We start from the raw sequence: 57,671 nt of genomic DNA on the forward strand, positions 1-57,671 counted from the left end.
GTTTGGCAACAACTAATCAACCAGATACACCGCTATTTTTCAATACCCCAAACACCAGATTCAGTTATAACTCTTCGGAAATCTACTGATGACTTCATCCTTGCGCCTGTCCTATGTCATCCAAAACATCGCCATCTCATAGCTGCACGGGCACAAGCATACATCTGCGCGAAACAAACCCTCTGATCCCGGTATTCAATACCGCACCTCGGGCTAATTTGTGGCTGCAAAGAATCTGGATCAAGTCTGGGCGTAGAGGAAAACAATAGAGTTGTCCCCTTTGAATGGATACATTATGTTTTGTTTAAAGGGGGTAACTCTACCCGTTATCATCCAGATTGAGCCAATGTAATGCATACATAATAGACTTGATCAGACTAGAATTGGGCTTCAATCATAGCAATAACTCCAGGCATGCTTCGAGAATATGATTCCTCAAATGAAAAAACTGATAGATCTTCAAAATTCAGTTTTGCAGGAAGAAATTTAGAAATTATTGAAGAGTATGGCTTGGGCTACTACATTTTAGCTATTAGAGATAATTAATCCGTCAATCGAACCAATCTTGGCCAGCGGTCATGTATCCAAGTATATTCAAATGGCATGTTGATAGTCACCACATAAGCCCGCATTTCATCATCTCTTTCTGTTAATAATCCTTGGATTGCCATTTTTGTATCCAAGGGTACCCAGTGAGTTTAATGGTCATGGTCTTTTGCCATGAACTGGTCAGCAATAATCAAAACCGGGCTTGAGTGTTAGGCTTCCATTTGCCGATTTTGATACAGCTCAGTCGTATCCAGTTACCATCAGGAAATTTACCAGTGACTTCATCCTTGTGCCTGCTCCACATCATCCGGATAACATGACCATCTCATAGTTGCACGGACCATAGGCTACTACGTATTGGTCAGTTTCTAGCTGATACCAATACCCAGAATTTATACTGCTAAAGGCGTCAACGTATAAACTCTACCAAATTTTCCTGCGGTACGAATATCTCCGCGTTGCAAGGCAGCACGAACATCATCTAATTTATATGCGTCTTCAATCGACAAATAAGGCGACCAGCCCTCTCCTGAGTCTATCAACTCGATCTCAACTTCCGCAATGTATTGGCCTTCTCGTACCAATTTTGTTAGATGTTTATTATTCATCGTAATCTCCTCAAAAAATCATTACTCCACTTATCACAGTCAGGGCGATAAGCCGTAACGACAACAGCTGGCATTTCCGCATTTCTAGGAATACCCCACACTACATGAATTGGTTTGTTCTTTTTATCTTTTTGTAACACCAATACACATGGGCCTTTCGGATAGTCTGGATAATCTTCCACGACTATTGCCTCACCAATCCCAGAGAGAATATCTCTTGCAAAGATATTGTCGTGTGACAACTCATCATAACCATGTTCAGATATACGGACATTCCCGTTACTGACTAATGCTATAACCCGTTGTAAAGTCACACTCATGACAAAGTATCATCAGGTAAAATTATCAACACGAAATTATGCCATCTATTTTTCCTGCAAATCATCACTCCAGCTTATCCCTTTATTTTTCATTGTATTTTATTTAGCTTCCTTAAGTTCCACCTCCGACAACGAATCTTGGCAATAGGATCGAAACTGTATATGCGATCAAATAAAACCACCAAGGTTTCATTGTATCAATAATAGCAAGCCAACTCTTGCAGTTAAATTTTGATACAGTTTTAAATATTACAGATCGCAAAATTGACTGTGTCAAATTTGTGCCAAAGTGCGCTTGAAATACCATCATATGTAGTTGTGTGACACTGATTTTATGCTTGGCAAGCATTGCAAGTGATTGATTTATATAAATACAAAATTTATAGCCAGGTTTCGTAATCAGTAGGTCGGAGGTTCGACTCCTCTCAACAGCGCCATCCATTAAGCTATTGTTCCAATTATATTATTTTCTTAATATTTTTGGGAAAGAAGGCCTGTTTTATACAACATATTGAAAAACAATGAAATTATCGGTTCGATTCCCGCAGGCTATTTTTATATGAAAAGCTAATCTGGATCAAAGTAGTTTAATACATCCATAGCTTGGTGAGGTATACCGATGATGTGAATACAGCTCTCACCAATTGTGTAGAATATCAAATGTGATCCTTGCAAATAACAGTAGTAGCCTTCTTCGATATCAATCCTGTGTTTACCTATTTTAGGATTTCCAGCTAACCACCTGAAACATCGGTCAAGATCGCGCAAATAGCTATCTCGTTTCTTTTTACCCCATTTTTGTAACGTATAACGCCCAATATTTTTGAGGTCTTGTTGTGCGCGTGGAGTAATTTTGACGGTGAATGTCATTCCTTGGCATCCAACTCCTCAATAATCTTATCAATAGAATAATCTTTTACGAATTCACCACGCTCAGCTTGTTCCGCACCTTCTTTTAAATATACGCGAAGAGCTTCCAGCTTACTCTTGCGCTCTTCCATTCCACGTAATGCATCGCGAACGACTTCACTTGCCGAACCATACCGTCCGCTTGCGATCTCATTTTTAATGAATATTTCCCAATGTTCGCCTAAGCTCAAACTCGTCGTTGCCATTTTGATGAAGCCCCCATATATTCATATATAACAAATATGAATATATCAAAAGAATGCAATAAATGAAATAAATTTTTGAAAGATTCAGAGCTTAGGCATATCCATAAGGGTATCTCTACTAAACCCTCTTAAAACGGACTCCCATTCTTCTAAGATACTGAAAAGTTGGTTCGAAGAGCTTCCGATTTTCTGCACCAATAAAGCAGTGTCTACCGATCTATCTGCTCTGTTCAGATCTCCGCTAAATGAGATGCATCAGTCCGGCTTAAAAGCCATGCGGCCGCTACCCAGCAGGATGATGGCGAGTCCACAAAAAAGAAAAAACGCTTGTAGCTCCATCGCCCATCCTCCGGTGGAGGATAATGTCCACAGTTCATCTCGATGAGCCAACACCAAGGCAAACAGCATATTGCCTACGATCAATGCTCCTCCCATGCGGGAGTAAACACCCAGGACGACCATCAGTCCCCCCACCACTTCTCCGAGATATACCCCATACGCCAGCAAGGGAGTGAGATCCATGGAAATAAGCAGCTTACGGATGAAGTCCAAGGAGCTGGGATAAAGAACCTTATGCACGCCATGCAACAAAATCAGTCCACCCGTCGTCAACCGCAGCACCAGTTTTCCCAGATCTTCCGTTGAAAGCAATTTAGCCATTGTAAATATATTTCCCTATTGGTATGTTTTTTAAATCCTGTGATTTCGAGGATAGATTGTCGGTACTGGAACGCACAAAACCTCATCCCAATCGATTTTTATCCTCAACTACGTTTGTTAATCGCGCTCTTACGTGGGCAAACGCACAGAAAAAATTTCCTTACGTCGATAGACTCATGCAACCAATCATTTACTCCGAACGATTGGGTCTCGGGCTCAGTAAATTCCCCTTCTTGCGATACCCGGATTGACTGAGTTTGAGCGCTGACTCCCCAGTACGAATCCCTTCACTCGCTCGCTTATCGTACTGGGGAGATTAGCGATTGAATAGAAATGAATTCTCAAGCATTCCCGCCAATCTCCTTCACAGGGATTTCAAACCCCCTCCACAACAGCCGGCAGCGTCCAGAAAATACTCTGTTAAGTACCGAACAGATACCGCCTCTCAAGCATGATCTACTCGACTATTATCCCTGTATATCACATACGCCGTGAAAAAAAATATTATCGTAATCGGAGCATCTGCGGGCGGACTGACGGTGCTTTCTGAAATTCTCGGCGCATTACCCGATCATTTCTCCGCCTCACTCTTCGTCGTCATCCATACCGGCCCTGATTCTCCGGGCGCCCTCGATTTCATTCTAGGGAGGAGCAGCGCGCTACCGGTGAAATACGTCTATCAGCGCGAGAAAATTCAAACCGGGAGCATTTATTTGCCGATTGCCGATCATCATCTCGTCATTGAGGATACTGCCACGGTATGTGTTACCCGCAGCCCGAAGGAAAACCGCTTTCGTCCGGCGATCGATCCTCTTTTCCGTTCGGCCGCGCAATCATTCGGAACTCAAGTCATTGGCATCGTTCTGACCGGCGGCTTGGATGACGGCACAGCAGGACTTCAGGCCATCAAACAGCGCGGTGGCACAGCTATCGTACAAGACCCGCAGGACGCCGAGAATCCGTCCATGCCGCGCAACGCGCTCAAGCACGTGCGCGTGGATCATTGCGTGCCCTCCGCGGGCATAGCTCCGTTATTGATCGAACTGATACAGCAAGAAGCCGCACCTTATTCCAGCGTACCGGTCAATGAGAAACTCAACACCGAAGTAGCCATTGCGCTTGAGCATAATCCGGTCAATGCCGGTGTTTTCAAGCTCGGCAAACCCTCCATCTTTACCTGTCCTGAATGCCATGGCAGCTTATTGGAAATCGATTCTGATCAATTCACCCGCTACCGTTGCCATACCGGACATGCCTATACCGTTCGATCCCTGCTATCGGAGAATGACGAGAGAATCGAATATGCACTGTGGGATGTCATCCGCATTTTGGACGAGCATATGGTCTTATTGCGGCAACTGGCAGAATATTCTCATGAAGACGGCGACAATGAAACTGCGGAACACTACCTGGATCGATTCAAGGTTACCAAAGAACGCGTTAATCTGCTTCGTAATATCACATTTATGCTGCATAATCCTGAAAAAGAACCCGGGTAATCTCTGTGGCCGGAACTGGAACAGTTCCCTGCAATACTCTCCCCGAATTTTCCGGCCTGATCTTCATCATTTTTCAATCATTCTCTATCACTGAATTTCACATATGGCCTCAAGAAAAAAAAATATTACTCCTATCATCGTCGGCATCGGATCGTCCGCAGGAGGACTAGAGGCACTGCAACAACTCTTCAAGCACATTGCTCCCGATAGCCACAAAGCGTTCATCGTGATGCAGCACCTGGATCCCAAACACACCAGCCTGCTGACCGAAATTTTGCAACGCTGCACTTCGCTTCCCGTCACGGAAATATCCGATGGCCTGCAATTGATGCCCAATCATATCTATGTCAATCCACCGAATCGGGACATCGTGGTTTTTCAAGGCAAACTGCAGGTGAGTTCCCCGCTTGACTCGAAAGGCCCGCGCTCGCTGATTGATGGTTTTTTTTCGTCGCTTGCCGAGGATCAGCTCTCCCAAGCCATTGGCATCGTCTTGTCTGGCACCGGCTCAGACGGAACGCAAGGATTGGGCGCTATTTTTCATGCCGGCGGGCTGACATTGGTGCAAGAACCAAGTACCGCAAAGTATGACGGCATGCCGTCGAGCGCCATCGATGCCGGTTTTGCTACGCATGTCCTGCCGGTGGAGAAAATGCCGGAAATTTTTGACGCGCATAAACGAAACCTCCTTCCCCCCAAGGAAAAACCTCGAAATGGCAAAAAAAACAATGCCGTCGGCCGCATTCTGATGGACTTGCGCTCATTTACCGGCCATGATTTTTCACTCTACAAAAAAAGCACGATCGAGCGCCGTATCGAACGGCGCATGACATCGTTGTCGATCGATGATATCGATGTGTATGCTCAGCTCATCAAGAAGAACAGCAATGAAATCAGTGCCCTTTTTAAAGAACTGCTGATCAATGTCACCAGTTTCTTTCGCGATTCGGAAGCTTTCGAGGTATTGGAAAAAGACATTCTTCCCGGGCTCTGCAAAAATAAAACCGAACATTCCGTTTTCCGCGTCTGGGTAGCGGGTTGTGCTACTGGCGAAGAAGCCTATTCCATCGCCATCATCCTCAAGGAATGGCTCGAGAAATCGCAGCAGGAATTTAAAATCCAGATCTATGCCACCGATCTGGATGAAGACGCCGTCGCGACCGCCCGCTTGGGCATTTATTCGCTGAACATCATCCAGGATGTCAGTCCGGAACGGTTGCGCCGTTTCTTCACGAAAGAAGACAATTGCTACCGGATCAAGAAAGAAATTCGCGAAATGGTCGTTTTCGCGACTCAGAATCTGCTCAAGGATCCGCCTTTTACCCGACTGGATTTGCTCAGTTGCCGCAATTTGCTGATTTACCTCGGAGCAGAATTGCAGAATCAGCTCATCCCGGTCTTCCACTACGCCCTCGTCCCGGAAGGCGTGCTGTTCTTGTCGCCGTCGGAAGGCATCGGCAATCATCATGAGCTGTTCTCGCAAATCAACCGCAAATGGAAATTCTATCGCGCCTGCAAAACAGCATCTTCGCGCACGACCGTGGCCAATGTCATCTCATGGACAGCCGGCATGGGAGATAAGACACCCGACGAGGTCATCATCAAACCCAAAGAAATCAATTTTGCGGAATTCACCCGCCGCGTATTGATCCAATGCTTCGCCCCGGCTTCCGTATTGACGGATTTGAAGGGCAATATCCATTTTATCCATGGCGATACCGGCAAATTCCTGCGTCCCGCGCCCGGGCAAGCCAGCTTGAACATCATCGAAATGGCCCGCGAAGGTCTGGAACTGGAATTGCGCACCGCGATTCGGGCCGCAACCAACGATAAAAACTCCACCCTCAACAAGGAAGTGGAAGTTAAAACCAATGGCGGATTCACGACCATTCATCTGAGCGTGAGATTCTTGGCCAGCAATGAAAGCCACCAGCATTTTTTGCTGATCAGCTTTTTAGAGATCAGCCCCATCGCCAAAAAAGCCGGAATCAAGCGCATTCCCAAGGCGATCGAACTGGGGCGCATCGAAGAACTGGAACGCGATCTGGTGTACTTGAAGGAAAATTATCAAGTAACATTGGAAGAGCAGCAAGCATCGAATGAAGAACTCAAATCGACCAATGAGGAATTGCAATCGACCAATGAGGAATTACAATCGACCAACGAAGAACTTGAAACTTCCAAGGAAGAATTACAGTCTGTCAATGAAGAGTTGGTGACCGTCAATTCGGAATTGCAGGGCAAAATCGAACAACTGGTCGGCATGCAGAACGATATGAAGAATTTGCTCGACAATACCCATATCGGCACGATATTCCTCGATGAAAAATTGATCATTCGGCGCTTCACGCGCGAAGCCACGACGTTATACCGGTTGATCTCTTCGGACGTAGGCCGGTTATTGAGCGACATCAAGTCGAATCTGACCAACGATGAATTGCTGACGCACGCTGAGGAAGTGCTCGAAACCTTGATTCCTTACGAACAGGAAGTGCAGACACAATGCGGCAATTGGTATCTGGCCCGGATTCAACCTTATCGCACGCTTGACAATGCAATCGAAGGCGTCGTGTTGACATTCACCGATATCAACAAGCTCAACAAGGCAGAAGATGCCAGCCGGCTAGCCAGCGACCTGGCCGGCGAAGTGGTCGATGTCATCGCGCATCCCTTATTGATCATTGACAAGGACTTGAGAGTGATTTCTGCGAATCGCGCCTTTCATCAATTCTTCAAGCTGAGCGTTGAAGAAACCATCGGCCGGAAAATTTATGAACTGAGCAACAATCAATGGGATATCGAGCCTTTGAAGAACTTGCTCGAAGTGATTCTGCCACGTGATCAGGTATATGAAGGCTATATCGAGCATGATTTTCCGATCATCGGTCATCAAAAACTGTTTTTGAACGCCCAGCGCACGGTCAGCAAATTCAACGAATTTTCGTTGATTCTGCTGATGGCCAGGGAGAACAACGGTTCCTCGACGAACCCATTGGGCCATGAGTAAACAAAAAAACATGGAAAGGCGCGGTTCGTTACGGACCCATGCCGAAGCAATGGTCCGAAATTTGTCTGCCGCAAACAAAACCATGCTCAATGAAGTCCTGACGCATGAATTGCTGGTGCATAAGGTCGAATTGGAAATGCAGAATGAAGAACTCAGAAGAGCGCAACTCATCATCGAAGAAGCCAGAGACCGGTATATCGATCTGTACGAATTTGCCCCGGTCACCTATATTTCCCTCAATTTGGGTGGAACGATCCATGCAATCAATTTGACCGGCGCTCAGCAATTAGGAATGGATCGCGCCAAACTGATCAATAAGCGGTTTTCGGGGTTTATTGACAAGACCGCAAAAGATTGTTGGTATCGGCTCTTTTTTTCGCTGGTGAAATCAGGCTCTGAATTAGAATATCCCAAAAAATTGAGGCTACAGATGATCCGCCAGGATGATTCGACCTTTGATGCATTCCTCAGTTGCGCGGTGAAAACTGCAGCCGATTCTCCGCCGTTATTGCGTATTGTTTTAATGGATATCTCTGCCAATGAATCCAATGAGTGAGAAAAACCATTTTCACCCCGCAGCACCTTCATCGTCAGGCGTTAGAGTACTCGAGTTGCTCTCAAAAGATAAATAACGGATTAATTTTATGAATAAAATTTAACCAGATTAGCTCGCAGCCGATTCGGGCTATGATCGATAAGCTCAGCAATTCCCTGATAAATAGGAGCTTTAAGAGGTGAAACTAAGGAAATGTTTAGATATTTTTCGGGGAATTCTGACATACATCTTCCCTCCAATAATTTTAGTATTCCTACAATCCATTTATTTTCTTTAAATAAAGATTTTTCAGAATGGAAATCGCAATGAGCAGCTACTGACAAAAATATTATTACAATCGATAAGGCTCATACAATGCAAAATATCATTTTCTCGAAAAGAAACTCCCTGCTGAATAAATTCACGATTGAGGAATACGCTGCTCTGTCCGGGCAGTTGGAGCTCATCTCGTTAGGATTGGGAGAAGTGCTGTATGAGGTCGCTGAAGAAGCGCCGTTCATTCACTTTCCCATCGATAGCATGGTTTCCCTGCTCCATCCCATGAAGAATGGCAAATCAGCGGAAATCGCCGTGATTGGCTGCGATGGCGCAATCGGCATTGCCCGCAATCATCAGGCCACGTTAAACTGCGCCGTTGTCGCGAGAGAAGGCAATGCCTATCGGATCAGAAAAAACTACTTCATGGAAGAAATTGAGCGGAACGAACGATTGTTCGACCTGTTCATCAAGCATACGCAAGTCCTGCTGACCCAAATTGCGCAAATCACGGTTTGCCATAGCTTCCATACCACCGACCAACAACTCTGTTGTTGGCTATTATCGAATGTACGCCGGATCAGCGATAAGGAAATGCCGATTTCCCGTTCATTGATAGCATACTTATTGGGCGTCCCCCTGGAAGCCGTCACGCAAGGCATCGATAACCTGGGAAAAAGCCATTTGATCAGCTATCAATCGGGTGTGTTGACCCTGCTTAATCAACAAGCCATCGAGAAAAGAAGCTGCGAATGCCATTTTGTGATCAAACATGAAATCGAACGTTTACTGAAAACTCCACCATCCCACAAGGAAGCCACGTCCTTTGACATACATCACCATCACCATTCATGACCAGCTCTGCTCTGCCCGATCGCCTGAACTCAATCGCCCATCCTGATTTCCATCCTCATCCTGTACCTCGATTCACTGAATCGAACAATCATTGGCTTTTCTCTGCGGAAATATCACCTACATCTGAACAATGCCGATCAGAATGTGAGATTCCGAACAGACTGATCGTTAGAATTTAATCACTATTGTCTTGATAGCCGATAATGGGCGGTGACCGTAATTTGTCATCCGTCGGCCGCGATTTATCACTACGGAGACAGGCCATGAACAATGAGAAAATTCTGAATATCTTGAGCGACCTCGTGCAAATCTCGCGGGATGGCGCGGCAGGCTTCCGGACCTGCGCGATGGACGCGAAAGACCCTTCGTTGAAACTGTATTTCCAGGATCGGGCGCAAAGTTGCGATGACGCCGTTTTCACGCTGAATACGGAAATTAGGCATTATGGCGGCGACCCCAACACCGCAGGATCAACGGTCGCCATGGTTCATCGCCGATGGATAGACCTGCAAACGATGCTGGGCAATCGAGATAATCTGACCGTGCTCGAGGAATGCGAACGGGGCGAAGCGCTTGCGCTGCGAGCCTATGAAGAAGCATTGAGGGAAGAAATGCCTGACAGTCTGCGCGCCTGCCTCGATGAACAATATGAAGGTGTCAAAAGAAACCATGAGCGGGTGCGCGAATTGCGCGATGAAGCGCGCCGGAATGTCGATCTTGCTTAAACTCATCAAGGAGAAAAACCCTCTCAAGCAAGAGGCAGGATCAGAGCTCTACATGCAGGATGAGCGAGTACGTTATGCATTCGTCGGTCACTATCTGCATGAGTATCTCATACCGGAGAGAGTCATATGGCCGAACATGCTTTTTGGTCGGGTCACATTCGCTTGTCATTGGTAACGTTTCCGATCCGGCTTTTTCCCGCCACGTCGTCGCGGGACAAGATCGTACTGCACAAATATGATCGTGACAGTGGGCAGCGCATCCGTTACCGCAATGTGAATGAAGACGGCGAGATGGTGGAACCGGAGGATATCGTGCGCGGCTATGAGTACGAAAAAGGAAGTTTCGTGCCGATCGAAGATAAGGAAATCGACAATCTCAAACTGGAAAGCAAGCACACGATCGAACTCGTTCAGTTCACGGATCATGCTTCGATTGATTCGATTTATTTCGATGTTCCGTATTATGTCGTTCCCGATGGCGATATCGCGCAAGAAGCGTACCTGACGTTGCGCGATGCGCTGCGCATGAGCAAGAAAGTGGCATTGGGCCAAGTCGTGCTACGCGACAAGGAACGCATCGTTGCGATCAAACCGTGCGGCAAGGGTTTGCTGATGGAAACCCTGCGCTATGCGTATGAAGTGCGCCAGGCCGAGGATTATTTTGAAGGTATCGAGGTTGACACCCAGATTGACGAAGAGCAATTGGCGCTTGCAGAAGAATTGATCGATCGTAAAACGGCCAAATTTGATCCGCGAAAATTCAAGGATGTGTACCAGGAAGGATTGAAGGAAATCGTCAACGCTAAACTGGGCAAGCGCCCAGTCCGCTCAAAAAAAGAGCCTGCCACCCCCGAGAAGGTCACTAATATCATGGATGCGCTGCGCCGCAGCCTCAAACAAACCGGCGGCAGCGAAACGAATTCCGGATCTGAAAAAAAGAAACCGATCCGCAAAACCCGTTCCCCCAAACAAAGAACTGTCGCCTAAGCCATGTCTTCGCCACTGTCCAGTTATCATCACAAGCGTGATTTCAGCGTCACCAGTGAACCGAAAGGTAAAACCGGCAAACCTAAAACCCGTCGTTTGGCATTCGTCATTCAGAAACATGGCGCTCGGCGCTTGCATTATGATTTCAGGCTCGAATTGGATGGCGTGATGAAAAGCTGGGCAGTGACGCGCGGGCCCAGTTATGATCCTGCCGACAAGCGCCTGGCAGTTCACGTTGAAGACCATCCGCTGGAATACAATCGATTCGAAGGCGTGATCCCGGACAAACAATATGGCGCAGGCCCCGTGATGATCTGGGATAACGGCGAATGGATACCGGAAGGAGATCCTCATCAGGATTTGAAGAAGGGTCATCTGACCTTTCAACTCCATGGTCAACGGATGCACGGGCGCTGGCATCTGGTGCGCATGAATTCAACCGATAAACGCGATAACTGGCTTCTCATCAAGGGAGAGGACGAATTTATCCTGAAGGGAACAAGCAACCAGCATTTCCTCGAGCAAGAAAATACCAGCATTGTTTCGAATCTCACGCTCGATGAAATCCGCGCCGGGGCAAAAGGTAACGCTTCGGACGATGCTCACCGGAAAACAAAAAAAATGCAGACCACCGGAATCGATACCTCCGCGGCGACCTCATTATTGAAAAAATACCCGAGGCCCGAACTTGCGACATTGGTGGAATTTCCGCCTGCCGGCTCTGATTGGCTGCATGAAATCAAGTATGACGGTTACCGGATCATGGCGTTTCTGGAAAATGGCAAAGTCAGGCTTCGTACTCGCGGCGAAAAGGATTGGACGCATAAATTTCCCGGCATTGCCAAGCAACTGGCCCAAATCAAAGTCAGCAATGCCGTTCTCGATGGCGAACTCGGCGTTTTGAACGATCGGGGCGCGACCAGTTTCGCTGCACTGCAGGATGCGTTGTCGCGCCATGACTCCAGCCAGGTACAAGGATGGTTTTTTGATCTGCTGCATCTGAACGACGACGATCGGACCCAAACCCCGTTGATCGAGCGCAAGGCTGCGCTCAAAAAAATTCTGAACAATAAAGCCCTGACTATGGTGCATTACAGCGACCACCTGGAGAGCAGTCCGCATTTGCTCAAGAAAGCGTGCAGCATCGGCGCTGAAGGTCTGGTTTCAAAACGCAAGGATAGCGCGTACCAATTCCGACGCACCAAAGAATGGCTCAAAAGCAAATGCGGCCAGGCGCAAGAATTCGTCATAGGCGGTTTCATGCCGGCCAAGGACGGTTCCGAGTCGATTGCTTCTCTGTTGCTGGGTTATTATCAAGACGGAAAGTTCCGCTATGCGGGTAAAGTGGGCACCGGTTTTGGCGCTGAACTCGCGCGGCAGATTTACCGGCAATTGCAGCCGTTGCGATTGTCCCGGCCACCGTTCAGCGGCAAAGTTGAAAAATCAGTCCGCCCGCATGTCTGGGTCAAGCCGAAGCTGCTGTGCGAGGTAGCATTCTGGGAATGGACTGCTGATCAACGCATACGCCACGCCTCATTCAAAGGATTGCGGGAAGATAAAGCCCCCAAGTCGGTACGCCTGGAAATTCCGGATCAACTTCCAAATCGCATCATTCATTCCTCTACAGAAAATGATTTCACGGTTGAGGGAATTACCATCACGCATCCGGAGCGTGAAGTGTTCCCCGGCAGCGGGGTCAGCAAAGGTGATATCGCTCAGTATTACGCGAAAGTTCTCCCCTTTATGCTGCCGTTTCTGAAAAACCGATTGATCAGTCTGGTGCGCTGCACCGATACAATCGAAGGGGAATGTTTCTTTCAACGCAACCCCATGCGCGGAATGGGTCCGGATCTACGCGGCAAAACCATCACCCATCAAGGCAAAAAACATAACTATTTTTATATCGATAACGCAGCAGGAGTGCTTGAGCTGGTGCAAATGGGCACCATTGAATTTCATGTGTGGCAAAGCCGCGTCCAGATGATCGATAAGCCCGAACAGATCATTTTTGATCTCGATCCCGGCGAACACGTGCCGTTCGATGCGATCAAGCTTGCCGCTGAGGATGTTCGCCGCCGTTTGCAGCAGCTTGGATTGGAATCATTTCCGCGATTATCGGGCGGCAAGGGCATCCATGTGGCCGTTCCGTTAAAACCAAACCACGGCTGGGATGGAATCAAGCGGTTCTGCCGGCGCTTCGCCCAGCACATGGAACGCGATGCGCCGGATGCGTATGTCGCGACGATGAATAAAAGCCAGCGACGTGGAAAGATTTTCATCGATTATTTGCGCAATGATTTTTCATCCACAGCTATCGCGCCTTATTCCCTGCGCGCCCGCAAAGGTGCGCCGGTGGCGGTGCCTTTGTCGTGGAAACAGCTTGACGGCATCGATTCCTCGCAAGCGTTCAATATCTTCACCATCGATGCCCTGCTGACTCCCGCCCATGAACAAATGAATCAACGCTATCTGGATATGCACCAGTCCATCAAGATTTGAGAACCACCCAATCTCCTGATCGAGCGACCACTGCTGAGATATGTACGATAACGAACGGATACTTTAATTTCCGTATCCTATTATTTAATAATCATAATTGGCTTTTTTATGGATTAATGTTGAATTGCGTGAACTGCTGGAGATCTCATGGCTACAACCGTCGCCGAACAATTAGTTGAAATGCTCAAGAATGCCGGAATTCGCCGCATCTATGGCGTCACCGGCGATAGCCTGAATTTCCTGAATGATGCGTTGCGCCGCGATGGTCATATCGACTGGATCCAAGTACGCCATGAGGAAGTAGGCGCCTATGCGGCCATGGCTGAAGGCGTACTGGGCGGTTTGGGTTGTTGTGCTGGCAGTTCCGGCCCCGGTCATGTTCACCTGATTAACGGGTTATATGATGCTCATCGCTGGGGCGCGCCGGTGATTGCGCTGGCTTCGACCATCACTTCCGAAGATTACGGCACGGAAAGTTTCCAATCCACCGACCTGAGAATGTTCGATGGTTGCAGTCATTACAATGAAGTTGCCATGACGCCGCCACAATTACCGCGGATGTTGCAACAAGCACTGCAGTACGCCTGGAACCGCAAGGGTGTGGGGGTGTGCGCCTTTCCGGGCGACTTGATGACCTGTAATGCCGAAGAAGACGTGGTATGGGGCGACTTATACCGGCCTCAATCTGTTCTGCACCCGGCCGAGAAAGAAATTCAGGCATTGGCTGAACTGATCAATAATTCCGATGACATCGGTATCTACGCAGGCGTCGGCTGTGCTGACGCCCGCACCGAAGTGATCGAATTGGCCCACGTTCTCAAAGCACCGATGGCTTATACGCTCAAAGCTAAAATGGCATTGGAATGCGACAATCCGTATGCAGTAGGCTTGACCGGACTGCTGGGCAGCAAAGCCGGTGCCCGCGCCATTACCGGCGGCAAACTGTTACTGATGCTGGGTAGCGATTTTCCATGGAAGGAGTTTCTCCACAGTTCTGCCAAAATAGTACAGATCGACAGCAAACCCGAACGGCTTGGGCGCAGAGTGGCATTGCACATGGGTTTATGTGGCGACATCGGCCCGACGATCAGAATGTTGCTGCCGTTGCTTCATCCTAAAACCAATGAGCACTTCTTGAACGCTTGCCGAGAGGATTATGCTGATGTGGAGCGTGATTATCGCGTCCATGCGGCCGATCCCGGCGAAGAAAATTTGATCCAGCCTGAATTTGTAGCTGGCGTGATTGATCGCATCGCCGATGATGACGCGATCTTTACCGCAGATACTGGCATGAGCACAGTATGGGCGGCGCGTTATCTGCATGGCAGCAGCAAGCGTACGCTGATGGGGAGTTTCTCGCATGGATCGATGGCCAATGCGATGCCGCAATCCATTGGCGCGGCATTGCATTCCCCGCATCGCCAGATTATCGCTTTTTGCGGCGACGGCGGGCTTTCCATGCTGCTGGGAGATCTGATGACCATTGCTCAATACCGGCTGCCGATAAAACTTATCGTCTTCAATAATCGCAGCCTCGGCATGGTCGAACTGGAAATGCAAGTGGCCGGCTTGCCCGATTGGCAAACCAGAATGATTAACCCCAATTTTGCGATGGTAGCAGAAGCATGTGGTATACGTGGCTATTCCATTACTCAACCCGCCGCATTGGAAAAGGCAGTGAAGGAAGCTCTGCTATATGACGGACCTGTACTGATGAATATCTTCACCAATCCACATGTACCCACGCTCCCTCCTCACACATCGGTCGGCGTGATGTCCCGTTACATCCAGTCCCAGGCAAAACTGGCGCTCGGGGGGCGAATGGACGAAGTGTGGGAAGCATTCAGAACCAATATCAAATATATCCGCGACTTATGAAGCAATGATCACGCAATATCGTCGTTGAATTTCTATTGAAAGATGACATCTTTCCCATCATCTTGCAGATCCAATTAAATTTTTTTGGTGCCGACACCAAGAATCGAACTCGGGACCTTCTGATTACAAATCAGCTGCTCTACCATCTGAGCTATGCCGGCAATGGCTGCATATCAACTAACTATATTTATTTGATGATACGCAAAGTGGGTTTTTTTAGGTTTTTTTCGCGAGAAGTCATTGACTCAATCAATTCAGCTTCTTGTTGATCACCTAACGAAGTGTTGTGTGCATCATTTTCTTGATGCTCGACTGGAAATGTCAAACCTTGATTCACTTCACGAGCGAAAATCCCCTTGATTGCGTAGATAGGAATTTCCAATTTTCGTGGAATACCATTAAAGCGCGCCATAAAGCTTATCTGATGATTATTCATCATAAGCTCATGAGCTGCCTGGAGGCCAATATTAAAAACGATCTCGTCATTATTAACATATTGCGCCGGCATATCAAGGCTCGGATAAACAACAACCGAAATATGCGGGGTCAAGTCATTATCCATGCACCACTCATATATGGCACGAATCAAATAGGGTTTAGTGGAGCTATTCATTTTCGCATGACTTTTTCAGAGGCTGACAGCGCAGCAATGAAAGGAGGACGGCTAAACAGGCTCTCTGAATACTTTAATAATGGCGCAGCCTGTTTGGGCAAGCGAATCTCATAGTGCTCAAGGCGCCACAGTAATGGCGCGATGGCAACATCAAGCATCGAAAATTCATCTCCAAGCATGAATTTCTGTTTCTCAAAAACTGGAGAAATAATCGTTAGATGATCAGTAATTACGGCCCTGGCTTTCTCCATCGCTTTTTGGTCCGCTCCCTCAAACGCGCTGATATGAAAAAATAATTCCTGTTCGAACCGATACAGTAATAGCCGCGCACGCGCGCGCATCACTGGATCGGCAGGCATGAGTTGAGGATGCGGAAAGCGATCATCGATATATTCATTGATGATATTCGATTCATAGAGCACCAGATCGCGTTCCACCAACACAGGCGCTTTTCCATACGGACTGATGACTGCCAGATCTTCTGATTTATTATTGGGATCAACATCAATTACCTGGAAATCCATATCTTTTTCGTGCAACACAATCCTACAACGATGACTGTATGGACAGGTAATTGTTGAATATAACGTCATCATAACTTCTAATCTCTGACCTACTTTTACTTATCGTTTAAAAAATTGATTCTAATGAATATCTTTCCAATATTCTTTTTTCAAGAGATAAGCAAGTCCTAAGAAACCAAACAGAAAAATCATTACTTCGATCCCCAGTTTTTTTCGTTCATTAGCGTGAGGCTCGCCGAGGTAGACTAAATAGTTTACCAAATCGCCGACAAACTTATCATAATCCGCCTTAGTCAATTGACCCGGCTGATCCAGGACCAAGCTTTTTTGATCGCCTTTCTCCGATGTTTTAACCACTAGCTTTTGGTTTCCTTGTAATTCATATAGAACGTGCGGCATAGCAGCGCGATCGAACACCAGATTATTCCAGCCGGTTCCGGTCGCGTCATCACGATAGAATGCTCGTAAATAGGTATACAGCCAATCTGCGCCACGAGAGCGAGCAATCACTGATAAATCCGGCGGCACTACCCCGAACCATTCTTCACCTTCTTTCTTACGCATGGCTGACTGCATCAGGTCACCGACTTTTTGCCCGGTGAAAACCAGTTTCTCAAGAATCTCTTCATTCGTATAACCGATATCACGATGACGGTTATAACGCATATAGCTCGCACCATGGCACGTTAAACAGTAATTAACGAAGGTTTCGGCGCCACGCTTCAGCGACGCGTCATCGGTAATATCAACTGGGGCTCGATCCAACGGCATGCCTGGCTCACTAGCAATCACACTGAATGAAGCCGTGCTCAATAAGATTAATAATGCTATCGTTATTTTCTTCATTTTTTACTCTTTTAGTCTTTTTGGCTCAGGTTTCGTTTTGTCTATTTTGCTATACCAAGGCATCAAGATAAAGAAAGCAAAATAGATGACTGTAAAGATTTGCGCTAACAAGGTATACAGCGGGGTCGGCGATTTAGTCCCCAACCACCCGAGCACAAAAAAGCTGATCACAAAAAGTGTCAAGGCTATTTTAAATAAGGGTCCTTTATAGCGTATCGACTTAACCGGACTCCTGTCCAACCAAGGTAAAAAACAGAAAATGACAACTGAGCCAGCCATCAGTATAACGCCCCACAATTTCGCGTCGATTCCCAGAAAATTCACTGTTACTGCCCTCAGCATCGAGTAGTAAGGAGTGAAATACCAAACAGGCGCAATATGATCTGGAGTCTGCAACGTATTAGCTGGGATGAAATTATTATATTCAAGGAAATACCCGCCCATTTCAGGCGCGAAGAAAATAATTCCACAAAACACCATCAGAAAGACAACGACACCAACAATATCCTTCACCGTGTAATAGGGATGAAAAGGAATACCATCAACCGGTATGCCAGTGGATGGATTTTTGTTTTCTTTAATTTCGATGCCGTCAGGATTATTTGAGCCCGTTTCGTGTAAGGCCAGAATGTGCACAAACACCAACACGAGTAAAATAAGAGGCAAGGTCACGACATGATAAGCAAAGAAGCGATTCAGAGCAGCGTCGGAAAGAGTGAAGTCACCCAATAGCCACTGCTGTAATATTTCACCGACGCTTGGAATGGCGCCAAACATACTGACAATCACTTGCGCCCCCCAGTAAGACATTTGTCCCCAAGGTAAAATATAGCCAGTAAATGCCAAGCTCATCAACACGAAAAATATACACATTCCCACCAGCCACAGAAGCTCACGCGGTTTCCGATAAGAACCGTACATCATTCCACGGAACATGTGCAGATAAACAACGACAAAAAACATGGATGCGCCGGTCGAATGCATGTAGCGAATCAACCATCCATAATCTACATCACGCATGATATATTCAACGGATGCAAAGGCTTGGCTCGCATCCGGTTTGTAGTTCATGGTCAGAAAAATACCGGTCAACAATTGATTGACCAATACCAGTAAAGCTAAAGAACCGAAAAAATACCAGAAGTTGAAATTTTTTGGCGCATAGTATTCGGAAAGGTGTGCTTTCCAGTTGGATGTTAATGGAAATCGCTTATCGATCCATCCAATCATTGAATTAAATAAGTTACTCATTTACGCAGATCCCTCGCTTTCAGATCCAATTAAAAGACGGTTATCACTCAAATATACATGAGGAGGCACAACCAAATTGGTTGGAGCCGGCACATGTTTATACACACGCCCAGCCAGATCAAACTTTGACCCATGACATGGACAGAAAAAACCACCTAACCAATCGGGACCCAAATCTGCCGGAGCCACGTCTTTTCTAAATACCGGCGAGCAACCTAAATGAGTGCACACCCCCTCTGTAACAAAAATTTCTGGTTTGATTGAACGGGTGCGATTTTTGGCATAGTCCGGCTGCTGTTTTTTTTCAGAAGTGGGGTCCGCAAGATCGCCTTCCACCTTCTCAAGACTCGCCAGCATGTCAGGAGTGCGATTCAGAACCCACACCACTCTTCCACGCCATTCAACCATTAATAGCATGCCCGGTTCAAGTTTCGAAATGTCGACCTCTACTGGCGCACCGGCTGCTTTTGCACGCTCGCTAGGCATCATACTCAATAAAAAAGGCGTTGCAATCGCAACGCCTGCAATTCCCCCTGCTACTGAAGTCGCAGCGACTAAAAACTTCCTTCTGCCACTCATCTCATCATCAATGCTGAAACTATCTGCCATATTCAACTATTCCATCAGTAATTTTTTATGAAAATTTAAACCTACAACGATAATTTACTTTATTCTCAATGAATTCCGCTCAAAATTCTGAAAAAACTTATGATTTTTTTGAAGCGCGCAGTATAACATAACCATTCTGTGATTATTGAGAATAACAAAAAGTATTTTTGTAGCTTTATTATTTTTATGACTTACCTTCTCAATAATTTATTGAGAAGTCAACGATTTTATCCTTACTTCATATCGCAACACATTTAAGCAAGCACCGATTGAGCGATGTGTAGCGACCATTGCCAAGAATTATTTAATCTTGCCATGGCATTGCTTATATTTTTTGCCCGATCCGCAGGGGCAGGGTTGATTACGCCCCACTTTATCGCTGTGGCGCACGAACGGCTGCGGTACTCTACCAGCCGTATCATCACCCGCATCCTCTTCTTCCATTACATCCTGATAATCAGCATGATGAAACTGCACATTCTCAGGCGCCTTCATGGTTTCCGTAACCGCCTCGACCTGTTGCTCACTTTGAATTTGAACCGTCAGCAATATCTTGGTGACTTCATTCTTGATTTCTTCAAGCATCGTGGTGAACAACTCAAAAGCTTCACGTTTATATTCCTGTTTAGGATTCTTCTGAGCATAACCCCGCAAATGAATACCTTGGCGCAGATGATCCAATGCCGCCAAATGTTCTCTCCAGTGTGAATCCAAGCTTTGCAGCATCACTGCCCGCTCATAATGATGCATCACTTCTGCGCCCACAGTGTTCACCTTAGTCTGATAGTGCTCATTAGCCTGATCCAAGATGCGCTGAAACAAATTTTCCTCATGCAATTCAGGATCCTCTTTCAACCAGTGCTCAATGGGAAAATGCAACTGGTATTCCGAAGCTAGCGTTTTCTCCAAACCAGCCACATCCCATTGCTCTTCGACACTTCCTGGCGGGATGAATTGACCGAATACGCTATCCAGAACGCTTTCGCGGATGGCAATGATGGTTTCGGAAATATCCTGTTCCGCCTCCAATAATTCATTGCGCTGCTGGTAAATAACATTTCGCTGATCATTGGCGACATCATCGTATTCCAGCAATTGCTTCCGCATATCGAAATTTCTTGCTTCCACTTTTCGTTGGGCATTTTCAATAGCTCGAGTCACCCAGGGATGTTCAATGGCTTCTCCCTCGGGCATTTTAAGGCGCGTCATGATATTGGCCACGCGATCCGATGCAAAGATCCGCAGCAATGGATCTTCCAGCGACAGATAGAATCGGCTGGAACCAGGATCGCCTTGCCTTCCGGAACGTCCACGCAATTGATTATCTACTCTGCGCGATTCATGCCGTTCAGTTCCGATGATATGCAATCCACCCTTGTTGAGAACCTCTTCATGGGTAATTTTCCATTGCTGATTCAAATTTTCTATGCTTTTTTCCTTAGCTTCTTCACTCAGCTTTTCGTCATGCCGGATGCGTTCAATTTCCGGCTCCGGATTTCCTCCCAGGACAATGTCGGTTCCGCGACCAGCCATGTTGGTTGCGATAGTGATCATCTTAGGCCGTCCAGCTTGTGCAACAATGCTCGCTTCACCCGCATGCTGTTTCGCATTCAAAACCTGATGCGGCAACTTTTCCCGCTCCAGCAGTTTGGAAAGCAGCTCATTATTTTCAATCGACGTGGTGCCTACCAGCACCGGTTGGCCACGCTCATAGCATTCCTTGATACCTTCGATGATCGCGTTATTTTTTTCCTTCGTAGTTCGAAACACCAGATCCATGCGATCTTCACGGATCATGGGCCGGTGAGTAGGAATAATGACGGTTTCAAGGCCATAGATCTGCTGAAACTCGGCAGCTTCGGTATCGGCCGTACCCGTCATACCGGATAATTTCTGATACATACGAAAATAGTTCTGGAACGTAATCGAAGCGAGTGTCTGATTTTCCTTCTGAATAGGCACACCTTCTTTCGCCTCGACAGCTTGATGCAATCCATCGGACCAACGGCGACCAGCCATTAACCGACCAGTAAACTCGTCAACGATGACGACTTCACCATTTTGGACGACATAATGCTGATCCAGAAAATAAAGACTATGAGCGCGCAAGCCGGCATTCAAATGATGAATCAGATTAATGTGCGCAGGATCATACAAACTGGCTCCCGCCTTTAATAAACCAGCTTTATCAAGCAATTCTTCGGCATGTTCAAAGCCGGCTTCACTCATGGTGACTTGATGCGTCTTTTCATCCACGCTGTAATCACCTGGACCATCCTCAGTCTCTTGTCGAATCAATTTAGGAATCAGGGTATTGATACGAACATAAATCTCGGTATCACCTTCCGCCTGACCGGAAATAATCAAAGGTGTCCGTGCTTCATCAATCAGGATCGAGTCGACTTCATCGACGATGGCAAAATTGAGCACGCGTTGCGCGCGCTCGAGCGGATGCGTCACCATGTTGTCACGCAAGTAATCAAAGCCATACTCGTTATTAGTGCCGTATGTAATGTCTGCAGCATACGCGGCTTGCTTGTCATTATGAGGCATCTGCGCATAAATGACCCCGACGCTCATGCCAAGAAATTGATAAATTTTTCCCATCCACTCAGCATCGCGCTTTGCCAAGTAGTCATTTACAGTCACAATATGCACGCCTTTGCCGGATAAAGCATTCAGATAGGCCGGCAACGTCGCCATGAGCGTTTTACCCTCGCCGGTTCGCATCTCGGCAATTTTTCCTTCATGCAATACCATGCCGCCGATGAGTTGCACATCAAAATGACGCATCTCCAGAACGCGCTTGCCCACTTCACGTACAACGGCGAATGCTTCAGGCAGGATGGCACTGAGTTCTTCTCCAGCTTGGACGCGTTGCTTGAATTCATCTGTTTTGGCCCGTAACTCAGTATCCGATAGATCAGCCATCGTAGATTCCAAGTCATTAATGACGCGGACGGTTTGAGAATACTGCTTGACTAATCGGTCATTACGGCTACCAAAGATTTTTTTAAATAAATTACTAAGCATAAAGTCCTAAGATTCTGTTTAAACAATAGCTATGGCTGGGGAGAGATTTTACCGCGTCCACATCAATATCAACAATGGCTTAAATTCAATGATCCTATCCGCTAGCATCAAACACTGTTGATCAAGCGCTCGCAACACCTGATCATGAGCAAAACTTCTATATTGTAAAGGAAAATGCGTTGAATCGGACTCAACATGCTTTTTCCTTCGATCTCATTCTAAGCATGCCAACTCCAATTTTGCCTTTCTGATCACGCCGCTCGTTAACTTCGAAGAGCGTCTAACCTTGGATTTAATGTGTCTTTTTCAAGAATCTGGATGGATTCAATGACTTATCTTTGTGCCTGATTTCAAAATGCAGATGCGGTCCGGTAGAGCGTCCGGTATTACCTACTTCAGCTATTTTCTGTCCCTGCAGTACCACCTGCCCAAGCTCCACCAAACGCTTTGAGGCGTGTGCATAACGACTTATCAACTCATCCCCATGATCGATCTCGATCATATTACCATATTCAGGATGGCGATCCGAAAAGACCACGATACCACCGGCAGATGCTTTAATCGGTGTCCCGATTTCCGCGGAAAAATCGACGCCTTCATGGAATGCGCGCTTCCCGGTAAAAGGATCGAGCCGATAACCATAACCGGAAGAATACCAATCCGTCTCGATAGGCATTTCCGACGGCAAAACATATTTGCTCAACCGATCGTGGCGCAATAGTGAATCGAGGGCACTGAGCTTGTCCATTCTCTCCTCCAATACGTCGGATAATTCATGCAATTTATGACTGAACTCAGCAAAAGTCAGTGCTTCGGAAGAAAAGGCACTATGCGCCCCTCCCTGTCCCGGTAATTCATTAAAGAGAAGATCGCGGGATTCGATGCCGGTAGATTCCGCCAGACGCTCACCCAGGGCATCCAAACGTAACAGGTGCGCCTGCATCTGGCCCAATTTACTGGCCATGATATTTAGATTGTCTTGCAGATGGGTTTGGATCTTTTGGTGCCTTTCTTCCTGAGGATTCACCAGCAAGGCTCGTAGAAAGGGATCCTGGATCCGGTCCGCATAGCGTAGCGAAACAAAATTCAAGCTCAACGCGAACATCAGAACGATGAGTAGAAAAACACCTATGAATAAGGTAATGTGCTTTCCAGTTAAAGAGATTTTTCGTGCACGTTCTGATTTATTTGAAATAAAAATAATATTCATAGTTAGTATTCCTGGATAATTTTGTAATACCCATGACCTCTTATAAAGTGAATTCTTATCTAAAACGTCTTGAGAAAACGCCTGAATATGAAAATGTGTTCTCTCTGGCTCACCAATTACATTCGAATCAATTATTATTTTCCCAGTTAGTTCCAGCCCATTTAGCGCCGCACTGCACGGTGGGACGAATCACGCAGGGTAAATTGACGGTAATGGCCGAAAATGGAGCTATAGCACATAAGCTCAAGCAGATTTCTCCATCGTTGTTGCTCAAGCTGCAGGAATTAGGTTGGGAAGTTACTGCAATTCAATTTTTGGTGCAAGCATATCAGATGAACCAAAGCGCAAAACGACTGCCGCAGGAAAAACCGACCAAGGTGAAATTAAGTCAAACCGGTAAAGAGTGTCTGCGTCAGTTAGCAGCCACATTACCCAATTCCGAATTCAAAGATTCCATTACCTCTTTTCTAAAAAAGCACCAGGATTGAAACAGTTCCTTGAGCTTAAAAACGCGAGGCTCATCATCAAACTTTGGTCGGGATAACATCGAGCGCTGGGTTCTTGTTCGCCACGAGACAGCGAAATACTTAATCAACCGGCAGCGACGCACCCGCGCTCCCCATGATTGACAATCCGATAAAGCCCTTCTTCTCCGTCATTGTCATATTACTAATGTATCAGAATCTTTTTAATTTCAATGAATCGTATTGATCACTTCAGAATTTCTGGCACTATTGATAGTCTCGATTGTCTACTCGTTTTTTATCTTCACCAGACGTCTCGTATATAATGCAAAATTGTTGATCAGGTTGATAGGTACAAAACACATCGTTTCTGAATAGTATCTTAAACCTTACATTTTCAAATCATGACTCATGCTCTCTCTATACAGCAACTTCGGATTAACTATCCAACCCTATCTATAAAAACCATCCTATGAATGTTTTTTATGAAGAAGCTGGATCTTTCAAGGTGGGCAGCATCCTAACCGACAACACTACCTCCCTGCAGATAGAAGCAGTGCACGGCAAGCGGTCAAAAATCAAGACGTCATCAGTGCTATTTCGGTTTGATACCCCCCCCCTGGCTGAGTTCATGGGCCAGGTGCAAAAAGTGATCGATGAGCTGGATCCAAATTTCTTATGGGAATGCTGCGCGCAGAATACTGAATTTGCCAGCGATGAACTCGCTGCCGATTATTTCGGCCATAAACCGACTGCAATCGAAGCCGCCGCCATTCTACTGTTGCTGCAAAACGCGCCGATTTATTTTTACAAAAAAGGTCTGGGCCGATATAAGGCAGCGCCTCCTGATGCGCTCAAGGCCGCGCTGGCTGGACAGGAAAAGAAACGCTTACAGGCAGAGCAACAATCCCGCTATATCGCACAATTGAATGAATTCCTTTTGCCCGAAGAATTTAAACCACTGATCGGCCATTTGCTTTATAAGCCCGAGAAGAATTCTATTGAATGGAAAGCGCTTGAAACCGTCTGTTCAGAAAAAAAGCTCACTGTCGTCAAACTGATGGAGAAATGTGGTGCCATCCCTTCTACGCACGATTTTCATTTCAATCAATTCATATGGGAGCATTTTCCTGAGGGCACCGGGTTCAAAGGCTTGGAATCGTCACCCACCTTTGCAAATTTACCTGATCTACCCACTTCAGACGTGATCGCCTTCAGCATCGATGATGCTTCCACCACTGAAATCGATGATGCTTTTTCCGTTACCCCGTTATCACTGGGAAGTTTTCGTATTGGGATTCATATTGCCGCCCCAGCATTGGGCATTGAACCGGAATCGGCGCTGGACAAAATAGCCGCGGCGCGCCTTTCCACTGTCTATCTGCCAGGCAACAAAATAACCATGCTGCCTGACAGCATCATCAACCACTTCACCTTGACCGAAAACCGATTACAACCGGCCCTGTCCCTTTATCTTGACGTAGCCGATGATTTCACCGTGATCAAATGCGAAAGCCGCATCGAAAAAATCAGAGTCGCTACCAATTTGCGCAATAATTTGCTTGAACAGCATTTCAACGACCTCACATTAAACAAAGGCGACTTCGAGCACACTTACAGCAACGAATTGAGTCTATTATGGAAATTTGCCTGCAAAATGGAAGCTCAGCGCGGCAAGACCAATGATAACAATGACAAGATTGACTATAATTTTGAGATTAAGGACGATCGTGTAACGATTAGCGAACGCCGTCGCGGATCACCCATTGATAAAGTGGTGTCGGAACTCATGATTTATGTGAACACCGAATGGGGCAAACAACTCACGGAAGCAAGCATTACCGGGATTTTTCGCAGCCAGTCGAACGGTAAGGTCAAGATGAGCACTTCACCCGCTCCTCACCAGGGATTGGGTGTTTCACAGTACACCTGGAGCAGTTCACCAATGAGGCGTTACGTCGATCTCATCAATCAGCGGCAAATCATCGCGTTATTGACAAAGGAAGCGCCTCCTTACCAAAAGGATAGTCACAGCCTCTTGGTCGCCATGCGCGATTTTGACGCAGCATATAATATTTATGGTGAATTTCAACGAGCGATGGAGCGGTACTGGTGCTTGCGCTGGTTGCTCCAAGAAAACATTCAGATCACGAATGCTCAGGTCATCAAAGAAAATATGGTGAAACTGGATCGCATCCCGCTGACGACACGCGTGCCATCATTACCCGATCTGGCACCAGGCAGCTATGTTAAATTGAAAATATCCGAAATCGATCTTTTGGACCGGCACTTGCATGCAGAATTTCTGCAAAAAAATGAACCCTGAGGCAATTCTGGAAAACCTTGAAAAAAGCTGCCAGCAACAAACGGGGAAGCGAAAGCGGATGTGCATGAGCAATTCATGAATGATCAATGGGCAGGTTGAGCCTGATTTCAATGTAGCCTGACTGAGTATGGTAGTTTTCCAGAATTTTATAACGCGGCCTGATCCCTATTATTGACAATCATATGACAAGAAAATAGTTGTTGCCTACAATACGGACTTTGCACTTCCAGGTACAACTTAATTTTTAAGGTTTGATTTTTGGCTGTGACTATTCCTATACACGATACTTCTTCGCTACTGGCCCGTAGTTATCAATTTGCTCAAACCAATCGCCTAACCATGGCGATGTCGATCTCGTTATTGATTCATGTGATCGTCCTATGGGGAGTAACGTTTCAGTTCCCACAGCCCAAGCTCGATAAAATCGCCACCTCGCTCGAAGTCGTATTGGTCAACAACAAAACTCCCACTAAACCCACCAAAACTGACTTGCTTGCACCCGATAATCTGGATGGGGGTGGAAATACCAATGATAACCGCCGCGCCAAAACTCCCTTTCCGGTATTACCCAAAAGTAAGCCGCTGTCGAAAGAGGCGGTCACGGAACAGAAAGTCAAGCAATTAGAGCAAGAAGCCAAAAAACTCATGACGGCTGTCAAGGATGCCAAGCCCATCGAGCAACCCAGCACACAGCAACAAGAAACTGAAAATAAAGAACCCAACACTGAAACCAGCGATCTGTTACTGCGCAGTTTGGATATTGCCCGGTTGAGAGCCCAGATCGATCAGGATCATGATACTTATCAGAAACGCCCTAAAAGAAAATTTGTCGGTGCACGTACCAAGGAATACCGTTTTGCACGTTACGTTGAAGACTGGCGCATGAAAGTGGAGCGCATCGGCAATTTGAATTATCCCGAAGCCGCCAGAAAGGGCAAACTCTATGGAAATTTGCAGCTCACGGTCAGCATTCGCGCCGATGGTGGTCTCGAATCCATTGAGATCAACCGTTCATCGGGCGAAAAGATTCTCGACCAGGCAGCCATTAATATTGTAAAGCTAGCCGGTCAGAATGGTTTTGCACCATTTCCACCGGATATCCGTCAAGACACCGATATTCTGCATATTACCCGCACTTGGATATTTGCACCTTCCGACATGCTATTGAGCCAATAACCCTCTCTACTCATTCCGCCACCTCCTGATTCTAAACCGATGACTGATCGATATGCCGTGATCGGCAATCCTATTTCGCACAGCAAATCACCGCTCATCCATGCCGCGTTTGCACGCCAGACCCATCAAGCGATGCAATATGATGCGCTTCTGTCCCCGCTCGACGGTTTCCAAGCCATAACGCGCCATTTTCAAGAACACGGCGGCAAAGGCTTGAACGTTACAGTGCCTTTCAAACTGGAGGCTCATCAACTCGCCACGCGCCTGACCGACCGCGCCGCCAACGCTCAGGCTGTCAACACCCTCAAATTCGAGCAAGAAGAAATACTGGGGGATAACACGGATGGTGCCGGCTTGGTTCGCGACATCGAATGCAATCTCGGAGTACCTCTCATTAACAAGCGTATTCTGTTGATGGGGGCGGGAGGAGCTGCACGCGGCGTAATCTTACCCATCCTGCTGCAACAACCTTTGCTACTCACCATTACGAACCGAACCCCTGAAAAAGCACGCGCTCTGAAACAGCAATTCAGTCCGCATGGCGATCTTATGGCCAGTGATTATGGGATGCTTCGCGATCGGCAGTTCGACATCATCATCAATGCCACTTCGGCAAGTTTGAACGATGCGCTGCCGGAATTGTTTCCCGGTCTGTTTGAACGCACGATGCTTGTCTACGATATGATGTACGGCTCTGAACTCACCCGTTTTCTGAGATACGCTCAGCAACATGGTGCGCCGCGGTTGGCTGACGGCCTTGGCATGTTGGTCGAGCAAGCGGCTGAATCTTTCTTCGTGTGGCGGGGCATCCGGCCTGAGACGCAACCGGTCATTGCCATGCTGAAATCCTCCAATTAAACCCCACCAACCGACCGTAACCAAACTCATCAAGTATTCTTGCTCGAACGTTGATTCATGTCACTGCCACCACTTTCGGCAACAAGATACATTAAATCACGTTAATTCACTGCGCATTTATCCCGCCGTTGCAGGATCCTGGTATATTACCGGGGCGTCGATCTCGGGGTCATCAATCGGCATATTGCGGCGTCTGAAACGTCAACATTAATCCACTTGCCATCGTTAAAACAAGATGATTGAAGACAATACCAATAATGACACTGAAAATGCCCCGATGCCGCTGGAGCAGGCGACGTATCTGTTGCGGAAATATAAACTCGTCGAAGGTCTCGTCAATTTACAGGATGCCAGCGATCAGCCGCTAACCGAGTCTTCGGTGCAAGCCCGCAATTTATCTGAACTTCAATATTTTCTGGAACAACTCCATCCCGCGGATATCGCTCATATACTCGAAGCTCTGCCATTGGATGACCGGCTATTGATCTGGAGCATGGTCAAAGCCGAACAAGATGGCGAGGTACTGCTAGAAACGTCCGACGCCGTTCGTGCTACCTTGATCACCGACATGGGTAGCCAAGAACTGGTGGCCGCGACCGAATTTCTCGATACCGATGAGATTGCAGATCTTGCGCCCGACTTGCCGCAGGAAGTCATGGATGATGTTTTCCGGTCATTACCGATCACGGAACGCGAACAGCTTCGCGCCGCCATGTCATATCCGGAAGATTCCGTCGGCGCATTGATGGATTTTGATGTCATCACGATCCGCGAAGATGTCCGATTGGAAGTGGTATTACGTTATTTGCGCCGCTTGGAAGAAATGCCCGATCATACCGATCAATTATTCGTCGTGGACAGAAATGAGCTTCTAAAGGGCGTGTTGTTGATCAACAAATTATTGGTGAGTGATCCGGATACGCTAGTGGCCGACGTAATGACCAAAGAAATGATCAAGCTCCATCCGGATGATGTCGCGCATCAGGCAGCCAATGCTTTTGAACGCTACGATTTGGTTTCTGCATCGGTGGTGGGCGAAAACGACAAATTACTGGGTCGCGTCAGCGTCGATACCGTCATCGATTTCATTCGTGCCAAAGCGGAGAATGAAGCATTGAATTTAGCTGGCCTGAGCGAAGAAGAGGATCTGTTCGCGCCGGTGCTGAAAAGCGTCAAGAATCGCTGGATGTGGTTGGCGATCAATTTGGTGACCGCCTTCATTGCTTCCCGCGTAATTGGCTTTTTTGAAGATTCTATTGAACAACTCGTGGCATTGGCTGCCTTGATGCCGATCATTGCCGGCATCGGAGGTAATTCGGGTAACCAAACCCTCACGATGATCGTTCGCGCATTAGCTCTGGATCAAATCAATACCAGCAGCGCTTGGAAATTGATCATCAAGGAAGTCGGCGTCAGCATCGTCAACGGCTTATTATGGGGGGCCGTCGTCGGACTGTTCACCTTTGCCATCTACCAGAACGCCGAACTCGGCTTAGTAATGACTCTGGCAATGATACTTAATTTGCTGCTGGCTGCGTTATTGGGCGTATTGATTCCACTCACGTTGCGTAAAATGAATCGCGATCCGGCGCTGGGATCAAGTGTGATGATCACTGCGGTCACAGATAGCGGCGGTTTTTTTATTTTTTTGGGTCTGGCTACGTTGTTTTTATTGTGAATCAGCGCAATTCAATCAGGAGATACTTCTCCAAACAAAAAAGCCCGGAGAAATAATTACTTCATTCTCCAGGCGAACGCATTATGAATCAATGCAAGCATCTTCTTATAGTTATTCGTAGTTTAATACCTCACCAGCATTTACCGGTCGACTTTGCCCCACTTAAACCGAAAATTTAACCATTTTCGTGCGGCGCAATTGATAACTTATCATCAACAAACCGGCCAATAGCATTGCATATGTTTCTGGCTCTGGCACGGCGCTGATGTTGGTGAATACGAAAGCCTCATCATCGTAATCAAAATCACCACCGCGAATTAAATCTTCGAATCCCACATAAGTGCCGGCAGGAATGTTATTTTCCACATCCCCTCCAAATGAAGTGGAAAACACATGATTTACCTGATCCGAATTCAATGAATGGTCTGAAGACCATGTTCTTCCGGTTGTCAGCACATTCAATTGAAAGGTGATGACATCACCTTGATTGACAAATCCAAGATTAAGGAAATCGCCGACCTGTGAACTATGATTGTGAAAAACACCCTCTGATGTCTCCGGGGTGGCTACACCATTGACCAGCATCGTCAGTGTGTTCGCATACGCAGCCGTTGCGCCATGAAAATAGGCATTGATTTGTCCAGTCGACGTTGCTGTGAACGAATAGGAATCTGAATTCTGGCTTCCAAAATTTGAATAAGTCACTGCCGCAGCCCTGGCACTAAAGGCCGATAAAATACTGAGTCCCAAAATGCTCATCAGCGTGATCGATCGTATAAAATTCCTCATCATACTGCTCCTAATATATTGTCCAGATATCAAAAAAATAACTTAATCATCAGTCACATAAGATTGGTGTATGCTACACACCCACACTTTGCATTCATAGAGAAAGGTGTCATTAAATCAGTATGATGATCGCACTAGACAAAGCAGGAGACTCTCCCTAACTGTGATAGGATGATTGCTTTCGGTTGATTCAGGATATATGTCCTAAAAATTAGTTTTACTCATTGATATACTGATTAGAATCGCTCGGATGAGCTTGACAGAAATACCGTTGCAATGAGATATGTGTCATGTGCTTTATGAGCCAACAATCAGCAATCATTATTGATGGATCATGCAGAATGCTTAATTTTGCTCACACACATGAATCAATTAATCGATGTAAAGCTTGAATATGTATGAATAGTGTAGACAACCAAATCTCATTCAACCCGGCAACCATAGTCCGTATCCTCGCCGCCATCGCCCTACTTCTGTTAGTCGCAAACATGGGTGGGCAATTGTTGAGATTTTCGTTTGGGGAAGATGATGCTTATCTGAGAAAACTGATCCTCCTTTTTCACTTCGATCATGAAGGCAATATTCCTACGTATTTCTCGTTACTGTTGATACTCTTCGTAGCGACACTCTTGGCACTTATTGCTGAATTGAATCGAAAACAAATGCATCCTCATGTTTCCAAATGGATGACTCTGTCAATGGGATTCCTATACATTGCGTTTGATGAAGCTTTTCAAATTCATGAAAAACTGATCTGGCCGTTTCAAAGCTTGATCGGCGAGGACAATCTCGGGGTTTTTTATTTTGCTTGGGTTATTCCCGCCACCTTCATTGTGATCATGTTGGGCTTATTCTTTTTAAAATTTTTGCTCTACCTTTCTTTCACCGAAAGAAGCAGATTTTTGATAGCAGCGGCAATTTACCTTGGAGGTGCCCTTGGAATGGAGCTCATTGGAGGACGTCACGTAGAGTTATATGGAGAAGAAAACTGGGGTTACAGCCTGATCACAACCCTCGAAGAGGGTTTCGAGATTTCAGGCCTTATTTTTTTCATTTGGGCGCTTCTGAAATATTGTGAAGAGCATTTTTCCAGCGTGCAATTCCACTTTAAAACATAACGATCCTAACGGATAATCGTTCAACTTACATCAGTCAAAATGAAAAAAATGACTGAAATTAAATAGCTTTCTTAAATTCTTATCTTGACCACACGACACGCTACAAAAAGACGATACCGCTGCCTTTAATCCTTCATCTATCTGAATTCAAATAATCAGCCTTATCGCAAGCTGTTCCGGTAGCTTACACATTAATTTCATATCTATCTAACTCAACATGCACTACCAATTTTTCGCCACCACACCGAAAGCACTCGAAGGTATTCTTGCCAATGAAATTGAGCTGCTCGGAGGAAGAAATGTGCGGCAGAAGCTGGCCGGAGTGTCTTTCCAGGGCGACTTGGAAATCGCATATACCACCTGCTTATGGTCACGCGTCGCCAGCCGCATTTTATTATTACTCGGCAGTTTTGAAGTCAAATCCCAGCAGGACCTCTATGCCGGTATTCAACGCATCAATTGGTTTGAGCATTTGAATCCGAGCGACAGCTTGGCGGTATCCTTCAGCAGTAAGAACAATCCAGCGATCAACAACAGCCATTTCGGGGCGCAACGAGTGAAAGACGCCATCGTCGATCAAATGCGCACCAGATACAATGAACGCCCAAGCGTCGATACCGAGCATCCCAGCATTCGTATCAATGTTCATCTTCAGGATGACACCGCTCAATTGAGCCTGGATTTATCCGGAGAGAGTTCGCACCGGCGGGGCTATCGCGACACCAACATCGTTGCCCCCATCAAAGAAAATCTCGCCGCTGCCATTTTGTTGCGCGCCGGTTGGCCAGATATCGCAAAGCAAGGCGGTTCTCTGCTTGATCCCATGTGCGGCTCAGGCACTCTATTGATCGAAGGCGCATTCATTGCCGGCGATATTGCACCCGGCTTGCAACGCGATTATTTCGGATTCCTAGGATGGAAACAGCATAATGCCAAGCTCTGGCAAACTATTTTCGAGCAAGCTCAGCAGCGCCGGACCATCGGTTTGCGCGCATTACCCGTCATTGTCGGCTTTGATCAGGATCGGCATACCGTGACAGCAGCATTGCAACACATCGAAAATGCGGGGTTGACAGGAAAAATACACATCGAAAAACGGGATATCGCCAGCGCATCTTCTGCTGAGAGTTGGTCCAAAGGCCTGATCGCCTGTAACCCACCCTATGGTGAACGCTTGGGCGATGAAGAACAGGTCGCTCTCCTGTATCGGAGATTTGGCGAAACACTGAAGCAACGCTTCATGGGCTGGCAAGCAGCCATGATCATCGGCAACCCTGAACTGGGCTTTAAACTGGGCATCCGTTCACAACGGCCGATCACGCTATTCAATGGTTCCTTGGAATGCAAGCTATTGCGTTTCAACATCGAAGAAAATGCGTTCTTCGAACCGAAAACTCACTCCCAGCAGGAACGTATCGAGCACATCCAGCGCCGCGCCCATGCCGAGCAATCCGATCAACAGGCTGATATGTTCGCCAATCGTTTACGGAAGAATATCAAAAGGCTGGCCAAGTGGATCAAACAACATCACGTGCACTGCTATCGACTCTATGATGCAGATTTACCAGAATACGCAGTGGCAGTGGATGTCTATCACGGTGACCAGACCTGGGTAAATGTCCAGGAATATGAACCTCCCAAAACCATTGATCCAGCTAAAGCCAATCAGCGGCTCGCCGCAGCGATGGCTGTTTTACCGCAGGTACTGGACGTCCCCACCAAGAACATTTATTTGAAAATACGCCGCAAGCAAAAAAATACGGATCAATATGAAAAACAGGGCGATTCACGCCACTTCCATATTATTGAGGAAAACGGATGCAAATTCTGGGTAAACTTTGAGGATTACTTGGATACCGGTTTGTTTCTTGATCACCGCCCGCTTCGCCTGTTGATCCAGCAACAAGCGAAAGACAAGCGTTTCCTGAATTTATTTGCTTACACCGGCAGCGCTACAATACATGCAGTAAATGGTGGCGCCATTTCCAGTGTCACTATCGACATGTCCAATACCTATCTTGCTTGGGCACAAAGAAATTTCGTCCTTAACGGCATTCGGGGGAATCACACGCTGGTTCGCGCTAACTGTCTGGAATGGCTTAGCCATCAAGCCCATGCCCATCAAAAAGCACAATTCGATTTAATTTTTCTTGATCCACCGACTTTTTCAAATTCAAAAAAAATGGATGAAGCCTTTGATATTCAAACAGAGCATGTAGCATTGATCCGCGACACCATGGCTCTGCTGTCATCAGAAGGGATTCTGTACTTCTCAACCAATTTTCGCCGTTTCAAAATGAATCATGAAGCATTAAGCAAGTACTGCATCGAAGATATCAGCAAAAAAATGATTCCCGAGGATTTTGCACGCAATGACAGGATTCATTATTGCTGGAAGTTTACTCACTGAAGAATGGATTATAGTTAAAAAAACCCAAAAACTACTGAATCTAGTACGTTGCAGAGAGATGAATGCTCAGTTCCTTGGTGGTGTTGCATTGTTCTCTGACTCTCAATATTCATTGACAATCTTATGAACAGCCCTTTTTCATTTAAGCCAACACCACCATCAACATTTCATGCCTCATCACAAAAACTGAGCACTACGTGACGCTATCGCCGCCAGCAACTACGACATATTTGGCTTTTTAGAACCGCGGATGAAGGTATCTATCAGATAGCTCAAATATAGCGTAAGAATAATATCGGACATTACCCAGCCCATCATCGACTCTGGCATCTCAAAGACCAATATGATGTTATAAAAGATCATGCCAAAAATCATAATTAAAATGATCATAATTTGATGATTTTTCATAATAAAATCCTTTATACAAATATTAAGTTGACAGATAAATATAAAAAAAGTAAATCATAACTTCACAAAAAGTTCACATATTATTCACAATAATTTTATATTTGTCTAGATTTGATTAATATAAAAAGCTTTGAGATGATCAAATCGCACTATCTGGCAATAATCAGGTAGAAAAATTTTTATTTGAATTCTCAAACTGCTCAAGACATATCTGGGAATGAGTCATTATGATTTTTTTTGGATACAGGAATATTCAGAACAGAGCAGGATTAGTAGATTATTTCGGCTTAAACCGACTGTTTGAAGAATGATAATGTTCATTGCCTAGAAGTGTGGCATAGCTGCCCCGGCCTGTTCGGTTTTTCATGTGACCGATCACAGGCTCAATGGCGCTTCGTCGGCGTATGTCGCGTACGGTCTTCTTGACACTACGGTTTTGAGCGTTTTTCTCTGTCACCATCGTTCCTTTTTGAGAGTTACGATGAACCATAATACTCTCTTACGCAATCACATCATTTTGTCCAACTGACGCTGACGGGATACACTGTTGGTTGATCTGGCGAGATCTCTACCAATAGATTACACCGTTTTCTTCTCCTGCCATGCACCTAAAATAATCATAGCTCCGCAATACGGGAGACGCCAATGGCGATGGTTTTGACGCATATTATAAATAACCATCAATAATCCCTTCTATTCATTGAAATTAACTTCTAATTTCCCTGATAAGGTTTTCAAATATAGCGCTTAATCTTCTGTAACTGAAAATCCAGCAATTTGTGGTTATCTCTTCTTTCACTCTGCAAAGTGTGGTGAATTGATGAGATTTTAAGGAGTCAAAAATTGATTATTTCTCAAAAATTATTCGAAATTAGAAACGTAGTAGTAACTGTTGTTTCACAAGCCCTTCAGATATTGAGAAATAATAATTCCAATCGAGCAGCAAGTTTTATCCAAAAAATTCGCATTTTTCGTAACTTATATCTCAGCGGAAAATTTTCAACGCAATTTGTTGCGCTCGCTCTAATTATTTTTGTATCACCACTTCTCGGTGGAGCAAAGCATGCGTTTGGATCTTCATTTCCCATAGTAACCAACTCCGTGAAATGGCATCCAGGTCATTACTACACAATTCTGAATTATGGAAAGAATTCATCTCGGTATTTGTCTCAAATATATGAAGAGTTGAAAAGAACGCCCGCGTTACGCGGAATACAAGTGAACTATCGATGGGCAGAATTGGAGCAAGCAGAAGATGAATATGATTTTTCGTCTATCGCTCAACGGTTATCTGAACTCTCTTCGATGAAGAAACGCTTGGTGATTTTAATAGATACCAAAACATCATTGGATTCTGATGAGGAAATCGCACCGAAGTACCTGAAAACACAGAAGTATGCAGGTGGCGAGTTTAAGATTGGTTATCCCGACAGAAACGGCAGGAATATCAAATTGTGGAACTCAGCAGTGCGTGATCGGTTGAGCGCTCTCATAGCAGCATTAGGGAAACGATTTAATTCTGATGCTTACTTTGAAGGAATAGGATTATCAGACACTTCCATAAGTAAAGCGTATATACCTTTAACTCAGATACAACGAGAGGATTATTACGCCAACTTGCTCCACGTGCAGCAGCAGATGCGAAATTATTTTCCGAATACTTTAACTTTTCAGTTCACATCTTACCCACGTTTAATGTTGAAAACATTTATTGAAAGTTTAAGCGAAAGGGGTGCGGGGCTTGGAGCTCCCAGTGTTTCAGTGCAAATTCCAGGAATACTCCCGCCTAGATATCCGTTTGATGTCTATAATTATTTCCCCAAATATTCACAGAAAATACCACTTTTAGTGTCGGTAAAGTATGCTAATTATGAAAATGCTGGATCAGATTCTTGGAATTATCAGCTTACTGTGCCTGAGCTTTTATCTTATGCTAGAGATAATTTGAGAACGAATTATATTTTTTGGACACGGCATCCAGAATATTTTCCGCAAGTGTTGGAATTATTAAATTTTATTGCTCAACGTAGTAATCCATCAGGTGGGTTGCACTCAGCTTGTCCTAGCGCATATTCCTCATGTACTAATTGAATAATTCCTCGACCGGTGAGAAGTTACTCATAATTGTTGGGGAAGAAGGGTCTTATAGATTCCCTGAGGAATACATTTAAAGCGAATGCTTCGATAAATCTCCAAATAGGCTGGCCGAGGCTAGACTTCATCAAAATGGGTAAATGGCAGAACGTGATCTAATGAGTGATGTATGTATCATGCGATGGTGGTATGGAATACACAGCAAGCACGGCGGGTATAAGCGAAATGTGTTTCCACACTAATATGCAAGTCGGGAGAATATGATTAATTATCCAAGAGCACCCTTAAGCTCAATGCTCTTTTGATTAGTAAATTATCGCCAGCCTCGATGCCATCCATAGCGGGGATGGTGCCAACCCCAACCATAACCAACATGGTAATTCCATAAATACCCAGGGCCTGGACTGACATAGGTGGGTGCTACATAAACGACGCCTGGCGGTATTGCTGGTGCAACGGGTACCCCCACCACTGGTTGTGCTACACATCCAGCAAATAGGATTGTCAGTATTGCACTCAAGGTAATATTATTACACCATTTTTTCATTGTCTTGAGAGATTATTCCTGAATCGTGTCGAGAGAATTGACCAAAAAATCCCCGGTAACTTACAAATAAGTCGAGAATTACGCTCCAAAAAATTTTATCTGATTTTGCAAAGGTCTCAAACGATATCAAAATTGAACTGAATTTATGATTTGGAATATTATCAGGCCACTTTTTTCGATTCATTTTTGCCAAGATACAATCCTTGTTGAATTGTTTTATAGCATTCGCATGCTTTGTGCTCGAGGAGCAGCTTATTCTTCAATTCCATATGCCCACGACGATAATTGATAATTCCGTTGAGCTGGAATTTTCGCGCCAACTCAGTAATGCTTTCGCGCCGAACACCCAATAAATATCCAATTGTTTCATGTGTAATCGACAAATTCGTGGATTCCAGACGGTCGAATGTTAATAATAACCACCGGCTTAACCGTTGTTCCAAGGTATGGCGGCAGTTACACACGGAAATCTGTGAAACATGCACAAGAAATGTTTGAGCATACTCCAGCATCAAAGCCTTCAGCATTCCCCCGCGTCGGCCTCCGCTGCGGGCCAGCAATTCTTTCAACACTTTTACGGACATCTTATAGGCGTACCCCGCATGACTGACAACCGCCTGGGAAAAAGCCACGTTTTTATTCAATATGACCGAGATATCCAGAAAACCTTCCTTACCGACCATTTCAATTTCCACGGTCGAACCATCTTCAAGGGAGCATTGCAGAGACGCGAGCGCATTAATCGGGAAATAGATGAATTCAATTTTTTCATTGATTTCATAGAGAACCTCTGCTTGAGAAAGCGAGATTAATTCTAAATGAGGTATCAGGGTTTCAAGCTCAGATTGAGGAAGTTCTTTCAAAATATGGTTTTCACGAGGATCGAATGATTTTATGAGCATTATTTTCTCCTTCAGTTAGGAAATCATTAACCAAACGCTACAAGCATCAATATCATCTGGTAAGAATAATCTTTTTAATAGGTCTTCAATTTGAGTCTATTTAATTCGATATGAAAGGAAAAAGAAATAGGAGGAAATACGTACTGAAGCAAGAAAATCATCAAAATAGGCTGATCAGCTCTAACTAAGAAAATCACAAACCCATTAAAGAATAATCGTAACTACATGAACCACATATCAAATCCAAGGAATATCAAAGATTCCATGGGAAAATTTCTGACATCATCGGCATTTTGTATCCCATTCATATTTTAAATATGAATAATCAACATCCTGTATCAAACAAACAATGAAAAATAAGATTCGATTACGGTAAATCTATGTGTAATTACTTATCATCAGCCGGAAATATTTTTTAAAAAATTTTGCTGAGGTTAATTTTCAATAGAAATTTTATTTCTATACAGAAATTGGGAGGATGACGGCGTGTTTTTGAATCACATCCGCCCGGCTAAAAGACGACATCATAGGTTTTGCACTGGTTCGCAAGTTCCAGAAAACTGCCTGAGGTCATTTTTTTTAAAATTTGAGTGCGATGAATTTCAACTGTACGGGCGCTGATCTCCAACTGATTGGCGATTTCCTTGGTCGCTTTACCGGCGAGCACCAGTTGCAAGATTTGTTTTTCCCGGGCTGAAAGCGTGTTGAATTTTTGCAGGAAAAGCTTTTCTGATTCCAGCTCATCATTTTTTTGATGCTGTTTTTGTAATTCTGCTTGAATGCAATGAAATATATCTTCAATGGCAACCGGTTTCGTGAGGAAATCCACAGCGCCGGACTTCATCGCTTGCACCGTAATCGGAACCGTTCCATAGGATGTGAGGAAAATAATAGGTAAGCGGATATTCCGCCGGTCAAGTTCGGCCTGCAGTTCAATGCCATTCATTCCCGGAAGATTCAAATCCAATACGATACAGCCCGAGAGACTCATGTCATAGCTCTCCAGAAACTCCTCTGCACTGCTGAACAACTGACAATCGATATCAAGCGTCTCAAGCATCAGCCGCAGGCTGTCTCGAATGGCATCATCATCATCAATAATGAATACTCGCGAATGTTGCTTCATGATTCAAACGGTAACGTAAATTTAACGCACAATCCTTTTTTCGCATTCTGTTCGGCCCAGATTTTTCCGCCATACGATTCTATCAATGTCTTGCTGATCGGCAAGCCCATTCCTATCCCATTGGTTTTTGTAGAATAAAAAGGCTTGAATAACTGATGCAGCGTGTCGCTATCAGAAATACTTTTTCCGTTGTCGATCACCGATACCTCAACCATCGTGGCTTTAGGAGAAGGTAAATGGGTAACGATCGTCAGCACTCGGTCATTTTCTTTATTCCCCTCCATCGCTTCGAGCGCATTCATGACCAGCGCGATGATAACTTTTTCGATATGCAGCGGATTGACCGAAATATTTCGCAGATTCTCGGAGAACTTAAGTTTTATGGTGATGCTGGATAAATCTTCCGTGACGCGCATGTAGTTAAGAGCGCTATTGATGAGTCCATTAATGTCCGAAGAGATATTGCTTAATTTTTCGGTACTCAGGAAAACCATCAAATGCTTGATGACGTCCGTTGCGCGTTGTGATTGCTCGCAGCATTTATCAATGATGTCTTTTATTTTTGTTAAATCCGGCTCGTCCGTATCCAATGATTTCTTCAATACGAAACTATAAAAAGTCAACGCGGTGAGCGGCTGATGTAACGCGTGTGCAATGACTATCGCAGTCTGATTTGAAACGTAGAATTCGGTAAATTTTTCTATCGTATGGCGTTTTTTTATGAGCTCGCGATCTAGAAAATGAGTAAATCCTGAGTTGCTGGTAGCAAAGAATGACGTTTCCTGAGGGTTTTGCGACGCACTATCTCGAGAATTAACATAGGAATGGATGCCATCGCCATATGAAATCTTCTCGCGCACCTCAGACTCTGCCATCCCTTCGAAAACACCTTGTTTCTGTATATCCAATACAGCGGTATTTTCTTTATGCGTGCGTTTTAGCCATTCTTTCCAGCTAAGAGGCATTTTTTCCATAACTGCAGTGTCAATTGTTATCCGATTTATCAGTTTTATCTGACTTAGCTCTCAATACGAATACTATCAGCAACTCAAATAGCAGTGAACCACCAGGAATCATTGATTAATCGATGAAATGAATGGATGGGTATTTTTTACGATGGAAAAGAAATCATCAATTCTTTTATCTTGATCCAGTCAACACCGAAACGAATCCAGGCACATACTGTCGAATCTGAATTAAGCCAAGCGTAGAAAAATATAAACTCAAGTAATGATAAAAGTGGTTAATATAAGAACGATCTCAGCGCATATATCAAAAAACTAATCTAAGCACCAAGCGGCATCATCTTTTTTTCATAATCCGACATCATATCTTCCCATTAATACGATAATGTACCGGTTTCAGCACGAAATTTCACGGCCTCTCAATAGTTCCATATTTATCATTCTGGGCTTTCTTTTTATTCTCGACTTGTATGCGCCCTTAGGCATATCGGTCTGGATATTTTATTTCATTCCAATCGTTATTTCTTTCTTTTCCTTACAGCCCAATTTACCTTTCCTGGTCACCTTTCTGATTTCAATTTTTCTTTTTCTGGGCTTTAAGCTGAGCCCTCTTGGAATAGAAGAGAGCGTAGCCATTATTAATCGCAGTCTAGCGCTCATTTCATTCCTCGGAATTGCCATTGTAGGAAATATATTCATCCGCAATCAACTACAATCAAAAAAACATAATTGGTTGATTACGGGTCAGAATAAATTAAACAGTCAAATGGCCGGTGATTTGGTGTTAACAGAACTGAGCAATAAGATTTTGCGGTTTTTGGTGGACTATTTAGAAGCGAAAATCGGAATTATTTATATCAATGATCGGGAAATTTTTCGCCATATGAGCACGTATGGTGTATCAGTAAATGCGGTCTTACTTGACACGATTCATGCAGAGGACGGCCTGATCGGCCAGGCTTCTAAAGATAATCGCCCGATTTTCTTGTCTGAAATACCCAACGATTATCTCAAGATCGGATCGAGTCTGGGAAAAAGCTCGCCTCGGCATTTGGTGATCTACCCCTTCGTTTTGAACAATAAAACGAATTGTATTGTGGAGCTGGGTTTTTTCAATTTTCATGCGCAATCGACGACAGATTTACTCGATTTCGTCAGTAGATCCATTGCCTCAGCGGTGCAAGCAGCGCAAACTCATCTTCAAGTTCATGAATTATTGATCGAAACCCAGCGCCAAAGCGAAGAGCTCCATTCTTATAGCGAAGAGCTTGATAAGCAGAGTGAAACGCTCAAGCTGTCCAACGCACAATTGGAACAACACCAAAAAACCGTTGAAACCGCTAATCGCCAATTAAAAGAACAATCACGAATCTTGATTAGCCAAAATGAAAGCCTGATCAATGCCAACTTGGCCCTTGAATTGCAGAAACAGAAGCTGACTCAGATCAGCCGCTATAAATCCGAATTTCTCGCCAATATGTCGCACGAACTTCGCACCCCCTTGAATTCATCCATTATTCTGGCGCATTTACTGGCTGAAAATCGCGAAGAAAATCTCACCGACCTTCAATTGAAATACGCACAGACCATTGAAAACTCGAGCAACGAGCTCTTAGCGCTGATCAACGATATATTGGACTTGTCCAAAATTGAAGCAGGTCATATGACTGTGCTGCCGCAGAATGTAAATATCCTTGAATTTGTGGATAGCATGGAGGCTGTTTTTCAACCGATGTGCGCTCAAAAAGGCCTCCATTTCAGGAAAGAAATTGCTGATGGATTACCGCAAAACTTCATAACTGATCCTATCAGACTCGGCCAGATCATCAAGAACTTGCTTTCCAATGCCATAAAGTTCACTGAAACGGGTGAAGTCGCTTTATCTGTCACCACCGCGCCGGATGTCCATATCGCATTCATTGTCAGCGATACCGGTATCGGAATATCGGTAGAACAGCAATCCCTGATTTTTGAACCCTTCATCCAAGTCGACGGCGCGCTTAACCGTAAAAATGGCGGAACGGGTCTCGGATTATCGATCTGTATTGAGCTCATCCGGCTATTGAAAGGAAAGATTAATTTACAAAGCAGACTGGAACAAGGAAGTATCTTCACGGTGTTATTGCCGGAAGTGTTGGATATGCCCCAACTTCAACCAGACCTCGAACTTACACCGGCAATCTCATCCAGAACCGGGAATTCTGGGCTTTTGCCGGCTGCGGCAGAAATTTCTTTCGACCGTGCAGTATTGAACATATCAGAATTTCCCGAACATCCTCAACTTCCCCAGAATGAACCTATTATTCTCATTGTCGAGGATAATCCGGGATTTGCTCGCAGTACTCTCGAGCTGGCGAACTCTTTCGGATTTCGTGGGATCATTGCCGCTACGTCCGAAGAGGCCGTCAATCACCTGCATCCCCATACCCCGAGCCTGATCATCATGAATGGCAAATTCAAAGATGATGTCAAGGACTCTTTATTCGCCGCTGATGATCTGGAAATACCCTTGCAACTTCTGACCGCCAATGATTACTCATCCAATGACCTATCCGATGACACCCGAGAGTATTTTCTCAAGCCATTCATCCATCAAAAATTAATGGCCGATTTTCATCGTCTTCAAATGAAAACCCGGGAAAAATTGGCTCATGTATTGATCATCGAGGATGATCCCATTGAAAGAACGATGATGAGCGTTCTGCTCAATTCCAAAAAAATTGAAACCATTGAAGTTGGATCGGTACCTGAATGTTTGGAACAACTGGCCAAGGGCACGTTCGATTGTATGATTCTCGACCTTGGGTTACCCACGACGTCAGGATTTTCTCTACTTGAAACATTGAGTATGGAAGACCGCTATTCATTTCCGCCCGTCATTATCTATACCGGACTCGGGCTGACAGCGGATCAGGAATTATTCCTGAATAAATTTTCTCAATCCATCATTATCAAAGGCACTAAATCCCCCGAACGGTTATTGGATGAAATAATGCTATTCCTTGAAAGCACCGGATCATTCGTTGCTGATCGGAACACAACCGGACAAGTAAATGACTTAGCTGTTGATGTGTCTTTGGAAGGCAGGCATCTACTGATTGTGGAAGATGATATCCGCAATATTTTTGCGCTCACCAGTATTCTGGAACCTCGGGGCGCTACCATTCAAGTGGCGCGCAATGGCATGGACGGGCTGGAGGCTTTGCAGACTTCTCTGGACGGCGGCGAACAATCCATCGACTTGGTGTTAATGGATATCATGATGCCCAAGATGGACGGACTGACCGCCATCCGCAAAATTCGGCAACAATCCGCCTTCAAGGACATTCCAATCATTGCGCTTACCGCAAAGGCACGGCAAATCGATCATGACGAAACGTTGGCGGCAGGTGCGAATGACTATATATCCAAGCCTCTGGATACGAATAAATTCATCCCTCTATTGGCTAAATGGCTTAAATAAACGCAATGAGCACACGGGAAGATATTGAAGTCGATTTATTTTTGGAAGGCGTCTATCGCCACTATCATTATGATTTCAGGAATTATTCTCGAACCTTCATTAAACGCCGGCTTAACCTGATTAAAACGCTGCTTCAATGTGAGAGTTTTTCGATGTTGCAGCATCAAATACTGCATGATCCCCACTTGATGACCAAAATTCTGAATTACCTCACCATTCAGGTTGGCGACATGTTCCGCGACCCCGGCTATTTTCTTTCCCTGCGTCACATCATTTCCTCCTATTTATCGACCTACTCGTCAATCAAGGTATGGATCGCTGGCTGTGGCACAGGGGAAGAACTCTATTCGTTAGCGATTCTTTTCCGTGAAGAAGGTTTGGAAAGCCGGGCTCAATTTTTTGCGACCGATATCAATTTTGAAGCGCTGAAAAGGGCGGAAGCGGGCATTTATGCAGTGGATCGCCTCGAATCATTTGAAAACAACTATCGACACACTGATCCAAAGCACTCATTCTCATCTTATTACACGATCAAAAATAACTACGCAGTTTTTGATAGCGCATTGAAGGAAAACACCGTCTTTTATAACCATAGCCTGGTATCTGATTCGGTTTTTGCGGAAATGCATCTGATATCATGCCGCAATGTACTGATATACTTCGATAATTCTCTGCAGGAGCGTGCGATCGGCCTATTCAGCGATGCACTGATACGTAAAGGGTTTCTGGGATTAGGCGCCAAGGAAAGTTTGTATTTGTCTCCGCATGCCGGAAATTTCACTGAGTTTCAAAGGAAAGACCGCATTTATCAAAAAATGGCGCTGCAAGAACTACCTTTGCCAAGGGTTAGAGGTCACATAAAATTATAAGGGATGAAACAAGCTCGGCAGCTTGAGCTAATTTGCTGCTTCCTCGATTTGAAGAATTCAGCAGGAACTAATTCATAGACTAGGCGCCCATAACAAATGGGACTGGAATGACAGATTGAGGCAACGCGGGTTGGATCAGGTCGTCTCTGGAAATGTACATTCTTCACATTCCACGGATGAGTGAGAACTTCAACCCATCATGAGAAGCACCACGTTCCTTTCAATTATGCTACGATTTTTTCTTACAGCAGCAATACCCTTAATACCAGAACGTTATTTTTCGATCAGCAATAGAATTGATTCCTTAACAATTGGTTAACAATGATGCGTAGGTCTAAACGAATACCGCATGCTCAATCAACGGACGCAGAGGATAAAGCTAAGATCTTGATTGTGGATGATCGGCAAGAAAATATTTTAGTTTTGATGGGTCTGCTGAAACATGTCAATGCCGATTTCCTGCCCGCCGGGTGTGGCGAAGAAGCGTTGGAGTTGCTGCTGAAATTTGACTGCGCACTGGCAATCATCGATGTACAAATGCCGGGACTGAATGGCATTGAACTTGCAAAAATAATGAGGAGTGTAGAACGCACCAAGAAAATTCCCATTATTTTTGTGACCGCCGGCCCACGGAATGGCGAAACTTCCATCGATGGCTACCAGGCCGGCGCGGTTGACTTTCTCTACAAGCCCATCGTTCCTGAAATCTTGACCAGCAAGGTGCTGGTTTTCCTGCAGATCTATGAACAGCAACAAGAGTTGATCCGGCAAAGAGATGCCATTCATGAGTTAGCGCAAGAAAAATCCCGGCTCCTGGATGACCAGAGAGAGATTCAGAAGAAACTGGCCGCCAGTCAGCGCCAGCTCACGGCAATCATTAATACGACCAGCGCTCTGGTCTATCTGATCGATCAAGAAAATCGCTTCCTGCATGTGAATTCGCAATTTGAAAAAATATTCGGTCAAACGCTCGAGAATATCATCGGCAAATCAATTTTTGATGTGTTCTCTACAGAATCGGCGGCTCTGCATGAAGCGAACAACCTCAAGGTGATGACTGAGCTCCATACGATAGAATTCGAAGAGCCGCTGTATCAGTCGAATGATGTGTATTACTATTCTTCCGTAAAATCTCCGTTACTCGACGATGACGGCAAGCCCATCGGAATCGTGAGTATTTCCACCGATATCACCGGTCGTAAACAGATCGAGCAAGCGCTGCGCCAAGCCGATCGTCGTAAAGATGAGTTCATCGCAATGCTGGGACATGAATTGCGCAATCCCTTGACACCGATCAATACAATCGCCACGCTGCTGAACACTAAGTCGCTGGCACCTAACGATTTTAGGTGGGCGTGTGACGCGCTACAGAGAAATGTTCAAATCATTAATCGATTAGTCAGTGATTTGATGGATGTTTCCAGGATTACGCGGGGACTCATCACGCTCCATTTGGAGCATATCGAGATCATTAAATTGATCGAGGATGCTCTGCAGGCCATGAGTGAATTGATCAGCGCCAAACAACAGACGCTACAATTCACTTATCAGGAGCAATCCCTCATGATCTATGGCGATCAAGTCAGGCTCATGCAGATCTTCACCAATCTTATCCATAATGCCACCAAATATACGCCGATGGATGGTCATATCGACATCAACATGCGTGTGGACCAGAATAATGCCATTTTCCGCATTCAGGATAATGGAAGAGGGATTTCCGCCGATTTCTTGCCCAACATTTTTGAATTATTCGCGCAAGACAGCGATAGTATTCTGGATCATTCCCAGGGAGGACTCGGAATAGGATTGACGCTGGTCAAGAAACTCGTCGAACTCCACGACGGACACATTACTGCGCATAGCGAGGGATTGAATAAAGGCTCAACATTCACGGTTAACTTACCTTTACCCACTGAAGTGAATAGTCATTCAGAAGATGAAAAGCTTAACTATTCTTTTAATTGATGATCAACCCGATATCACTGAAAGTATTGGCATATTCCTGAGATTGGAAGGCCATACCGTACACATTGCCCGAAATGGTCAAGAAGGCATTGCCGAAGCGCAACGTTGCATGCCGCACATCATCATTCTCGATATCGGGCTTCCCGATCTCGATGGCCTCCAAGTTGCCCAGAAAATAAGAGCGCTTCCATCCCCATCCGTTAAGCAATGGATCATCGCGTTAAGCGGTTATGCGCCGTCCTGGCTGAAAACCGCCACGTCTCCTTTTGACAATTATCTGATCAAGCCTCCCGATATCCTTCAATTACAACACATCATTTCAAATTATCAAGCTGGATTGGATGCTCCTGACGCTCATCACTCCTGAGCGAATGCTGGAAAACGATTGCACACTTCTTCCAGACAGAAGCAAGCAATCAACCCCTTCGTTTGTTTGGGCACGAGATCACTCTGAAACAGCCGGTGAATGCGGCAGAGCCGCTACGGTCATCCTCGATCCGGGAGGATCGGATGAGTGATCATCAGCCCCGCCAGCAACTCTTTCAAAACATCGAGATCGACGGGCTTGATGAGATGATGGTCGATACCGGCTTCACGGGATTGAAGCTGGTCTTTTTCCTGACCCCAACCGGTCAAGGCAATCAAGGTCATCTCGCGACCGTCCGGCCGCTGCCTGATCCGCCGCGCTATCTCAAAACCATCCATGTCCGGCATGCCGATATCAAGGAATACGATCGCAGGATGAAAATCCTCGATGATAGCCAGTGCGGACAAAGCGTCGTTGGCGGTCATGACTTCGGCACCCATGAATCTCAGCATCATCGCCAGCGTCTCAGCAGCGTCATCGTTATCATCCACCACCAGGATGCGGTAAGCAGTCAAGTTAAGCATCCGCGGCTCGTTCTGTTGCTGGTCGCATGGCCGCCGATCATCTTGCGTCAGCGGCAACCGCACCACGAATTCACACCCTTTTCCGGGGCCGTCGCTGTGCGCCTCAACGCTACCGCCATGCATGGCGACCAGGCTCTTGACCAACGTCAGCCCAACCCCAAGTCCGCTTTGAGCCCGATACGAATTTTGCCTTCCCTGCATGAACAAATCGAAGATTCTCGGCAATATGTCGCCGCTGATACCCATACCATCGTCCCGCACCGATATGACCGCGCCGGTTCCGTCGCGCTCCGCGCTCAGCCATATATGACCGCCCTCCTGAGTGTATTTGGCAGCATTGTTCAGCAAATTGGCAAATACCTGTGTCAACCGCATCGCATCGGCTTCGAGGTGCAGCGGATCAGCAGGTAAATTGATATTGAGCTGATGCTGGCCCGCATCGATGAATGATCGGCTGGTTTCAACCGCGCTGCGCAGCACTTCGGCAAGATCGACGACTTCCTTATGCAATGCGATCCTGCCACGGGTGATGCGCGACACCTCCATCAGATCGTCCACCAATCGCACCATATGATGGACTTGGCGTTCCATCATCGTATAGATGTTTTTCATGGTGTCGCTACTGACCCCGGGCATGCGCAGAATGTGCAGACCGTTGCTGATCGGGGTCAGCGGATTTCTCAATTCATGAGCCAGGGTCGCCAGGAATTCATCCTTACGGCGGTCAGCGTCCTGCAGAGACTCTTCGGCACGTTTCTGCGCATCGATATCGATGTTCATGCCGACCCATTTCTGAATCTCACCGCTCGACGAACGAATCGGCGTCGCGCGGAAATTCGTCCAGCGCCAGCCTTGATCACGGTGTTTGAGGCGAAACTGGGCATTGATGGTGCGCTCCATTGAAATAGCTTTACGCCATTGACGCTCGGCATACTCGCGATCGTCGGGATGGATGGCATTCACCCAGCCATAGCCCAGCCATTCGTCGAAGGTCTGACCGGTGTAATCGCGCCAGGTCGGGCTATCGTCGACGACGACGCCATCGGCATTGGTTTCCCATACAGCCTGGGCATAGGATTCGATCAGGTTGCGGAAACGCTCTTCACTGATCCGTAACGATTCCTCGCTCTGCTTTTGTTCGATGAAATCGGCGGCCTGGCGCGCCAGTAAATCGAGGCGCCATAAATCCTGTTCATCCGGCGTATGACGGTGAGACCAATGGGTAGTCAAGATGCCCAGCAGCCGGCCGTTGCGCGTGCACAGCGGTGTGGATTGTACTGCCCGCACTTTGGCGGCCCGCAGTACCGGCAATGACGCGCTACCGGTGAAGATGGGACTTTCCTCCACATCGGGCACAACGATGCGCTGATTCTGGTGAGCGGCAACACCGCAGACCGACGCCACATTCTCAGGCACGGCAAAAAAATCCAGGAAATCCCGGTCATGACCGGCCTGTGCGACTATCTGCAACGAATCCCCTTGAAGTAATTGCAATGTGCCTTTATCGGCCAGCATGATCTTGACCGCCACATCAATAATTTCCTCGAACAATGACGTTATTTCCGTACCGTCGGCCATGCGTCCGCTTAACGCTTGCATGCGCATCAATGCCTGAAAGTCGGCGGAGAGCGCTTCTTCGATCTGCTTGCGCTCGGTGACATCGATCGATACGCCGACGTGGCCGAGATACACATCATTGACATCAAATAACGGTTGCGCGTGATTATCGAACCAACGCCATTTCCCATCACGGCGGCGAAGCCGGATCTGATTCTTCCACGGACGCTGCTCACGTACAGCCGTCATATAGCCGCTGGCATACGCTTCTTTTTCATACGGATGCACCAGCACCTGCCAGCCTGTTCCCAGCAGTTGCTCGGCAGTCAAGCCGGAAAAATCAAGGTATTGCTGATTGACAAAAATATTCTTGCCGGTGTTATCGTTATGCCAGATCAATGCTGGCGCAGTGTTGGCGAGTGTCCGGAATCTCGCTTCGGACAAGCGCAGGGCTTTTTCAGCCCGGGCCCGTTCCACGCGTGAAAACAATCGATTCGAGAATTCCTTCATCAGCTCGATTTCGTCATTGCGCCAACGCCGTGGCTCGACATTCGTGACAGCAAGAAATGTCGTCCAGCGATCATTCCAATGAAACGGCACTACGACAAATGCGCCTACTTTAAGTTTGGCGCAGTTCTGAGCATCGGTGTTCTGATCCGTTGCGGTATCCGATACGACAAAAATTTCTCCCGCTCGACTGGCATGGATAAATTCCTCGGATAAATAATCCTTCAGCCGAAACGTTTGTTTCAGGCTTGGTACCGTGTCAGCCGTCCAGCCGTAGTGCACTGTCACCGCATCTTCGGTCTCATTGACATCCGCAAATACGCACCCAGTCGACTTCAGAAATTCACCCAGCTTGGCGCCGGCAATTTGCATGATCTCATCCGGGGTGGATAAGTGCGTCAGCTCTTTTCCGATCATGTCGAGAAAAGTAGTATTCAGTTCCCGCTGTTTTCGCTCCGAGATATCCACGATCGCGGCAATGGCCGACTGTGGATTCCCGGACGCATCCAATGCCGCCGTGATGTTCACACTCACCCATATGCGCTGCCCATCTTTGCAGATCAATTGCTTTTCCAATTGAAAAGATTCGCCGCTTTCCCGCAAACGCTCAAATAATCGTTTGTTTTCGTCGAGAATGATCGCATCGGTCAGTTCCCAGATACTTTTACCAATGATTTCCTGCTCGGAATAATCCAGTATCTGACAGAATGTCTGATTGGCAAAAATCACTGTGCCGTTCAGCGCCGTGCGGCAGATGCCGACATTGGTCTGGTTGACCAGCGCGCGAAAATTCGCTTCGGATTCCCGCAATACCGCGTCCGATTGTTTGCGTTCCAGATAGTCGGCGGCTTGGCGGGCGAGCAGATCCATCAAACGCAGGTCTCTTTCGCTGGGCCGGTGAGGCTGGGCGAAATGGGTTGAGATCATGCCCAGCAATGCACCGCTGCCGCTCACCAGCGGCGTCGATTGCACCGCCCGAACACCGGCATCCAGCAGAACAGACTGCGAGACCTGTCCGGAAAAAATCAGACTTCTGGTAATATCCTCCACCACGATCCGCCGGTGCAATTGCATCGTCGCGCCACAAACCGAGGCTTCGTCCGGCCTTACGGCGGCGAAGAATTTCAAGAAGGGTTCTTCGAAATTGAGATGCGCTACGATCTGCAGCGAGGCCGTTTCTGCATCGAAGATTTGCAGATTGCCCTTGTCGGCGCCCATGATCATGACCGCGGCCTCGACGATGACGTCCAGACAATGTTGCACGTCCTTGCCCGCCCGCACGCACAGATTACCGACTTCATACAGCCGCCGCATTGCCGCCAAATCGGCCAGCATGCGGACTTCGCCGGCCTGGCGGATGCGCGACATGGCAAGATGAGCCTGTATCCGGGCAAGCAGTTCACGGGCGCTGAACGGCTTGGCCAAGTAATCGTCCGCTCCCGCTTCCAACCCTTCGATTCGCGCCTCTTCCCCGGCCCGTGCCGACAGCAGAATCACCGGCAATGCCTTGGTTCGATCGTTCTCTCGTAAAGCGCTGAGCAGGCCGAAACCATCCAGGTGCGGCGTCATGACATCTGCCAACACCAGATCCGGTAGTTTAAATCTGATCTGCTCGAGTGCTGCCTGACCGTTCTCCACCACTTCAACGACGTATGCGCCACTCAAAAGATGACACAGGTAGTCGCGCATATCTGCATTATCATCAACCACTAAAATACGATCCTGCGACGCAGAAGAAAATACGGCTACCGAATCACTTCTCATCCCTGGCGCATCAGGTTTCTCTTCTTCGGTTGGCGGCAACCATCGCCATGCCTCTTCAATGAAATACTGCGCATCGTTGAAGGCCGGCACGATCTTTCGCGCAACCCGGATCTGGTCGGCCGGCAAATGCATGCTACCCGTCGGAATAGACACCGTGAAAATGCTTCCTTTGCCCTCCTGGCTTTGAACAGTGATCTCCCCGCCATGCAGCTTCACCAGTTCATGGACTAGGGAAAGCCCGATGCCGGTGCCTTCCTGCGTTCTGGAGCGTGTTTGACTCACGCGATGAAAGCGCTGAAAGATCTGCGTCAGTTCAGATTGCGGAATGCCCTCGCCGGTATCGCTCACGGCGAGTTCGACATGATCCCCGCGCCAACGCAATGTCACGCGAATTTCGCCCGCAAACGTGAATTTGAATGCGTTTGACAGCAGGTTGAGCACGATCTTTTCCCACATGCTGCGATCGATATACACTGGGTCGGGCAATGAGGGGCAATCCACCGTCAACGCGAGGCCGGCTTTTTCAAGCGCCGAACGGAACGCGCTGGCAAGGTCTGCAGTCAGTACCGTCAATTCGGTAGGTTCATAGTTGGCATCGAGCCGGCCTGCTTCGAGGCGGGAAAAATCCAGCAACGAATTGACCAGTTTCAACAATCGCAGACTGTTGCGATGGGCCAAGCGCAGCGGCATCCTGATCTGTTCCGGCAATTCACTCTGCCCGTGCATCAGCAGTTCTTCCAATGGATTCAGCATGAGCGTCAGCGGCGTCCGGAATTCATGGCTGACATTAGAAAAAAATTGGGTCTTGGCGCGATCGATTTCAGCAAGAGCCTTGGCGCGCTTCTTTTCCTCTTCGTGGGCACGTGTGTTGCCCACCGCAGCGGCGATCTGGCTAGCGATCAGTGCATAAAAATTGCGGTACATGTCATCCAATCGCAAGCGCGCGCTCACACCGGCCACCAGTACGCCCACAGGCTGCTGAGTCACAGCCGATCGAATTGGCGCCACTACCGCCTGCTGCGGCCGATCAGACCACGGGCCGGCGGGTACGGCCGCGTCCAAGTGACGCGCCAAGTCGTCGATAACCGTGAGTTGTCCGCTGCGTAAGACGTCCCGGAGTGGCCAAACCTGGTGATCCTCACAGTGTATATCAATCGCCACCGGACAACCCGCGCTCTCCGGATCAACACCGGCACTGCTTGCGAGCCGGGCAATTTTCCCATCGGCATCGAGCAGGTAAATCAGCGCAAAGGGTACATCCTTGTCATAATCGTTCAGAATAGCTGAGGCAATGCAGCATGCTTCCAGATCGGTCTTGGCCTCGGCAGTTCCGGTGCTGAGTTCATACAATGCCTTCACGCGGCGTTCGCCGACGACTTTTTCGGTGATCTCATGCACGGTGGCGAGCACGCCACCGATGCCATTGCGCGCAGTGTCGTCCGGCACCGGGCTGTAGGCGACGGTAAAGTGAGTCTCTTCGGTAAATCCGCAGCGATTGATTTCGACAAAGAGGTCATCTTCCCAGGTCGCGGCTCCGCCGTTGAAAGGCGTGTCGATCAGTGGCTGCAGAATGGGCCATATCTCATGCCAGCATTTACTGACGGGCTGGCCCAACGCTTCGGGATGCTTATTGCCCAGTATCGGACGATAGGCATCATTGTAAATGGATACATACTCGGACCCCCACCACAGCAGTAGCGGAAATCGATTGGCCAGCAGAAACGGCACCATCATTCGGAGCGCAGCCGACCAACTCTGGGTCGGGCCTAGCGGCGTCTTCGACCAGTCCAATTCCCGCATTAGCCGCGCCATCTCGCTATCACCGGGAAAAAGAGCGCTTATTCTGTCATCGTTTTGCATCAGTCATAATATTCTCATCCATCGCTCGCCTTATCATTAAAACATGGGGATCTTTCCCAGCAAAAGCAAGCTCATTCTTATACGCCGCATCACGGCTTACCCACAATCATCAAAATCGCAAACCCTATGTGTTTCTTTCAGACGTTGTCAACTATTGGCACGGCACGGTCTTTCACCGCTCGGCGCCAGAGGAATGGAGCATTACGAATTCCGGGTTCTCTTGCCGTGCACGATCTGGTACAGCACCGGCAGCACTAATAACGTCAAAGCAGTCGACGAAAGAATCCCTCCGATGACCACCGTCGCCAGAGGTCGCTGCACTTCCGCGCCAGTGCCGGTAGCCAGCGCCATCGGCAGGAATCCGATCGACGCCACCAAAGCAGTCATCAGCACCGGGCGCAACCGAGTCAGCGCGCCGGTTTGGATCGCCTCATTCAGTGGTAAGCCTTTTTCACTCAAACCACGGATAAACGCCAGCATCACCAAGCCGTTCAGCACCGCCACGCCGGAGAGCGCGATAAATCCGACGCCCGCCGAAATGGAAAGCGGAATATCGCGCAGCCATAACGCAAAAATGCCGCCCGTCAATGCAAATGGAACGCCGGTAAACATCAGTAACCCATCACGTACATTGCCAAACATCGTATACAACAGAATGAAAATCAACCCGAGTGCAATGGGTATGACGATCTGCAAACGCTGCGCAGCAGAGATCATCTGCTCAAACTGCCCCCCCCAGGTCACCCAATAACCGGGAGGAATCCTCATATTTTCTGCCATCCGTTGCTCAGCGTCGTGCACGAACGAACCCAGATCGCGACCGCGCACGTTGGCAGTCACGACAATCCTGCGTTTGCCGTTTTCGCGGCTGACCTGATTCGGCCCCTGCGTCACTTCAAATCGCGCCACTTCACCGAGACTGACAAAAACTGGCGCAGCAGGCTGTCCTGCCTGAGCCGGTGGCGGCGCGATGGGTGCGGATGCGACAGCCGTGCTTTGCAAGGGCACGCTGATAGGCAGGCGTTTCAGCGCTTCGATATCGACCCGCAAATGCTCCGGTAACCGGATCTGCAAATCGAATCGTCGATCACCTTCGAATATCAACCCAGTACTGCGCCCCCCCACCGACATGGCAATCACATCCTGCACATCACGGCCATTCAATCCATAGCGCGCCATCTTGGCGCGATCCATCTGAATCGATAGCACCGGCAGGCCGGAGATTTGCTCGGTTCTGACATCCGCGGCGCCGGGGACAGCTTTCAGCAACTGCTCGATGGCTTCGCCCAAATGCAACAGCGTATCCATGTCGTCGCCGAACACCTTGACTGCGACATCGGCACGTACTCCCGATAGCAATTCGTTGAAACGCATCTGGATCGGCTGCGTGAATTCGTAATTATTGCCCGGCACCTCATGCACAACTTTTTCCATCGCGGCAATCAACTGCGCCTTGGTGCGATGCTCACCCGTCCATTCTTCTTGCGGCTTCAGGATGATGAATGTATCCGCAACACTGGGCGGCATGGGGTCGGTCGCTATCTCGGCCGTACCGATTTTGGAAAAAATTCGCTCGACTTCCGGAAAAGTCTTGATGGTCTGTTCCAGTTCGTTCTGCATTTCAATGGCGGTGGTCAAGCTGGTGCCTGGAATACGGATGGCATGCAGCGCGATATCGCCTTCATTCAAGCTGGGAACGAATTCGCTGCCCACGCGCGTAGTCAGCAAACCGGACAGAATCACGATGACGATCGCAATCGTGACCGTCAGTTCACGATTCTTCATCGTTGCAGCCAATAACGGGACATAGGCTTTATTAGCCCATGTCATGACCCGGCTTTCTCTTTCCTGCACTTTGCCGGATAAAAACAATGCAATGGCAGCGGGAACAAACGTAATCGAAAGAATCATCGCCCCGACCAGGGCTGTAACCACGGTCAGCGCCATCGGGTGAAACATTTTTCCTTCCACGCCCGTCAACGCAAAGATCGGCAAATAGACGATGATGATGATCAACTCGCCGTAGATCAGCACCCGGCGCGCTTCGCGGGAAGCATCGAACACCAGTTCAAGCCGTTCCGAAAGCGTCAGCTCCCGCCCCAGCCGCATCTGCTCATGCGCCAGCCTGCGGATGCTGTTCTCGACGATCACGATAGCGCCATCGACGATAATGCCGAAATCAATCGCGCCCAAACTCATCAAATTGGCGCTGACATGATTGGCCACCATGCCGGTGAACGTGAACAGCATGGACAACGGAATCACAAAAGCCGCAATCAGCGCCGCGCGCATATTGCCGAGAAACACCAATAGCACCACAATCACCAGGGCTGCGCCTTCGAGCAGATTCTTCGCCACCGTATGGATGGTTTTATCGACCAGCGTGGTGCGATCATATACCGGCGTGGTCACGATGCCGTCGGGCAAATTGCGGCTGATCTCCTCCAATTTTCTCGCAGCAGCCTGGGCCACGATACGGCTATTTTCTCCGATCAGCATATGTACCGTGCCCATCACGACTTCCTTGCCATTCTGCGTTGCCGCTCCGTTGCGCAATTCCTTGCCGATCAGGATATCCGCCACATCCTTGACGCGAATCGGAGTGCCTTGCCGAGAACCCAGGATGATATTGCCGATTTCATCCAGATTCGCGATCTGTCCGGGAACGCGAACCAGATATTGTTCTCCGCTTCTTTCAATATAGCCGGCGCCGACATTCAAATTGTTGCGTTCCAGCGCCGTCATCAGATCCACCAGCGACAAGCCGAAGGAAATCATTTTTTCCGGGTAGGGCACGACATGAAATTGCTTGACATAGCCGCCAACGGTATTAATCTCGGTCACACCTTTCACCATGCGCAGTTGCGGCCGGATCACCCAATCCTGAATTTCACGCAAGTCTGTAGTCGTATAGGTGGTGCCATCCGGCTTTCGTGCATCATCCTTGGCTTCGATCGTCCACATGAAAATTTCGCCCAGACCTGTCGAAATGGGCCCCATCGTGGGCTCGATGCCGATCGGCAAGCGGCCTTTCGCCTCCTGGATGCGCTGGCTGACCTGCTGGCGCGCAAAGTAAATATCCGTTCCGTCATCGAAAATTACGGTGACTTGCGACAATCCATAGCGGGAAATGGAACGGGTATAGTGCAGATGCGGCAGCCCCGCCATGATCGTCTCAATCGGAAACGTAATGCGTTGCTCCGCTTCGATCGGCGAGTAACCCGGCGCATTGGTGTTGATTTGCACTTGCACGTTGGTGATATCAGGCACGGCATCGATCGGCAGCTTCTGGTAGCTATACACGCCGATGATGGCCACCATCAGAACCGCCATCAGTACAATGGCGCGCTGATAAATAGAAATGTGGAGGATGCGTTCGAACATGATGATCGGTCTCGATGAGTCGTGGAATTAATGGTCGTGGCTTGCGCCCGCTTTGCCGAGCTCCGCTTTAAGCGCAAAACTATTGCCGCCGGCGTATTGCTCACCCTGGGAAAACCCCTTCAGCACTTCAACCATTTCGCCATCGCTGCGCCCTAACTCCACCGGGCGGACTTCAAAATACTGATCGTACCGACCGAACACCACTGCCCAGTCCCGCAGCGTTTGAATCGCGCTCACGGCAACCGCCACAGGAACCTGGATTTCTTCCGCCACCAGTTCAGCATTGACAAACATGCCAGGACGCCAGTGACCTTCTTTGTTATCGAGCTCGACCCGGGCGGTCGCCGTGCGTGTCTGACCGCCGATCAACGTGGAAATATAGGTCACGGTGCCCTGGCTTTCGATATCAGAAGCCGTTGCTTTGATCGCTACCTTCTGGCCCTCGTGAATGATGTTCAGATCCTTCGGATACACCGTAACTGCCGTCCATACCGTAGACACATCGGCGATGGTATAAATCTCTCGATCCTCCTTCAGTGCTTCGCCCAATGCAATCGCTTTGGCAATGATGATTCCTGAGATCGGCGCGCGTATCTCATAGTGTGCGAAATCGGTCTTGAGATAGTTAGACTCGGGTTGCACGCCCAGCGCACGTAATTTGGTGGCAGCCAATTCCAGAGCAATCTCGGCTTCGTTCCACAATTCCTGCGCCAGTAGAAAATCCTGTTTGGCGCTGATTTTTTCTTCCCATAATTGCTTTTCCCGTTCATACGTCGTTCTCGTCAATGCGAGGCGTTTTTTCGCAACGAAATATTGGCTGCGCAAGTCCGCCAGCATCGGGCTCTCAATCACTGCCAGCACCTCACCTTTCTTGACATGCTGACCATGATGTCCTTTGACATTGGTCACCAGACCGGCAACCCGAGGCACCACCCGCACGATGTTATG

At 47.1% G+C, this 57,671-nt stretch carries 41 protein-coding genes and 1 tRNA gene (1 of these 42 running past the window's edge); 20 read left to right on the plus strand and 22 right to left on the minus strand.

Annotated elements, in window-relative coordinates:
- Window positions 1-542: 542 nt before the first annotated feature.
- From ABF87_RS15250 to ABF87_RS05395, 6 genes are all read right to left on the minus strand, one after another.
- A complete protein-coding gene (locus tag ABF87_RS15250; RefSeq protein ID WP_275689414.1) occupies window positions 543-671 on the minus strand; it encodes a hypothetical protein in 129 nt (42 codons plus the stop codon).
- Between the two features lie 270 nt (window positions 672-941).
- Window positions 942-1,157 (minus strand): hypothetical protein, encoded by a 216-nt coding sequence (locus tag ABF87_RS05375; protein ID WP_110340803.1) that lies wholly within the window; start codon window positions 1,155-1,157, stop codon window positions 942-944.
- Window positions 1,154-1,477 carry a DUF4258 domain-containing protein gene (locus ABF87_RS05380; protein ID WP_160828114.1) on the minus strand — a complete coding sequence of 108 codons (324 nt, stop codon included), beginning with the start codon at window positions 1,475-1,477 and terminating at the stop codon, window positions 1,154-1,156. The genes ABF87_RS05375 and ABF87_RS05380 overlap by 4 nt, the downstream gene beginning before the upstream one ends.
- Before the next feature lie 567 nt (window positions 1,478-2,044).
- Window positions 2,045-2,347 (minus strand): type II toxin-antitoxin system RelE/ParE family toxin, encoded by a 303-nt coding sequence (locus tag ABF87_RS05385; protein ID WP_160828115.1) that lies wholly within the window; start codon window positions 2,345-2,347, stop codon window positions 2,045-2,047.
- A complete protein-coding gene (locus tag ABF87_RS05390) occupies window positions 2,344-2,592 on the minus strand; it encodes a type II toxin-antitoxin system ParD family antitoxin (protein ID WP_160828116.1) in 249 nt (82 codons plus the stop codon). Before ABF87_RS05390 ends, ABF87_RS05385 begins: the two co-directional genes overlap by 4 nt.
- Window positions 2,593-2,847: 255 nt before the next feature.
- The gene (locus ABF87_RS05395) at window positions 2,848-3,252 is read right to left on the minus strand and encodes a DoxX family protein (RefSeq protein WP_160828117.1); all 405 of its coding nucleotides are present in this window, start codon (window positions 3,250-3,252) and stop codon (window positions 2,848-2,850) included.
- A gap of 491 nt (window positions 3,253-3,743) precedes the next feature.
- Between ABF87_RS05395 and ABF87_RS05400 the strand changes: the two genes are divergently transcribed.
- From ABF87_RS05400 to ABF87_RS05435, 8 genes are all read left to right on the plus strand, one after another.
- Window positions 3,744-4,751: a chemotaxis protein CheB gene (locus ABF87_RS05400; protein ID WP_160828118.1), complete on the plus strand. Its 1,008-nt coding sequence runs from the start codon at window positions 3,744-3,746 to the stop codon at window positions 4,749-4,751.
- A gap of 103 nt (window positions 4,752-4,854) precedes the next feature.
- Window positions 4,855-7,758: a CheR family methyltransferase gene (locus ABF87_RS05405; RefSeq protein WP_160828119.1), complete on the plus strand. Its 2,904-nt coding sequence runs from the start codon at window positions 4,855-4,857 to the stop codon at window positions 7,756-7,758.
- Window positions 7,751-8,314, plus strand: coding sequence for a PAS domain-containing protein (locus ABF87_RS05410; RefSeq protein ID WP_160828120.1), 564 nt, complete (start codon window positions 7,751-7,753; stop codon window positions 8,312-8,314). The genes ABF87_RS05405 and ABF87_RS05410 overlap by 8 nt, the downstream gene beginning before the upstream one ends.
- A 354-nt stretch (window positions 8,315-8,668) precedes the next feature.
- Window positions 8,669-9,424, plus strand: coding sequence for a Crp/Fnr family transcriptional regulator (locus tag ABF87_RS05415; RefSeq protein WP_160828121.1), 756 nt, complete (start codon window positions 8,669-8,671; stop codon window positions 9,422-9,424).
- Between the two features lie 263 nt (window positions 9,425-9,687).
- Complete coding sequence (locus tag ABF87_RS05420) at window positions 9,688-10,149, plus strand: PA2169 family four-helix-bundle protein (RefSeq protein WP_160828122.1); 462 nt, start codon at window positions 9,688-9,690, stop codon at window positions 10,147-10,149.
- 126 nt (window positions 10,150-10,275) lie between these two features.
- Entirely contained in the window at window positions 10,276-11,136 is an 861-nt protein-coding gene (locus ABF87_RS05425) for a Ku protein (RefSeq protein WP_160828123.1), read from the plus strand.
- Between the two features lie 3 nt (window positions 11,137-11,139).
- A complete protein-coding gene (gene ligD / locus ABF87_RS05430; RefSeq protein ID WP_160828124.1) occupies window positions 11,140-13,635 on the plus strand; it encodes a DNA ligase D in 2,496 nt (831 codons plus the stop codon).
- A gap of 147 nt (window positions 13,636-13,782) precedes the next feature.
- Window positions 13,783-15,513, plus strand: a complete 1,731-nt coding sequence (locus ABF87_RS05435; protein ID WP_160828125.1) for a thiamine pyrophosphate-dependent enzyme — start codon at window positions 13,783-13,785, stop codon at window positions 15,511-15,513.
- An 85-nt stretch (window positions 15,514-15,598) separates the two neighbouring features.
- On the opposite strand, the gene ABF87_RS05440 is transcribed toward ABF87_RS05435, so the two are convergent.
- The 8 genes from ABF87_RS05440 to ABF87_RS05475 form a co-directional block, all read right to left on the minus strand.
- Window positions 15,599-15,674, minus strand: a tRNA-Thr gene (locus tag ABF87_RS05440).
- 26 nt (window positions 15,675-15,700) lie between these two features.
- Entirely contained in the window at window positions 15,701-16,126 is a 426-nt protein-coding gene (locus tag ABF87_RS05445) for a ClpXP protease specificity-enhancing factor (RefSeq protein ID WP_160828126.1), read from the minus strand.
- Window positions 16,123-16,722: a glutathione S-transferase N-terminal domain-containing protein gene (locus ABF87_RS05450; protein WP_160828127.1), complete on the minus strand. Its 600-nt coding sequence runs from the start codon at window positions 16,720-16,722 to the stop codon at window positions 16,123-16,125. The genes ABF87_RS05445 and ABF87_RS05450 overlap by 4 nt, the downstream gene beginning before the upstream one ends.
- 48 nt (window positions 16,723-16,770) lie before the next feature.
- Window positions 16,771-17,496, minus strand: a complete 726-nt coding sequence (locus ABF87_RS05455; RefSeq protein ID WP_160828128.1) for a cytochrome c1 — start codon at window positions 17,494-17,496, stop codon at window positions 16,771-16,773.
- Between the two features lie 3 nt (window positions 17,497-17,499).
- Window positions 17,500-18,747: a cytochrome b N-terminal domain-containing protein gene (locus ABF87_RS05460; protein WP_160828129.1), complete on the minus strand. Its 1,248-nt coding sequence runs from the start codon at window positions 18,745-18,747 to the stop codon at window positions 17,500-17,502.
- Window positions 18,748-19,356 (minus strand): ubiquinol-cytochrome c reductase iron-sulfur subunit, encoded by a 609-nt coding sequence (gene petA / locus ABF87_RS05465; RefSeq protein ID WP_160828130.1) that lies wholly within the window; start codon window positions 19,354-19,356, stop codon window positions 18,748-18,750. It lies immediately after the preceding gene.
- Between the two features lie 300 nt (window positions 19,357-19,656).
- Window positions 19,657-22,389, minus strand: a complete 2,733-nt coding sequence (gene secA / locus ABF87_RS05470; RefSeq protein ID WP_160828131.1) for a preprotein translocase subunit SecA — start codon at window positions 22,387-22,389, stop codon at window positions 19,657-19,659.
- A 292-nt stretch (window positions 22,390-22,681) separates the two neighbouring features.
- Entirely contained in the window at window positions 22,682-23,599 is a 918-nt protein-coding gene (locus ABF87_RS05475) for a peptidoglycan DD-metalloendopeptidase family protein (RefSeq protein WP_160828132.1), read from the minus strand.
- A 32-nt stretch (window positions 23,600-23,631) separates the two neighbouring features.
- On the opposite strand from ABF87_RS05475, the gene ABF87_RS05480 reads away from it, so the two are divergent.
- The 5 genes from ABF87_RS05480 to mgtE all read left to right on the plus strand — a co-directional run bounded on the left by ABF87_RS05480 (window position 23,632) and on the right by mgtE (window position 30,101).
- On the plus strand, window positions 23,632-24,087 hold the full coding sequence (locus ABF87_RS05480; protein WP_160828133.1) for a DUF721 domain-containing protein: 456 nt from the start codon (window positions 23,632-23,634) through the stop codon (window positions 24,085-24,087).
- A 448-nt stretch (window positions 24,088-24,535) separates the two neighbouring features.
- Window positions 24,536-26,389, plus strand: coding sequence for a ribonuclease catalytic domain-containing protein (locus ABF87_RS05485; protein WP_160828134.1), 1,854 nt, complete (start codon window positions 24,536-24,538; stop codon window positions 26,387-26,389).
- A gap of 258 nt (window positions 26,390-26,647) precedes the next feature.
- On the plus strand, window positions 26,648-27,565 hold the full coding sequence (locus ABF87_RS05490; RefSeq protein WP_240143539.1) for a TonB family protein: 918 nt from the start codon (window positions 26,648-26,650) through the stop codon (window positions 27,563-27,565).
- Window positions 27,566-27,604: 39 nt separating this feature from the next.
- Window positions 27,605-28,423, plus strand: coding sequence for a shikimate dehydrogenase (aroE, locus tag ABF87_RS05495; protein WP_160828135.1), 819 nt, complete (start codon window positions 27,605-27,607; stop codon window positions 28,421-28,423).
- A gap of 235 nt (window positions 28,424-28,658) precedes the next feature.
- A complete protein-coding gene (gene mgtE / locus ABF87_RS05500; protein ID WP_160828136.1) occupies window positions 28,659-30,101 on the plus strand; it encodes a magnesium transporter in 1,443 nt (480 codons plus the stop codon).
- Window positions 30,102-30,263: 162 nt separating this feature from the next.
- On the opposite strand, the gene ABF87_RS05505 is transcribed toward mgtE, so the two are convergent.
- Complete coding sequence (locus tag ABF87_RS05505) at window positions 30,264-30,893, minus strand: DUF4114 domain-containing protein (RefSeq protein WP_240143540.1); 630 nt, start codon at window positions 30,891-30,893, stop codon at window positions 30,264-30,266.
- A 395-nt stretch (window positions 30,894-31,288) separates the two neighbouring features.
- Between ABF87_RS05505 and ABF87_RS05510 the strand changes: the two genes are divergently transcribed.
- From ABF87_RS05510 to ABF87_RS05520, 3 genes are all read left to right on the plus strand, one after another.
- Entirely contained in the window at window positions 31,289-32,008 is a 720-nt protein-coding gene (locus ABF87_RS05510) for a hypothetical protein (RefSeq protein WP_160828137.1), read from the plus strand.
- A 217-nt stretch (window positions 32,009-32,225) separates the two neighbouring features.
- Window positions 32,226-34,418, plus strand: coding sequence for a bifunctional 23S rRNA (guanine(2069)-N(7))-methyltransferase RlmK/23S rRNA (guanine(2445)-N(2))-methyltransferase RlmL (gene rlmKL / locus ABF87_RS05515; RefSeq protein WP_160828138.1), 2,193 nt, complete (start codon window positions 32,226-32,228; stop codon window positions 34,416-34,418).
- Window positions 34,419-35,669: 1,251 nt separating this feature from the next.
- Entirely contained in the window at window positions 35,670-36,917 is a 1,248-nt protein-coding gene (locus ABF87_RS05520; RefSeq protein ID WP_160828139.1) for a glycoside hydrolase, read from the plus strand.
- A gap of 316 nt (window positions 36,918-37,233) precedes the next feature.
- On the opposite strand, the gene ABF87_RS05525 is transcribed toward ABF87_RS05520, so the two are convergent.
- From ABF87_RS05525 to ABF87_RS05540, 4 genes are all read right to left on the minus strand, one after another.
- A complete protein-coding gene (locus ABF87_RS05525; protein WP_160828140.1) occupies window positions 37,234-37,467 on the minus strand; it encodes a hypothetical protein in 234 nt (77 codons plus the stop codon).
- A 161-nt stretch (window positions 37,468-37,628) separates the two neighbouring features.
- Window positions 37,629-38,369, minus strand: coding sequence for a Crp/Fnr family transcriptional regulator (locus ABF87_RS05530; protein ID WP_160828141.1), 741 nt, complete (start codon window positions 38,367-38,369; stop codon window positions 37,629-37,631).
- 511 nt (window positions 38,370-38,880) lie between these two features.
- Window positions 38,881-39,495, minus strand: coding sequence for a response regulator (locus ABF87_RS05535; protein ID WP_160828142.1), 615 nt, complete (start codon window positions 39,493-39,495; stop codon window positions 38,881-38,883).
- Window positions 39,492-40,460 (minus strand): ATP-binding protein, encoded by a 969-nt coding sequence (locus tag ABF87_RS05540; protein ID WP_160828143.1) that lies wholly within the window; start codon window positions 40,458-40,460, stop codon window positions 39,492-39,494. Before ABF87_RS05540 ends, ABF87_RS05535 begins: the two co-directional genes overlap by 4 nt.
- A 766-nt stretch (window positions 40,461-41,226) precedes the next feature.
- Between ABF87_RS05540 and ABF87_RS05545 the strand changes: the two genes are divergently transcribed.
- The 4 genes from ABF87_RS05545 (at window position 41,227) to ABF87_RS05560 (ending at window position 47,127) form a co-directional block, all read left to right on the plus strand.
- Complete coding sequence (locus tag ABF87_RS05545) at window positions 41,227-43,923, plus strand: response regulator (protein WP_160828144.1); 2,697 nt, start codon at window positions 41,227-41,229, stop codon at window positions 43,921-43,923.
- A gap of 5 nt (window positions 43,924-43,928) precedes the next feature.
- Entirely contained in the window at window positions 43,929-44,792 is an 864-nt protein-coding gene (locus ABF87_RS05550; RefSeq protein ID WP_160828145.1) for a CheR family methyltransferase, read from the plus strand.
- Window positions 44,793-45,185: 393 nt separating this feature from the next.
- Entirely contained in the window at window positions 45,186-46,760 is a 1,575-nt protein-coding gene (locus tag ABF87_RS05555) for an ATP-binding protein (protein ID WP_345789883.1), read from the plus strand.
- A complete protein-coding gene (locus ABF87_RS05560; protein ID WP_160828147.1) occupies window positions 46,732-47,127 on the plus strand; it encodes a response regulator in 396 nt (131 codons plus the stop codon). Before ABF87_RS05555 ends, ABF87_RS05560 begins: the two co-directional genes overlap by 29 nt.
- 119 nt (window positions 47,128-47,246) lie before the next feature.
- Here the strand turns inward: ABF87_RS05560 and ABF87_RS05565 are convergent, their stop codons facing one another.
- The 3 genes from ABF87_RS05565 to ABF87_RS05575 form a co-directional block, all read right to left on the minus strand.
- Window positions 47,247-53,339: a PAS domain S-box protein gene (locus ABF87_RS05565; RefSeq protein WP_160828148.1), complete on the minus strand. Its 6,093-nt coding sequence runs from the start codon at window positions 53,337-53,339 to the stop codon at window positions 47,247-47,249.
- Between the two features lie 201 nt (window positions 53,340-53,540).
- The gene (locus ABF87_RS05570) at window positions 53,541-56,723 is read right to left on the minus strand and encodes a CusA/CzcA family heavy metal efflux RND transporter (RefSeq protein WP_160828149.1); all 3,183 of its coding nucleotides are present in this window, start codon (window positions 56,721-56,723) and stop codon (window positions 53,541-53,543) included.
- 27 nt (window positions 56,724-56,750) lie between these two features.
- Window positions 56,751-57,671, minus strand: partial view of an efflux RND transporter periplasmic adaptor subunit gene (locus ABF87_RS05575; protein WP_160828150.1) — the 3' portion only. 579 nt of this gene lie beyond the right edge of the window; only the last 921 of its 1,500 coding nucleotides appear in the window; its start codon lies beyond the right edge, outside the window; it ends in the stop codon at window positions 56,751-56,753.

This window comes from Nitrosomonas sp. JL21 (genome assembly GCF_009833095.1).
Taxonomy (GTDB): Bacteria; Pseudomonadota; Gammaproteobacteria; order Burkholderiales; family Nitrosomonadaceae; genus Nitrosomonas.

Excerpts from the sequence above, each read along its gene's own strand:
- ABF87_RS15250 (WP_275689414.1), bottom strand. The coding sequence starts at position 671 with ATGGCAATCCAAGGATTATTAACAGAAAGAGATGATGAAATGCGGGCT.
- ABF87_RS05375 (WP_110340803.1), bottom strand. The coding sequence starts at position 1,157 with ATGAATAATAAACATCTAACAAAATTGGTACGAGAAGGCCAATACATT.
- ABF87_RS05380 (WP_160828114.1), bottom strand. The coding sequence starts at position 1,477 with ATGAGTGTGACTTTACAACGGGTTATAGCATTAGTCAGTAACGGGAAT.
- ABF87_RS05385 (WP_160828115.1), bottom strand. The coding sequence starts at position 2,347 with ATGACATTCACCGTCAAAATTACTCCACGCGCACAACAAGACCTCAAA.
- ABF87_RS05390 (WP_160828116.1), bottom strand. The coding sequence starts at position 2,592 with ATGGCAACGACGAGTTTGAGCTTAGGCGAACATTGGGAAATATTCATT.
- ABF87_RS05395 (WP_160828117.1), bottom strand. The coding sequence starts at position 3,252 with ATGGCTAAATTGCTTTCAACGGAAGATCTGGGAAAACTGGTGCTGCGG.
- ABF87_RS05405 (WP_160828119.1), top strand. The coding sequence starts at position 4,855 with ATGGCCTCAAGAAAAAAAAATATTACTCCTATCATCGTCGGCATCGGA.
- ABF87_RS05410 (WP_160828120.1), top strand. The coding sequence starts at position 7,751 with ATGAGTAAACAAAAAAACATGGAAAGGCGCGGTTCGTTACGGACCCAT.
- ABF87_RS05415 (WP_160828121.1), top strand. The coding sequence starts at position 8,669 with ATGCAAAATATCATTTTCTCGAAAAGAAACTCCCTGCTGAATAAATTC.
- ABF87_RS05420 (WP_160828122.1), top strand. The coding sequence starts at position 9,688 with ATGAACAATGAGAAAATTCTGAATATCTTGAGCGACCTCGTGCAAATC.
- ABF87_RS05425 (WP_160828123.1), top strand. The coding sequence starts at position 10,276 with ATGGCCGAACATGCTTTTTGGTCGGGTCACATTCGCTTGTCATTGGTA.
- ligD (WP_160828124.1), top strand. The coding sequence starts at position 11,140 with ATGTCTTCGCCACTGTCCAGTTATCATCACAAGCGTGATTTCAGCGTC.
- ABF87_RS05435 (WP_160828125.1), top strand. The coding sequence starts at position 13,783 with ATGGCTACAACCGTCGCCGAACAATTAGTTGAAATGCTCAAGAATGCC.
- ABF87_RS05445 (WP_160828126.1), bottom strand. The coding sequence starts at position 16,126 with ATGAATAGCTCCACTAAACCCTATTTGATTCGTGCCATATATGAGTGG.
- ABF87_RS05450 (WP_160828127.1), bottom strand. The coding sequence starts at position 16,722 with ATGATGACGTTATATTCAACAATTACCTGTCCATACAGTCATCGTTGT.
- ABF87_RS05455 (WP_160828128.1), bottom strand. The coding sequence starts at position 17,496 with ATGAAGAAAATAACGATAGCATTATTAATCTTATTGAGCACGGCTTCA.
- ABF87_RS05460 (WP_160828129.1), bottom strand. The coding sequence starts at position 18,747 with ATGAGTAACTTATTTAATTCAATGATTGGATGGATCGATAAGCGATTT.
- petA (WP_160828130.1), bottom strand. The coding sequence starts at position 19,356 with ATGGCAGATAGTTTCAGCATTGATGATGAGATGAGTGGCAGAAGGAAG.
- secA (WP_160828131.1), bottom strand. The coding sequence starts at position 22,389 with ATGCTTAGTAATTTATTTAAAAAAATCTTTGGTAGCCGTAATGACCGA.
- ABF87_RS05475 (WP_160828132.1), bottom strand. The coding sequence starts at position 23,599 with ATGAATATTATTTTTATTTCAAATAAATCAGAACGTGCACGAAAAATC.
- ABF87_RS05480 (WP_160828133.1), top strand. The coding sequence starts at position 23,632 with ATGACCTCTTATAAAGTGAATTCTTATCTAAAACGTCTTGAGAAAACG.
- ABF87_RS05485 (WP_160828134.1), top strand. The coding sequence starts at position 24,536 with ATGAATGTTTTTTATGAAGAAGCTGGATCTTTCAAGGTGGGCAGCATC.
- aroE (WP_160828135.1), top strand. The coding sequence starts at position 27,605 with ATGACTGATCGATATGCCGTGATCGGCAATCCTATTTCGCACAGCAAA.
- mgtE (WP_160828136.1), top strand. The coding sequence starts at position 28,659 with ATGATTGAAGACAATACCAATAATGACACTGAAAATGCCCCGATGCCG.
- ABF87_RS05505 (WP_240143540.1), bottom strand. The coding sequence starts at position 30,893 with ATGATGAGGAATTTTATACGATCGATCACGCTGATGAGCATTTTGGGA.
- ABF87_RS05510 (WP_160828137.1), top strand. The coding sequence starts at position 31,289 with ATGAATAGTGTAGACAACCAAATCTCATTCAACCCGGCAACCATAGTC.
- rlmKL (WP_160828138.1), top strand. The coding sequence starts at position 32,226 with ATGCACTACCAATTTTTCGCCACCACACCGAAAGCACTCGAAGGTATT.
- ABF87_RS05525 (WP_160828140.1), bottom strand. The coding sequence starts at position 37,467 with ATGAAAAAATGGTGTAATAATATTACCTTGAGTGCAATACTGACAATC.
- ABF87_RS05530 (WP_160828141.1), bottom strand. The coding sequence starts at position 38,369 with ATGCTCATAAAATCATTCGATCCTCGTGAAAACCATATTTTGAAAGAA.
- ABF87_RS05535 (WP_160828142.1), bottom strand. The coding sequence starts at position 39,495 with ATGAAGCAACATTCGCGAGTATTCATTATTGATGATGATGATGCCATT.
- ABF87_RS05540 (WP_160828143.1), bottom strand. The coding sequence starts at position 40,460 with ATGCCTCTTAGCTGGAAAGAATGGCTAAAACGCACGCATAAAGAAAAT.
- ABF87_RS05545 (WP_160828144.1), top strand. The coding sequence starts at position 41,227 with ATGGCCGGTGATTTGGTGTTAACAGAACTGAGCAATAAGATTTTGCGG.
- ABF87_RS05550 (WP_160828145.1), top strand. The coding sequence starts at position 43,929 with ATGAGCACACGGGAAGATATTGAAGTCGATTTATTTTTGGAAGGCGTC.
- ABF87_RS05560 (WP_160828147.1), top strand. The coding sequence starts at position 46,732 with ATGAAAAGCTTAACTATTCTTTTAATTGATGATCAACCCGATATCACT.
- ABF87_RS05565 (WP_160828148.1), bottom strand. The coding sequence starts at position 53,339 with ATGCAAAACGATGACAGAATAAGCGCTCTTTTTCCCGGTGATAGCGAG.
- ABF87_RS05570 (WP_160828149.1), bottom strand. The coding sequence starts at position 56,723 with ATGTTCGAACGCATCCTCCACATTTCTATTTATCAGCGCGCCATTGTA.